We start from the raw sequence: 56,488 nt of genomic DNA, 5'->3' as shown, positions 1-56,488 counted from the left end.
ACCCAGAAGCTCCAATTCGGAGAAGGAGTTTGGCCCGATGTTTTAAACACCGAAGTAGTGGCTCCGGTGAGCAGTGTGTAATGAAATGCGAACGCTAAGTAGCCATATACCATTAGTGTTGGCACAAGAGATCGACCGATACTTCCTTGCCCCCAAATATCCAACAAAAACAAGATCACTGACGCAAACAATACTGGCAGCCAGTACATACGAAAGACGTGGAATGCTAGTTTGTACAAGGGTAGTGCCTTAGTTCTCGGTAGTATTAAATCGGGACGGTGCTAGTTGAATAAAATAAATGAGTAAAGGCTTACAATTCCTTCCGCGCCCTCAGTGCCGCCGTAATCGTTCCGTCATCCAGATAATCCAGTTCGCCGCCAATTGGCACGCCCTGCGCCAGCGAGGTCAGGCGGACCTGCCCCTCCAACTGGTCCGCGATGTAGTGGGCGGTGGTCTGGCCATCGACAGTGGCGTTCAGCGCCAAAATGACTTCGCTGATCCCCTCGGCCAAGACCCGATCCTTGAGGCGGGGAATGCGCAGCTCGTCCGGGCCAACGCCGTCCAGCGCCGACAATGTGCCACCCAGAACGTGATAACGGCCTTTGAACACTCCGGCGCGCTCCATGGCCCAAAGGTCGGCCACGTCCTCGACCACGCACAGCTCTCCGGTCGCGCGGGCCTCGTTGTCGCAGATGTCGCAGATATCGGTGGTGCCGACGTTGCCGCAGTTCAGGCATTCGCGGGCGGTCACGGCCACTTGCTGCATCGTGTCCGAGAGCGGCGTCAGCAGCAGGGCGCGTTTTCGGATCAGGTGCAATACCGCGCGGCGGGCCGAGCGGGGGCCGAGGCCCGGCAGCTTGGCCATCAGGTCGATCAGATTGTCGATATCGCTGTTCGAACTCACCGCGGATGCTCCTGCAAAAGGGCCGGGCAGGGGCGCCCGGCCGGTATTCCGTCAGGAGTGTCTATCAGAACGGCAGCTTGATGTCTTTGGGCAGGCCCATGCTTTCGGTCAGCTTGGTCATCTCTTCCTGCGAGCGTTCGGCCGCCTTGGTCTGCGCGTCCTTGATGGCGGCCAGGATCAGGTCCTCGACCACTTCCTTGTCGTCGCCGTTGAAGATCGACGGGTCGATATCCAGACCTTTGAGTTCCCCTTTGGCAGAGGCGGTTGCCTTGACCAGGCCAGCACCGGATTCGCCAACAACCGTCAGGTTGTTCAGATCTTCCTGCATTTCGGTCATCTTGGCCTGCAAATCCTGCGCCGATTTCATCATCTTGGCCATATCGCCCAGACCGCCGAGTCCTTTGAGCATCGTTTTTCTCCTGTGTATCGGTTTGCCGCCTAAATACGGATGCCAACCGCGTGGCACAAGGGGCGAGGGGGCTCCCGCCCGTCGTCAAGGTCTTTGGCAAGACCTGTCCTCCCGTTGGGCCCGGCAGCGTGGGCTTTGCCCGCGCTGCCGGGCCCAACGGGAGGACAGGGATATCGGCGATAGCCGATGGACCATGGCGGGCGCGGGAGGTTTCCGGTTTCGAAGCAGTTTTTTATCAGTCTTCCTCGAACGGGTCCCATTCGTCTTCGACCTCGGGCAGAGCTTCGGTTTCGACCTTGGCGGCCCGCTGCTCCGGGGTTTCGATGCTTTTGATCCGGGCTTTGGGAAACTGCATGAGCACGGCCTGAACCAGAGGGTGTTGTTCGGCCTGCGCTTTCAGGGCCAGCTCAGCCGCGTCGCGCACTTCGGCGATGGTCGCCGCGTCTCCGTCGGCGACGATAGACACGGCCCAACGATTTCCGGTCCATCGTTGCAACGCTGTGCCGAGTCTTTGAGCCAAATCCGTTGGGGCGCTGTCCGTCGGCGTAAACTCGATCCGACCGGGCGAATAGGACACAAGGCGCACGCCGTTTTCAACCTCGACCAGCAGTTTCACGTCGCGGTTCGTCCGGATCAGTTCAACGACGTGGTCAAAGCTGGGATAGCGCGCAAGGGCTGCCTGGGTTTCCTGAGCCAGCGCGGCTGTTGGTGCTCCGGCCGGACCGCGCGCGGTTGATGTATACGCAGCAGGAGCAGGCTGAGCAGGCGCATGGGACGGCACGGCCATGCCGCCGCCGGGGCCCCCGTTCGGTGGCGGAGGCGGTGCGTCCTGCAGCCGTTTGATCAGTTCTTCCGGGCTGGGCAAGTCGGCCACATGGGTCAGGCGGATCACGGCCATTTCCGCAGCCATCATCGCATTCGGAGCCGCCGAGACTTCTTCGAGCGCTTTCAGCAGCATTTGCCACATCCGGGTCAGCACCCGCATAGGCAGGGCTTCGGCCATCTGTTGACCGCGGGCGCGCTCATCCGGTGACACGGTCGGGTCCTCGGCTGCATCCGGCGTGATTTTCACAACTGAAACCCAGTGGGTGATTTCAGCCAGATCGCGCAGCACGGCCAGCGGGTCGGCGCCCTCGGCATATTGCGCGCTCAGTTCGGTCAGGGCGCCCGCCGCGTCGCCGCGCAGGATCATGTCCATCAGGTCCAGCACCCGCCCGCGATCGGCCAGGCCCAGCATCGCACGTACCTGATCGGCGCTGGTTTCCCCGGCGCCGTGCGAGATCGCCTGATCCAGCAGAGAGGTCGCATCCCGGGCCGAGCCCTCGGCCGCACGGGTGATCAATGCCAGCGCGTCATCGGCGATTTGGGCATTCTCAGCCGCCGCGATCTTGCTGAGCAGGCCGATCATGTCCTCGGGCTCGATCCGGCGCAGGTCGAACCGCTGACAACGGGACAGCACCGTCACCGGCACTTTGCGAATCTCGGTTGTGGCAAAGATGAACTTCACATGCTCGGGCGGTTCCTCAAGCGTCTTGAGCAGCGCGTTGAACGCACTGGTCGACAGCATGTGGACCTCGTCGATAATGTAGATCTTGTAGCGCGCACTAGCCGCGCGATAGCGGACGCTGTCGATGATCTCGCGAATATCGTTCACACCGGTGCGGCTGGCGGCGTCCATCTCCATCACATCGACGTGGCGGCCTTCCATGATGGCCACGCAATGCTCGCATTGGCCGCAGGGTTCCGTGGTCGGCTTACCCTCGCCATCGGGGCCGATGCAGTTCATGCCCTTGGCGATGATCCGGGCCGTAGTGGTTTTGCCGGTACCGCGAATGCCGGTCATGATGAAGGCCTGCGCGATGCGGTCGGCCTCGAACGCGTTTTTCAGCGTGCGCACCATGGCATCCTGACCAACGAGGTCGGCAAAGGTTTCGGGGCGGTATTTGCGGGCAAGAACCTGATAGGCGGGGCTGGGCGTGTCGGTCATGTCTGCTCTGTCGGATTCGGGTTCCGATGCAGCGTAGAGACCCCCGCCGCCCGCGTCCACATCCCCCTTGGCGAATTTCCGTTTGCGTCGCAGTTTATGTACCATAGGCGTGTACGTAGGAGGGCTATCACTTGAGACTGTTCGCAATTCATCCCGTGCAGGTGGGGAACGGTATGGTTGCCCTGTCGCCGCTGCCGGGGCGTGCGGGTAACTACCTGCAGGATCTTGGTGTAATTCGCGACTGGCAGCCTGATCTGGTGATTTCCATGACCACCGAAGCTGAGATGCTGCAGGAGGGGGCCGCCGAACTTGGCGGTGACCTGCGCGCTGCGGCAATCGGGTGGGCGCATTTGCCGGTCACGGATTTTGGCGCGCCGCCGCCGGAGGTTCAGGCCGCATGGCCCGAGGTCAGCGCAGCGGCGGCACAGGTTCTGGCCCGCGGAGGGCGGGTGTTAGTACATTGCCGGGGCGGTTGCGGGCGGTCCGGGATGATCGCCCTGCGCCTTTTGGTCGAACACGGCGAACGCCCCGAGGCAGCGCTGAAACGCCTACGCGCCGTGCGACCCTGTGCCGTTGAAACCGACGGCCAGTTGGATTGGGCCGCACAGGCGCCCGTCACCCGGCCTTACAACTAGTTCAGAGCGCCGCGTGTCGTTCCGGCTGTACGATCGGGCATTGCGCGATGGCAGTGACCTCAAGCATCGCGCAGGGCGGTGTCGGCAACAGCCTGGCCGGGCGTGTCGTGAATTCAAGGCCGAACATCATATCTGCATAGTCGTCCAGCGTTTCGATCGCGGTGTCGGCATCGGTCCCGCAAAACACGCGAATCTGCTCCGCCTGTGCGCGAAACCGAGCAAGGCAACCCTGTGCACAATGGGTCAGTTCGCTGCTGCCTTCGAATTCGAAATCCGGTGTGGTCGCAGGTACGGCGGCCTCCATCGCCTGCACGACGGCGCGGGCCATCTGTGCCAGAGCGGGACAGGTCTTGCCGGTTTTCTGGCACACGGTTGCAGTGAATTGATGTGTCTTCGTCTTCCAGATCATGGTGCGCCCTCCGCGCGCAGGACGGGGCGTAGATCAGGTGTGACAGCGTGCTGACGACCTGCCCGGACACCCCGCCCGAGTTTCGGTTTTGGTTCGATGGCAGGTCTCCTGACTTGCGGGTCATCGCTTTGCCGACCTTCCCAGCCTTTCGGCCAGTGGTGTTTCGGCATTGCTCACCGCTTACAGTTGCGGGGGCAGTCGCGGCCTTGGTTCGTTCCGGCATCACCGGGCAGAACCGCACCGTGTTCCCTTTTCATCCCGCCCCGGGACCGGGGACGAGAACCATCACCGCATCGCTAGCGGGTGCGGGCGGCCCGAGTCAAGCGGGCAATTTGCGCGACTAAGTGGACGTGTGGTCATGTCTGGCCACTGTTGACTTGTGGCGGGAAACACGGCGGACTGGAAGAAGTGAACCAATCGGTTCAAAACCCGGAGACCGCACCATGCTGGACGCTGCACAGACTGTATCCACCGAGGACTTTCAGTTTCCGTCAGGCGCGGGCACTTTGTCTGCGCGTCTGTATCTGCCGGCGTCGGCGCCTCGGGTGGCCGTGGTCATTCACGGCGCAACGGGAGTGCCGAGGGAATACTATCAGCATTTTGCCCGCTGGCTGGCTGAGGTGCAGGGGATGGCCTGTCTGACCTATGACTACAGCGATTTCGGCCATTCGCTGAACGGGCCGTTGAAGGCATCGCGGGTGAAGATGGCCGACTGGGCCCTGACCGACATGCCCGCGGCCCGGGTCGAAATGCGGCGCAGGTTCCCTGATGCGCAGCAGTGGAGCATCGGTCATTCCGTCGGCGGGATGCTGGGGCCAATACAACCCGATGTCGATCAGATCGACCGAATGATCTGCGTCTGTTCCGGCCCTGTGACGGTATCGGATCACCCCTGGCCCTATCGGGCGCTGGCGTTGTTGTTCTGGTATGGTCACGCGCCTTTGGCGGTAAAAGCCCTTGGGTATCTTCCGGGCAAAGCGCTGGGATTTGGGGCGGACCTGCCTGCGTCGGTCTATTGGCAGTGGCGGCGATGGTGCACCGCGCCGCGCAACTACCTGCCCGAAATCGGGATCACTCTGCCCGAAGCGCGCTGGGCGCAGTCTGAGACCCCCGTGGACCTGTTCACCTTCGAAGATGACGATTTGGTGCCACCAGCGGCAGTCTGGCGGCTGGCTGATTTGTATGGGCCGCACGCGCAGCGCCATCTGTTGTCACCCGGTGAATTCGGCCTGTCGGAAGTGGGGCATATCGGTGCCTTCGCGCGCCGCAACGCCGCCGTCTGGCCGCGACTGATCGCTTGAGTTTTCTTTTTAGTTTTCGGCGGGAGCTAAAGTGAGAGGTTGGACATCGACCCAAGCGGGGCTCGTTGTGGCTGCTTCCTTCCGGACCTGACCAGGTTGGCGAGGCGCTCGCCCGCGCCAACCTCTCGACGCTCGATATAGGCAACAGGCGCGGAAAAGACAACCCGTCAGAGCGTCAAACGGATCAGCAAAAAGCCCTCATCGTCTTCTCCGAGCAGCTCTGGGGCGTATTCCTCAAGCTCGGCAATGTGATCGCGGGCCTTCGGACCGGTTCGGAGCAAGGTTGTCGCTTCGGGCAATGGCGCAAACCGAAAGGCGCGGGGCGCGTTTTCCAGCGGATCCCGCGGCAGGGCACCCGAGAAGTAGTCCTGCAGGATGCGCTGGACGGGTTGCGCGGGCAGTGGGATGGGCTCGGCGTGGTCGACGAAAGGGAAATGGCCACCCCCGTTGGCGCGGTAATTGTTCAGCGCAACGACAAAGCGCCGGTTGGGGGCTACCGGGCGCCCCTCGAATCGGATGTCGTGAATACGGTGATGCGCGGGGTCGGTCAGATGACCGGAGGCAGCAAAGCGCGGCGGGTGCGAAAGGTCGATTTTATAGCTCAACCCCTGCAGAACGTCGAAATTGTGCACGGCCCGGCTGGGATCGACCAGATCGGTTTCACAGCCCGGTTCGACCTGAGTGAAAATGCCCGCCGACATTTCAAGCCAGTCGCCGATCTGCGCGCCATTGACGACAACGGCCTGCAATTCGTTGGGAAAGACATACAGGTCGTTAATGTGACGCAGGAAAACCTGCCCCGGCGGCACATCGGTATAAAACCGAGGCCCGGCGCGCCCGCCGAATTTAGAAGGGGCCACTGCGGACAGAACAGGCAGCTTTGCAATGGGTGTCCCCTTCAGATGCGGACGCAGGGCAGCCGCCTGCGCCGCCGCGGCCAATGCAAGCCCCCTGTCCGGAGCGCAAAAGCTGAAATAGCTGTGCAAATGCCGGTCGGTCCGGCCCACTGGCTGCGCCGTGTGACGACGCGTTTCCGTGTGTCCCTCGTCGAAAAGGCGCAGCAAATCAGGGTCTTCTGCAACCGGATGGACCGTTCCGCCCGACATCGACGGGCACACCGAGCGCAGTTCGGTACCGTGGTCCTGTATTGCCCACGTCCCGCCATCCGCCCTGCACAGAGTCAGGTCAATCAGCCCCAGATTCGATCCGGCCGGGCCCGGCATGACCACCGGCTTCCCGTGCACCCGGCCCAGGGTGGCATCGACATGATCCAGCCCCTCATGCGCAGGGCCGGGGAGCGTCAGGTGGGAATGTCCGGCAATTATGACATCAATGCCGTCAATGGCAGCCAGCGGGATAACAGCGTTTTCCATGTCAGGTTCCGCAATGGGTGATCCCAACCCTGTATGTGCCAGGGCAATGATTAGATCACAGCCCTTTGCCCGCAGATCCCGCACCTTGTTGCGGGCGCAGGTCAGGATATCGTCCATGACGACTCGATCCTGTAGCTGGTGCGCCTCCCACTTAGCAGTCTGCGGGGGAAGAACCGAAAACACACCGATCTTCAGCGCAACCTGATGACCTTGGTACAGAGCCATGCGCGTCAGGACCGCATCACTTTGCCAAAGAGTATCGGTGTCCTGCCGGTACGCATTGCTGCACACCACCGGACAGGGAGCATCGGTCAGAATACGATCCAGAACCCCCAGACCAAAACCGAAATCATGGTTGCCCAGCCCAATGGCGTCATAGCCCAGATCACCGAATGCCTGCATCAGGATATGCGGCGCATTGGCCGGTTCCGCAGCCCAGTCTCCGATCGGAGTACCCTGCAGCGAATCTCCGTTGTCGAACAGCAAAACCAGCGCGCCAGCCGTCACCGCCTCGGCCCGCGCGGCCCGGATCAGGCTGGCGGTCCTCGTGAACCCGATTGAGGGCTCCGGGGTGTCCGAGTAATAGTCGAAGCCGCTCAGGTTCATATGCAGATCGGAGGTTGCCAAAATCCGTATTTTCATTTCGGAACAGGGCGGATGAGCGGAACGTGTCAAGTTTCTACTTCTGGCAGTTGGTTGTCAGTCATATTCCCTAAAAAGTATAGTACATGCAATTTTCAAGACGTGCCTGCGATCATTTGACGACGTCTGGCGTCCGGGTGTTTGGAATTGCCATTGCAACGCTGCTGCTGGCGTGGCAGCCCTGTGCCGAAGATCCAAAGGAACACTCATGAAGCATGCGGAACTTGTGACGTTTGGCGGGTCAGGCCTGGAGCGTGCGGCGCATATCCGGGGGGATGCGGACCAGCTTGCGCGGATGCGCGCCCATCCGCAGGCGTCCTGCCTGCTGCTGTGGCGGGGAAAGCCACTGGTTCGGGGCGAGGCGCTGGATCGGCTGGGTCTGATCCCCATGACGCACGAATTGGTGCAGAACGGACCGGGCGGCAGAGTGGAGGAACCCGTGTTTCTGGGTCTCTCGGACGGGTCGCCGGTTTTTGCCCTCGATATCTCGAACTGGTCACCCGAGGGGCTGGACATGTCCCAGTTGGGGGCGTTTGTCGATCGGACCGAACAGCAGCATCCGGACCTGCCCCAAGGCTATGTCTTTGCCGAGCTGCGTCGGATCATGACCCGCCTGTCGGCCCGCGATGCGGAACTGGCCGCAGCGGCCAAGGCGGTCATCGGATGGCATGAAACCCACCGGTTCTGCGCCCGCTGCGGTGCCGCCAGCGAAATATCACAAGCCGGGTGGCAGCGCAGTTGCCCGTCCTGCGGCGGACAGCATTTCCCGCGCACCGATCCGGTGGTCATCATGTTGATCACGCACGGGGATTCGGTGCTTATGGGGCGGTCTCCGGGCTGGCCTGAGGGGATGTATTCCCTGCTGGCAGGTTTCGTTGAGCCTGGCGAAACGCTTGAGGCCGCGGTCCGGCGCGAGGTGATGGAAGAGGCCGGTGTGCCGGTCGGTGCGGTCAGCTATCTGTCCAGCCAGCCCTGGCCGTTTCCGGCCTCGCTGATGTTTGGCTGCGTCGGTGAGGCGCTGTCGCGCGAGATCACTATCGATCCGGTGGAAATCGAGGACGCGATGTGGGTCAGCAAGCCCGAGATGATGCAGGCCTTTGCCGGAGAGCATCCGAAGCTGCTGCCGGCCCGCAAGGGGGCCATTGCGCATTTCCTGCTGCAAAACTGGCTTGCGGATACGCTGGACTGACAGATACTGAGCCTACAGCCAAGAGAACCACGAAACCGTCATGCAGTTTACAGCGCGCGAAGATATCGAAGCTCCCATCAACGCGGTGTTCGAAATGGTCGCTGATTTTGAGCGGTTCGAACGTATGGCAATGCGCCGCGGGATCGAGGTGCGGCGTCTGTCGGGCCATATGGGCGTGGTGCCGGGTACGCAGTGGGAAACCGAGTTCAAGCTGCGCGGCAAACCCAGGCAAGTCGCGATTGAGATGGCCGAATGCGACCCACCATCCCTTTTGCGGTTCGATGCGGTCAGCAAGGGCATGAACGGCGTGACGATCATTGAATTCCTGGCCCTGTCGCAGCGCCGCACCCGGCTGAGCGTCGACATGTCGCTGGCCGCCAGATCTCTGCCTGCGCGGCTGTTGCTGCAATCGCTGCGGCTGGGTCAGGCGCGGTTCCGGCGGCAGTTTCAATTTCGGCTCAGCGAATTCGCCCGAGAGATGGAAGAGCGCCATTTGCACGGCGGCTGAGAAGGGGGCGGCAATGGACAATCTGATTATCCGAGAGGTTAGACTGGAGGATGTCGCGGGCATCTCGGAGGTGTTGCAGGAAATTACGGCTGCCGGAAAACGCACCAGACCAAGCGATCCGGGTTTTGTGGAGGCGCTCTATGTTGCGCATCCGGATCAGCTAACGTGTTTCGTTGCCACGCGTGAAACCCGGATTCTGGGGTTCCAGTCCCTGAAACGGGCGGCTGTAGACAATCCTTATGGGGCGCCGGTCGGCTGGGGCGTTATTGGAACCCATATTCGACCCTCGGCCGCGCGTTGCGGCGTGGGGCGGGCGATGTTTCAGGCGACAGTGTCGGTTGCGAAAGCGCAGGGCCTCCCCGCCATCGACGCAACGATTGATGCCAACAATGCCGAAGGTCTGGCTTACTACGCAGCCATGGGGTTCGTCGAATACAAGTCCCAAGAAGGAACGGTAAGCAAAGCTTACACCTTTGCGTGAGTCAGCGGGCCCTACCCGCGAGGATGCGCTGCGGGATAGACGCCCAGCACTTCGACATTGGTTGTGAAGTGCTCCAGTTCGTCCATGGCCAGTTGCACATTGTGGTCGTCAGGGTGACCGACGATATCGGCATAGAACTGTGTTGCGGTGAACGATCCATCGACCATGTAGCTTTCCAGCTTGGTCATGTTGATCCCGTTGGTGGCAAAGCCTCCCATCGCCTTGTACAGCGCCGCCGGAATGTTGCGCACCTGAAAGACAAAGCTGGTGATCATGCCATGCGGGCCACGCCGCGACAGGTCTGACTGGCGCGACATGACAAGAAAGCGGGTGGTGTTGTTGTCTTGATCCTCGATGTGACGCGCCAGCACGTTCAAACCATATATTTCGCCCGCCAGTTCGCTGGCCAGCGCCGCCGAGTGCGGTTCGCCCTGCTCTGACACTTCACGCGCGGCGCGCGCGTTGTCGGGGCTGACCCGGCCCCGGATGTTATGTTCTTTCAGGAACCCGGCGCATTGCGGCAGCAGGACCAGATGCGAATGCGCCTCGGTGATATCGGCCAAAGTCGCCCCGGGCACGGCCAGCAGGTTGATATGCACGCGCACGAAAGCCTCGTCGATGATATGCAGCCCGCTATGCGGCAGCAGCCGGTGAATATCGGCCACCCGGCCATAGGTCGTGTTTTCGACCGGCAGCATCGCCAGATCCGCCTCGCCCGAGCGAACCGATTCGATCACGTCTTCGAACGTGCGGCAGGGCAGTGCCTCCATATCGGGGCGCGCATTTCGGCAGGCCTCGTGGCTATAAGCACCGGGTTCCCCCTGAAATGCGATACGATTGGTCATTTGATCGATTCCGTGCAACAAGTTCTAGAATTGGGCGTTTAGTCGCGGTGTCTATACCTTGCCTCTTGCGAGGGGAAGCCTTAGACACCCCGCAGACAGCTGAAATGGACACGCGATCAATGTTCGACACGATGACAGTTACCAAGGCCGCCGCAGGCCTGTTTGGCACCTTTCTGGTGCTGCTTCTGGCCAAATGGGGCGCCGAGGCGCTGTACCATGCCGATGGGCATGGCGAGACGGCCTCTTACATTATCGAAACCGAAAGCTCTGGTGAAAGCGCGGACGGTGAAGAAGTAGTCTTCGAAGACATGCTGGCTGCCGCCGATCCGGACAAGGGCGCGCGCGTCTTCCGTAAATGCTCGGCATGCCACAAGCTGGAAGATGGTGCCAACGGTACCGGCCCGTATCTGTATGGTGTTGTGGATCGCCCGGTCGCATCGGCGAACGGATTTGGCGGCTATTCGCCGTCGATGCAGGCCCATGGCGGCAACTGGACACCCGAAGCACTGGACGCATTCCTGACGAACCCGAAAAGCTATATCTCGGGTACTTCCATGAGCTTTGCCGGCCTGAAAAAACCGCAGGACCGCGCCGATCTGATTGCCTACCTGCAGACCATCGGCAACTGATCCTGTGATCAACCGCACTGAATTTCAAAGCCGCTGCCCCAAGCAGCGGCTTTATTTTTTTGCCTAACAACATCTTCACAAAGCGTTCACGCATTCTAAACTTGCACCTGACAGTGCTGGTCATTTAGCTGGCACGCAAAAGATTAAAGGCAGAGGCCAAGCAGGGGATGAGCAAAATGAGATCCGGCAAAACAACCGTACAGGCGCGCGCATTGGATTTCAGGGGCTGGGCATATACGTCAATGCTGGGGCTGTTTCTGGTCCTGTTGGCGGCGACGCAGTTGTTTGCCGAAGAAAAGATCATCAAAAGCCACGGTTTCTCGGAATTTGGCGATCTGAAATACACCGAGGGCTTTGCCCATTTCGACTATGTGAACCCAAACGCGCCGCGGGGTGGAGAGCTGTCCTATGCCGCACAAGGTACGTTTGACAGTTTCAACCCGTTCACGCGGCAGGGTCGCGCGGGTGCACGGTCGGCGGATCAGTACGAATCCCTGTTGTTTCCGTCTTATGATGAGCCCGCGTCCTACTACGGCCTGCTTGCGGAAAGCCTGGAGTACCCGGAAAGTCAGGATTGGGTGATCTTCAACATGCGCCCCGAGGCGCGGTTTTCCGATGGCACGCCCGTGACCGCCGAGGATGTCGTGTTTTCCCATAACCTGCTGCTGGACCAGGGGTTGAAGTCCTACGCGGATGCCGTGCGCAAGCGCATTCCACGCGCCGAGGCATTGGATGAGCATCGGGTTAAGTTCTATTTCGCGCCGGATATCCCGCGCCGGGCGCTGATTTCGCAGGTGGGCGGTACGCCGGTATTTTCCAAAGCGTGGTTCGAAGCGGACCCGGAAAACCGCCGTCTGGACAAGTCCCGCTTGGTGCCGGGGATCGGGTCAGCCCCGTATTTGCTGGACAGTTACGACATCAACCGGCGCATCGTGTACAAACGCAACCCGGACTATTGGGGTGACCACATCAATGTGAACGTGGGCCGCAACAACTACGACAGCATCCGCATTGAGTATTTCAGTGACTCGATTGCCGCGATGGAGGGGTTCAAAGCGGGAACTTTCACACTGCGGCAGGAAAACAACTCGAAAAGCTGGGCGACAGCTTACGATTTTCCCGCGATCGCAAATGGCTCTGTGGTCCGGGCTGAGCTTGAGGATGGCAACGTGCCGACGGCTTCGGGTTTTGTCATGAACCTCGACCGCCCGCAGTTTCAGGACCCCCGCGTGCGCGAGGCGGTTCAGCTTGCCTATAATTTCGAATGGACCAATGAAAGTCTGCAATACGGGCTGTTTCAGCAACGGCATTCGTTCTGGGAAGGTACGCATCTTGAAGCCACCGGCCTGCCCGAGGGGCGCGAGCTTGAAGTGTTGCAAGCGCTTGGTAACGCCGTGGACCCGGCGGTTCTGACCGAAGAGCCGGTCACGGCGCATGAATCCCGTCCGGCCCGTCAGAATGACCGCCGCAACCTGCGCGCAGCGATGAAGCTGTTGGATGAGGCCGGTTGGCTGGTTGGTGACGACGGCATCCGCCGCAACGCCAATGGCGAAGTGCTGTCGATCGAGTTCCTGTCGGATCAGCCGACCCTGGACCGGATCATCCAGCCTTTCGTCGACAACCTGCGCGCCATGGGTGTGGACGCGAAGTACAACCGCGTCGACAATGCCCAGTTCACCCTGCGCCGCAGGGACCGGGACTTCGACATGATCGTTGGCGGTTATCCCACGTCGCTGCAGCCTTCGACCGGCCTGTATCAGCAATTCGGGACCGAGGCGGCCTCGTATTCCGTGTTCAACCCGTCGGGCGCGCATGGCCCCGATATCGAACCGCTGATCGACAATATCGTCGCCGCAACCGAAAGCGAGGAGCTTTTCGCCAATGTCCGCGCGTTGGACCGCGTGCTGCGCGCAAAGCGGATCATGGTGCCCACATGGTATCTGGGCAAATACTGGGTCGCGTATTGGGATATGTACGAATACCCGGAAAACCTGCCGCCCTATGACTTGGGCATCCAGGACCTGTGGTGGATCAATGCCGAGAAAGAAGCCGAGTTGAAGTCCTCGGGCGCGTTGAGGTAATCCGCCCCCATGGGAGCATATATTCTAAGACGCCTGTTGCTGGTTATCCCCACTTTGCTTGGGATCATGATCGTCAACTTCACGCTGGTTCAGTTTGTCCCTGGCGGCCCGATCGAACAGATCATCGCTCAGATGGAGGGCGGTGGTGACGTGTTCGAAGGTATCGCCGGCGGCGGCAGCGATATCGAACAGCAGACCGGCGGCGCAAACGACCGCTATGTCGGTGCGCGTGGCTTGCCACCCGAATTCATTGAAGAACTGGAACGAGAGTTCGGCTTCGACAAACCTCCGGTCGAACGGTTCCTAGACATGATGGGCAACTATCTGACGCTGGATTTCGGTGAGAGCTATTTCCGGTCAATTAGCGTGACCGATCTGGTTCTTGAGAAAATGCCGGTCTCGATCTCGCTGGGTCTGTGGTCGACATTGATTGCTTATCTGGTGTCAATTCCGCTGGGTATTCGCAAGGCCGTCAAGGACGGGTCGCGCTTCGATACCTGGACCAGCGGCACCATCATCGTAGCCTATGCTATTCCGGGCTTCCTGTTTGCGATTCTGCTGCTGGTGCTGTTTGCGGGTGGCTCTTACTGGCAAATCTTCCCGCTGCGGGGGCTGACCTCGGACAATTGGGACAGCCTCAGCCTGTTTGGCAAGATCGCCGACTATTTCTGGCACATTACCCTGCCGGTGATTGCCCTGACAATTTCCGCCTTTGCGACGCTGACCCTGCTGACCAAGAACTCGTTTCTGGATGAGATCAAAAAGCAATACGTCATGACCGCGCGTGCAAAGGGCCTGAGCGAGCAGAAAGTGCTGTATGGCCATGTCTTCCGCAATGCCATGCTGATCGTCATCGCGGGGTTCCCGGCGGTGTTCATCGGTGTGTTCTTCAGCGGGTCGATCATCATCGAAACCATCTTCTCGCTGGACGGTCTGGGCCGTCTGGGGTTCGAGGCCGCCGTGGCGCGGGATTACCCGGTGATCTTCGGAACGTTGTTCATTTTTGGTCTGATGAGCCTTGTCGTCGGTATCATCAGCGACCTGATGTATGTGCTGGTCGATCCGCGCATCGATTTCGAAAAGCGGGAGGGGTAAATGGCGCTGTCCCCACTCAACCAGCGCCGCTGGCGTAACTTCCGCCGCAATGGCCGGGCATTCTGGTCGTTGATCATCTTCTCGGTGGTGTTCGGCCTTTCGCTGTTCGCCGAGTTCATCGCCAATGACAAACCGATCCTTGTGAAATACCGGGGTGAGTTCTACACGCCGATCTTCAACTTCTACCCCGAGACCGAGTTCGGTGGTGATTTCCAGACCGAAGCAATCTATCGCGACCCCGAGGTGAAGTGCCTGATCGACAGTGGCGGGATCGAAGACTGTTTCGACGACCCCGAAGGCATCATTGATGAGATCAAGGCCGGGACCTACCAGGCTGACGGGTTTGAACGCGGCTGGGCCATCTGGCCGCTGATCCCGTATTCCTTCAACACCAGCGTAGACCGTCCGGGGGCCGCGCCATTGCCGCCCAACGGGCAGAACCTGTTGGGTACGGATGACACCAAACGCGATGTGCTGGCGCGGGTGATCTACGGCTTCCGCCTGTCGATCCTGTTCACGCTGATGGTTACGGGTGCTGCCAGTATTGTCGGTATCTTCGCAGGGGCCATTCAGGGGTTCTTTGGCGGTTGGCTGGACCTTGTGTTCCAGCGCATCATCGAAATCTGGTCGGCCACGCCGTCGCTTTACGTGATCATCATCATGTTCGCCATTCTGGGACGAAGTTTCTGGCTGCTTGTGGCGTTGATGATCTTGTTCAGCTGGACCGGATTGGTCGGTGTTGTACGAGCCGAATTCCTGCGGGCACGGAACCTAGAATATGTGCGGGCCGCGCGGGCGCTGGGTGTGGGCAACATGACCATCATGTTCCGCCACATGCTGCCCAATGCAATGGTGGCGACGCTGACCTTTATGCCGTTCATTGTGACCGGAACCATCGCGGGTCTGGCGTCATTGGACTTCCTCGGCTTCGGTCTGCCTTCTTCGGCCCCGTCGCTGGGGGAACTGACCTTGCAGGCAAAACAGAACCTGCAGGCTCCGTGGCTGGCCTTTACCGCGTTTTTCACCTTTGCCATCATGCTGTCACTGCTGGTCTTCATTTTTGAGGGCGTGCGCGACGCGTTTGATCCCAGAAAGACCTTCTCATGAGCCTGTTGGATGTGAACAACCTCAAGGTCTCGTTCCGGCAGGACGGGCAGGTGAGCGCTGCGGTCAAGGGTGTGTCCTTCACCGTGGATCGGGGGGAAACCGTGGCTTTGGTTGGCGAATCCGGCTCGGGCAAGTCCGTCACGGCGCTGTCCACTGTGTCGCTGCTGGGCGACAGCGCCATTGTTGAGGGCTCGGTGAAATACGATGGCGACGAGATGATCGGTGCCTCGCAGGACAAGCTGATGGATGTGCGCGGTAATGACATCAGCTTTATCTTTCAGGAGCCGATGACCTCGCTGAACCCGCTGCACACGATCCAGAAGCAGATGGCCGAGTCGTTGGCTCTGCACCAGGGGCTGACAGGTGACGCGGCGCGGGAACGTATTGTCGAATTGCTGACCAAGGTGGGTATTCGTGATCCGCGCGAGCGGTTGGACAGCTACCCACACCAACTGTCCGGCGGGCAGCGGCAGCGTGTGATGATTGCCATGGCGCTGGCCAACAAGCCGGACATTCTGATTGCGGACGAGCCAACGACTGCGCTGGACGTGACCATTCAGGCGCAGATCCTCGAACTGCTGGCCGAGCTGCAGAAATCTGAAAACATGGGGATGCTGTTCATCACCCACGACCTTGGGATCGTGCGGCGCATTGCCGACCGGGTCTGCGTGATGAAGGATGGTGAAATCGTCGAAACCGGCGTGACCACCGAGATTTTCGACAACCCGCAACATCCCTATACGCGCAAGCTGCTGGGGGCCGAACCCTCGGGCCATCCTGACCCGGTCGCGCCCGACGCCGAAGAGGTCGCCCGGACGAACAACCTGAAGGTCTGGTTCCCGATCCAGCGCGGATTTTTGAAGCGTACCGTGGGCTATGTGAAGGCAGTTAACGACGCCACACTGAACGTCCGCGCAGGTGAAACGCTGGGTATTGTCGGTGAAAGCGGCTCCGGCAAGACAACGCTGGCTTTGGCAATTATGCGGCTGATCGCGTCCGAGGGCGGGATTACCTTCCGCGATCAGGACGTGCGTCGCTGGTCCACACGACAGCTGCGGCGGCTGCGCAAGGATATGCAGATCGTGTTCCAGGACCCGTTCGGCAGCCTCAGCCCGCGGATGACCTGCCAGCAGATCATTGCCGAGGGGTTGGCGATCCATAAGATCGACCCCCACCGCGCCCCGCGTGAACTGGTCGCCGAGGTGATGACCGAGGTGGGCCTCGATCCGGCGGCGATGGACCGTTACCCGCATGAGTTCTCAGGCGGGCAACGCCAACGGATCGCCATCGCGCGCGCCATGGTGTTGCGGCCCAAGCTGCTGGTGCTGGACGAACCGACCAGCGCGCTGGATATGACCGTACAGGTGCAGATCGTCGACTTGCTGCGTGATCTGCAACGGAAATACGGGCTGGCCTATCTGTTCATCAGCCATGACCTGAAGGTCGTTCGTGCCATGTCCCACAAGGTGATCGTGATGCGGAACGGGGATGTGGTCGAAATGGGCACAGCCGAGGACCTGTTCGAAAACGCCCAGACAGACTATACCCGCGAGTTGATTGCGGCGGCCGGGTAGCATGAGGGAGCAAGGAAATGACTACATTGGGAAGGCGTTCTTTATTGGCGTCTCTTGCTTAGTTGCGTTCACAAGCGAAGAATTCTGGGGTTCCCTAAAGGCTCAAATAGGTCTCTGCGTCGCAATTCTTGTGGTGTTGTTTGGCAAAACCTTTTGGGAGTGGTTCAAAACCAAACTCTAGAGGTGTAAAGGCAGAGGCGATGGCGCGGTTGGCGCCTTCGACCTCCTCAAGCTTGTTGGGCAAAGCAAATTTGCTCAGGCGTTGGCCGTTTCTTTTGAAGCTGATTTCGGCACCGGCCCGCGCAACTCTTCATAGTGATCGAAGCTCAGCTTGACCCAGCCGGTGCCGCGCGTGGCGCTGGCGAGGGTGCGGTGCAGCTCGTCCTCGGCCACGGCGGGAAGCTGGGCGTTGAAAATCTCCCAGCCCGAAGCGTTGGGATTGCCTTCAAATCCCAGCACCTGGCCCTGCAATGAACTGATGGTCGGAACCAGATCGCCCACGAAATCCGAGGGCAGGTGAATCTCAGCATTCAGGATCGGTTGCAAGACCACGGGTTTGGCCTGCGGCAGAGCCTCGCGCACGGCGTTCTTGCCGGCGGTGCGGAAGGCATAGTCGGAGCTGTCCACATTGTGGTGTTTGCCATCGCTGAGCGTGACTTTCACATCGACCACCGGAAAGCCCTCGGGGCCTTGCGCCAGCGCGTCCTTGGCCCCGTGTTCGACCGAGGGGATATAGTTCTTGGGAACTGCACCGCCCTTGACGATTTCCTCGAACTGAAAGCCCGCCCCGCGCGGCATCGGCGCGACCGAAATCACCACATCGGCAAACTGCCCCGCGCCACCGGATTGCTTGCGGTGACGGTGGCGATGTTCGACGGGCGCGCGGATGGTTTCGCGATAAGCGGTTTCCACCTGCTCGGTCGCGATCTCAATGCCGAAATCCTCGGCCAGCTTGGCGGTGACGCGCCGCATATGCTGCGGCCCTTGCGAGCCCAAGACTGCGTGACCGCTCAGTTCATCCTGTTCCAGATGCAGGCCGGGGTCGATCTCGACCAGACGGGTCAGGGCGTTTGACAGGCGCACGTCGTCGCGCTCATGGGCCGGGGACACGATTTGGCGGAAAGCGATGGGATGGGATGAGGCCCATTCCGGCAGCGGTGTCGCCTCGGTACTGTCATACAGGTTGCCGGGGTTCAGGTGGTCAGACTTGACCGCCAGCCCGATCTGTCCAGCAGGCAGATCCGCGATCTGCGTCTTGGCGTCCAGCGTGGTCAGGTTGCCGACGGTTTCACCGCCCAGATTCTCATGCGCTTTCACGCCATCGCCCAAACCACGCAGAACGACGATCTTGCCGATATGCTTTTTCACATCGGCGAATCCGGCGATGGCGCGGGCATTTTCGGCGGCTTCGTCGCGGTTGGCCGCGATGTTGAACTCGGGTGCCTCATGCCGCAGCGCCTTCATCAGCCGGGTCAGGCCGTTGCCGTGGCTGGCCACGCCCAGACAGGCCGGGATCAGCTGGTGGTTCTGCAGCACTTGCGCGGCCAGATCATAGACCTCGGCACTGGGGGGCTGCTTGTCCTCGATCAGTTGTTCCAGCAGATGGTCATCGAAATCCGACAGGGTTTCCAACAACTCGGTGCGGGCCTCCTGTTCGCGGTCCTCGACCGATTGCGGCAGCTCAATCAGGGCTGAAGGCTGCCCCTCCTGATACTTCCAAGCCCGTTCCGAGATCAGGTCGACCGCGCCGATGATTGTGTCGCCCTCGCGGATCGGCACCTGACGCAGAGCGATGTGATGGGTGCAATAGGTCTGCAACGTCGCGATGATGTCGCGGATGCGGCCATTGGGGTGATCCATACGGTTGATGAACAGGAAACAGGGAATGCCCGCCTCTTCGACCAGCCGCAGGTAGGGGGCGCACAGGACGGCCGCGTTCGGGTCGGGCGGGACGACCACCACGGCAGCGTCCGAGATCGCCATGGCGGGGCCGACATAAGCCAGATTGTCGCCGCCGCCATCGACGTCAATCGCGCACCAGGGTTCGTCCAAGTAAGAAAAACCGTGCAAATGCACGGTTCCGGATACATCGAATGTGGTGGGCCGGTCATCGAGGCGGCTGATGGCCTCGACCAGGGTGGTTTTGCCCGATTGGCTGGGGCCGAGGACGGTGAAAACGCGCATAGGTGCTGTCCCTCTTTCAAATTGCAGATCGACTGCACGAAAAGGGTAGCCTTACGCGAATGCGTCGGCGCAATTGTCTGTTACTCGGCCTGCCTCAGGTGCGGGCGAGGTGTCGCCCGCCCTGCAAGTGTGTGAAAAACCGACCCGTCGCGTCAAGTCCTGACCTCTTGGCGGGTCAGATTGCTGAGCTGTGGCCGGCTTTACTTAGATCATAGGCGTCAAAGCTGCGTGCGATCATGCGGGTCAGCGGGCGCGCCTCGGGCGGGATGAACAACCCGTCCTCGCTGATGCTTAGCAACCCGTCAAAGGCGCTGTTGGCGTCGTCATACATGCCCTGCAGCTCGGCGGCTGTGATATCGTGGTCGCGCAGAATCTCGGCGCTGTCGATCTGGAAATCGCACATCAGCGCCTCGATCAGCCGCGAACGCAAGATGTCCTGTCCTTTGAACAAGTGCCCGCGCGAGGTCGAGAATCGCCCTTCGCGGATCGCTTTGGTATGGGCGGACGTCGCGGGCGCGTTCTGGGCATAGCCCTGCGGGAAGCGCGAGATCGAGCTGGCGCCGACACCGATCAGAACCTCGGCCTGATCGTCGGTATAGCCCTGGAAGTTCCGCTTGAGCCGCCCGGCTTTCAGCGCGTGGGTCAGGCCATCATCCTGCGTTGCAAAATGGTCGATGCCGATTTCCGCGTAGTTGTCCCACATGAACAGACGGCGGGCGGTGTCGAACAGGTCCAGCCGCTCTTCGGGGGTGGGCAGGGCGTCCGAGGGAATCAGCTGTTGCCGCTTGGCCATCCACGGTACGTGCGCATAGCCATAGAGCGCCACCCGATCCGGGCTGAGTGACAGCAGTTTTTGCACGCTTTCCGTCATCCGGGTTTTGGTCTGATGTGGCAGGCCATACAGGATGTCGGCGTTCAGACTGTTGATCCCCCGCGCGCGGATCATGTCCACGGCTGCGCGGGTGGTGTCATAGCTTTGGATACGCCCGATGGTCTTTTGAATCTCGTCGTCGAAATCCTGCACCCCGATCGAGGCACGGTTCATACCGGCCTCGGCCAGCGCATCCAGACGGCCTTCGTCGATCTCATTCGGGTCGATTTCAACCGAAAACTCGGCGTCAGGTCCCAGCGGCACCACGTCCAGAATCCGTGCCGCCAGATCGCGCATCAGATCCGGGTTCAGCAGGGTCGGCGTGCCGCCACCCCAATGCAGGCGCGACAGGGTGATCCCCTCGGGCAGACGCTCGGCCAGCAGGTCCAGCTCAGCCTTCAGCACGTCGACATAGGCGATGACCGGGTTGTCCGTCTGCGTGCCCTGCGTCCGGCAGGCACAGAACCAGCACAGCCTGCGGCAGAAGGGGACATGAATGTACAGCGATACGGAACTTCCGGGCTTGAGGCCGGAAATCCAGTCGCTATAAAGACTTGACCCCACATCATTGCTGAAGTGGGGAGCGGTGGGGTAGCTTGTGTAACGCGGTACTTTCGCGTCAAAAAGTCCAAGCTTTGCCAATTGTGGTTTCACTATCATGGCGATACGTTTAAGGGACGGACCGGCCAGTTGCATTGACCGAGATCAAGTGGAAACGCGCATGACACCGATATTCAAGATCGACCATACGAACTGTGGAGACTGCCCCATCCGGCATCGCGCAGTGTGCGCGCATTGCGATGCGAACGAGCTGGAAGAGCTTGAAGGCATTAAATATTACCGCAGTTTCGAAGCAGGCCAGACGATCATCTGGTCCGGGGACCAGATGAATTTTGTCGGCTCTGTCGTGTCAGGTATCGCATCGTTGACACAGACGATGGAGGACGGGCGCACGCAAATGGTTGGCCTTTTGCTGCCCAGCGACTTTGTCGGCCGGCCGGGGCGTGATTCTGCGCCCTATGACGTGCAGGCGACAACTGATCTGGTCATGTGCTGCTTTCGCAAGAAGCCATTCGAAGACCTGATGAACAAAACGCCGCATATCGCGCATCGTTTGCTGCAGATGACACTGGACGAGCTGGACGCAGCGCGCGAATGGATGCTGGTGCTGGGGCGCAAGACCGCACGTGAGAAAATTGCCAGTCTGCTGTCGATCATCGCCCGCCGCGATGCCTCGGTCCACAAGAAGGGCAATTCCGGCCCGATCGTATTCGACCTGCCCCTGACCCGCGAGGCGATGGCGGACTACCTTGGCCTGACGCTGGAAACGGTCAGCCGTCAGATATCGGCCCTGAAAAAGGAACAGGTCATTCTGCTGGAAGGTAAGCGCCACGTCACGATCCCGGATATGGGGCGCCTGATGGAAGAGGCCGGCGACGACTCGGATGGCGGGTTTCTGGTCTGACACGCGTACGGCGTGACTGAGGCTGCGCGCCGTGTTTAACTTGGCCCGAAGGAAGCAATCCTCGGGAGAAAATCATGGAATTCAGTAGTATTCTGGCGATGCTGGTCATCGGCGCTGTCGCCGGATGGCTGGCGGGCAAAATCATGGAAGGCCGCGGCTTTGGCCTGATCGGCAATGTCATTGTCGGCGTCGTGGGTGCGTTTCTGGCGGGTACGATCTTTCCCGCGCTGGGTTTCGCTGTCGGAGGCGGTATCTTCTCCTCCATCTTCTTTGCCACGATCGGCGCAGTGATTCTGCTGTTCCTGATCGGATTGGTGAAAAGATAGAAAAGCCGCCCTGGGGGCGGCTTTTGCGATCATTGTTGCCTTAGTGGGCCAAAAACACCGGTACTGAGGCTTGTTCCAGCATGTTCCGGGTCGCACCGCCCAGTATGGCTTCGCGGAACCGTGAATGACCATAGGCCCCCATCACGATCATGTCCGCTTCGGTGTCTGCGGCGTGCCGGTTCAGGATGTCCGACACGCGGGACATGGTCTTGCTCAGCACGTCAATCTCGCATTTCACCCCATGGCGGGCCAGCATTTGTGACAGCAGTCCGCCGGGGTCCGACCGGTCAGGCCCGTGGCGCGGCGGGTCGATGACGACGATGCGTACCAGATCGGCCGCGATCAGGAAGGGCAGGGCGCAGCGAATGGCGCGCATGGCCTCGACGCTTTCGTTCCAGCCGATCAGGATCGTGCCGGGCCGTGCGAACGGTGCGGAGTTCTGCGGCGTGATCAGAACCGGCGCGTGACCCTCGAACATCGCGGCTTCGACTATGGGCTCGGCCTCGGCGCCGCGATCTTCGCCATAGGGTTGCGGTAGGATGACAAGGTCGGAAAACCGTGCGCGATGGGCAACATGGCGGCCGATGTCCGAAATCTGCGCCACCCCGCTTTCGGCAGACCAGCGGGTGTCGGTCTTGCCCAGATAGGTTTTGGCGTGGGTCAGGATTTCCTCGGCTTCGGCGTTGGCGCGGGTCAGTGTTTCCTGAAGAATCAGGGCGTTGGCACCCGCGTAATAATACCCGGTCTGGCTGCGGTCGACGCCAAGACAGAGCGCCTCGATATGTGCATCCTGCGCTGATGCCAGCGCAGCCATTTGGGCCAGAGCCGGATCGCTCTGGCCTGTATCCGTCATGACGGTGAGAAGTGATTTGTAAGCCATTTTGACCTCGTGCCTGCAGAGAGCCTTGCTGCGGCCTGATGACCCAGCTGCAAGATTACGATTGTCACAGAAAACAGGCTATTGTCTTGACACAGATCAAAGCAGTTCTGGCCACTGTCCGACAAAACAGCAGCCAGTCAAATAAGCCCTGTGACACATAAAGAATCGCGCGGGGCATGGCAAAGGGACGCAATATGTCAAATTACATCAAGCTGATCGTGCTTGGTCTGATCGCGATATTCGCGGCGATCGGAACCAATTATGCACGCGATTTGGCGTATCAGGTGCACGCAATTCTGGTGATGGTGATCGCCGTTGGTTTGTTCATCTGGACGCTTAGAAATACCGATGAGCCAGATATTCTCGTGGATCGTTCGGGCGAATACATGGACGGCGTTATTCGTTACGGCGTGATCGCAACCGCCCTCTGGGGCGTTGTCGGGTTTCTGGCGGGAACCTTTATTGCGTTCCAATTGGCCTTTCCGGCGCTGAACTTCGAATGGGCGCAAGGTTACATGAATTTTGGCCGCTTGCGCCCGCTGCACACCTCGGCGGTGATTTTTGCATTTGGCGGCAACGCGCTGATCGCGACCTCGTTCTATGTCGTGCAACGCACCAGTGCCGCACGCCTGTGGGGCGGCAACCTGGCGTGGTTCGTGTTCTGGGGCTACCAGCTTTTCATCGTGCTGGCCGCGACCGGCTACGTGCTGGGCGGGACCCAGTCGAAAGAATACGCCGAGCCCGAATGGTATGTTGACCTGTGGCTGACCATTGTCTGGGTCGCCTATCTGGCCGTTTACCTGGGCACTGTCGTCAAACGGAAAGAACCCCACATCTATGTGGCGAACTGGTTCTATCTGGCCTTCATCGTCACCGTTGCGATGCTGCACCTAGTCAACAACATGACCATCCCTGTCAGCATCTGGGGCTCGAAATCGGTCATCGTCTGGTCGGGCGTACAGGACGCCATGATCCAGTGGTGGTACGGCCACAACGCTGTGGGCTTCTTCCTGACCGCGGGCTTCCTGGGCATGATGTACTATTTCATCCCGAAACAGGCCGACCGTCCGGTGTTCTCGTACAAGCTGTCGATCATCCACTTCTGGGCACTGATCTTCCTGTACATCTGGGCCGGTCCGCACCACCTGCACTATACCGCGCTGCCAGACTGGGCCTCGACGCTGGGCATGGTATTCTCGATCATCCTGTGGATGCCGTCCTGGGGTGGAATGATCAACGGTCTGATGACCCTGTCGGGTGCTTGGGACAAGCTGCGTACCGACCCGGTGATCCGGATGATGGTGATCTCGGTCGGCTTCTACGGCATGTCCACCTTTGAAGGTCCGATGATGTCGATCCGTGCTGTGAACTCGCTCAGCCACTACACCGACTGGACCATTGGTCACGTGCATTCGGGTGCGCTGGGTTGGAACGGCATGATCACCTTTGGTGCGCTGTACTTCTTGGTGCCTGTCCTGTGGAAGCGTGAGCGTCTGTACTCGCTGCAGATGGTCAGCTGGCACTTCTGGCTCGCCACCATCGGCATCGTGCTATACGCCGCGTCGATGTGGGTGACCGGTATCATGGAAGGCCTGATGTGGCGTGAAGTGGATGCCAACGGCTTCCTGGTGAACTCGTTCGCTGACACCGTGGCGGCCAAGTTCCCGATGTATGTGGTGCGTGCTCTGGGTGGCGTCTTGTTCGTCGCTGGCGCTGTGATCATGTGCTACAACCTGTGGATGACTGTGCGGAAGGCACCGGCCAAAGAGGCCAGCCTGACCGTCGCGGTCCCGGCTGAATAAGGAGGGCCGGAGCAATGGCAATTCTCGACAAACACAAGATCCTCGAGACCAACGCGACCCTCCTGCTGATCTTCAGCTTTTTGGTCGTGACCATCGGTGGCCTGGTTCAGATCACCCCGCTGTTCTACCTTGAGAACACGATCGAGAAGGTGGAGGGCATGCGCCCTTACACCCCTCTTGAGCTGGCGGGACGTGACATCTACATCCGTGAAGGCTGCTATGTCTGCCATAGCCAGATGATCCGTCCGATGCGGGACGAGGTCGAGCGCTATGGCCACTATTCGCTGGCGGCCGAGTCGATGTATGACCACCCGTTCCAGTGGGGCTCCAAGCGCACCGGGCCTGACCTGGCCCGTGTCGGTGGCCGCTATTCGGACCAGTGGCAGGTGGACCACCTGCGCGATCCGCAGTCGGTGGTGCCGGAATCGGTGATGCCGAAATACGGCTACCTTGAGCATCGCAAGATCGACGGCAAGTATATCGGCGATGTGATGGCGGCGAATGCCATGGTTGGCACGCCCTATACCGACGAGATGGTCGATAACGCGCAGGCCGATTTCCGCGCGCAAGCCGATCCGGACAGCGACTATGACGGGCTGCTCGAACGCTATGGTGACAAGGTCAATGTGCGCAACTTCGACGGTCAGCCTGAACTGACCGAAGCGGACGCGCTGGTCGCTTATCTGCAGATGCTGGGTACGCTGGTCGACTTCTCGACCTTTACCCCGGACGCGAGCCGCTAAGGAGGGTGTGATGGAAGAATATACACTCCTGAGGCAATTCGCGGATAGCTGGATGCTGCTGCTGTTGTTTGCGTTCTTTGTCGGCATCGTGATCTGGGTTTTCCGCCCCGGTGCCAGCAAGGAATACAAAGACACCGCCAACATCCCGTTCCGGCATCAAGACAAACCCGCCACATCCGAGGAGGCGCGGCAATGAGCAAGACACCTGAAAAACTGCCGGGCGATCCTAAGACAACCGGACACAGCTGGGATGGCTTGGAAGAGTTCGACAACCCGATGCCCCGCTGGTGGCTGTGGACCTTCTACGTCACCATTATCTGGGGTGTGATCTACACGATCATGTATCCCGCATGGCCCCTGGTTCAGTCGGCAACGGCTGGTGTGACCGGCTGGTCCTCGCGCGCGGAAGTGCAGGAGGAGATGGTTTCCTTCGAAGAGGCCAACGCGCCGTGGAATGCCAAGCTGGTTGAAACTCCGCTGGAGCAAATCTCGGCCGATGCTGAGCTGCAGCAATATGCGGTGAACGCGGGCGGCGCTGTGTTCCGCACATGGTGTGCGCAGTGCCACGGCTCGGGCGCGCAGGGTGCCACCGGCTTCCCGAACCTGCTGGATGACGCCTGGCTGTGGGGCGGTACACTCGAAGACATCGAGTACACAATTGCCCACGGTATCCGGAACGAGGAAAGCGACGATGCGCGCTATTCCGAGATGCCGGCCTTTGGCGAGATTCTTGAAGGTGACGAGATCACCCAAGTGGTTCAGTACGTCATGTCGCTGACCAATGCGCAGACCGACGATGCGGCGGCGCAGGCGGGCAAGGTTGTCTTTGAAGACAACTGTGCGGCCTGTCACGGCGAAGACGGCAAAGGCGATGTCTTCCAGGGCGCGCCGAACCTGACCGACGCGATCTGGCTCTATGGCGGCAGCGAAGAGGCTCTGACCGAAACGGTCACTTACAGCCGCTTTGGTGTGATGCCTGCTTGGGAAAACCGTCTGACCGACGCGCAAATCCGCGCCGTCACTGCCTATGTCCACCAGCTTGGTGGTGGTCAGTAAGGTTTAAGGAATACCTTCGGACGGTTCGCCGCCCGAAGGTTGAGGCACCGGCTGTTCCATCTGTTCGCGCGTTTCCTGAACAGCCGGTGCTACATATCCAGACTAGTGATCCACAATGTACCGGTCCAGAGGACCTATTACTTGGAGCACGAACCTTTGGCGCGCAAGCTTTTCTTCCACCAGTGATCATCAGAAAGCCACTTTGGCTTTGGAGGTTCGTCGCGCGGCTCGGTTTGGGTGGCGACCATGAAAGTTCTGGCAAGAATAGACAGCATCTGATCTCTCCTGAATGTGGGTCCAACTGGATTCAGGATTGATCTGCGGGCGCGGAAATGCGACTCAATTGATATGTGAAAGTGTAAGGTAGACTTACATATGGATTGGTTGAAGATGCCGCCCCTTGCGTCGCTGAAGGCCTTCAATGCCTTTGCGGAAACCGGAAATGTAGTGCAGGCGGGTACAATGCTGAATGTCAGCCACGCTGCCATCAGCCAGCAATTGCGCGCGTTGGAGAAGTACCTGGGCGCCGCGTTACTGGACCGAAGCGGAAAGTCCATGACCCTGACCCCCGAAGGCGAGAAACTGGCCCGCGCCCTGCATCTGGGGTTTGGGGCCATCGGCGATGCGGTGGCCGACCTGATGCATCTGGCCGAGGATCGTCCGGTTCACATTACGCTGACCGCGTCTTTTGCGGCTTCGTGGCTGATGCCGCGCCTGCCTGCTTTTCAACTCGACCACCCCGATATCCCTCTGGTGCTGGACCCCTCGCCAGAATTGGTCAGCCTGCGCCCGGGCGGGGTGGACGTTGCGATCCGGTACGGGGATGGGAACTGGCCCGGTATGACATCGGAACTGTTACTGCAAAGCCCGATCGTGATCGTCGCTGCGCCCTCGCTGCTGCAGGGCAGGGCGTCGATGACCCCGGACGAGCTAAGCCAGCTGCCCTGGCTTGAAGAGCTTGGAACCACCGAGGCGACCTCGTGGCTCGCCCGACAAGGCGTTGATCACGGCCCTAGCGCCGGACGTATTGTGTTGCCGGGAAATCTTGTGCTTGAGGGGTTGCGCGCCGGGCAGGGTGTGACTGCCACGGCGCGGCATTTCGTTGAACACGACATAAAGGCAGGTCGCATTGTCGAACTATTTTGCGAACCCGGTGAACGGGGCTATCATATAGTTACCGCTGACGCCGCGCTGCGGCCGGCTGTCAAGGTTTTTGTGGCATGGCTCAGGCGGCAATCTGGTCGCATGTGACAAAAGGTGTCTGTGCGATGCGCTTTTGACCCATGTCAAAGTGGGACCCGTTGTGATTTGGGACAAGACGCCTAAAAAACAGCCACATCTGGAGCCAGCTCGTGAGCGATTCCGACCCCGCCCCCAGCCTTTACGCTGCTAGGGAGCCCATTTTTCCCCGACGCGTGTCCGGTCCTTTCCGAAACCTGAAATGGATCATCCTCGCGGTCACATTGGGGATTTATTATCTGACGCCCTGGATCAGGTGGGACCGCGGCCCCAGCCTGCCGGATCAGGCGGTACTGCTGGATCTGGCGAACCGGCGGTTCTATTTCTTCTGGATCGAAATCTGGCCGCATGAATTCTACTTCGTCGCGGGCCTGCTGATCATGGCGGGCCTCGGCCTGTTCCTGTTCACTTCGGCGCTGGGACGCGTGTGGTGCGGCTATGCCTGCCCGCAGACAGTGTGGACCGACCTTTACATTCTGGTCGAACGCTGGATCGAGGGGGACAGAAACGCCCGTCTGCGTTTGCACCGGCAGGAAAAACTGGACTTCCGCAAGGCGCGGCTGCGCCTGACAAAGTGGACCGTGTGGCTGTTGATCGGCGTGGCCACCGGCGGCGCCTGGGTTTTCTATTTTGCAGACGCGCCGACATTGTTGCGCGATCTGGTCACCGGCAATGCCCATCCGGTTGCCTATACAACCGTTCTGATTCTGACCGGCACGACCTTTCTGTTCGGTGGCTTCGCCCGCGAGCAGATTTGTATCTATGCCTGCCCGTGGCCGCGCATTCAGGCTGCGATGATGGATGAGGACACCCTGGTCGTCGGCTACCGCGAATGGCGGGGTGAGCCGCGCGGCAAGGGTAAGCGGACAGCGGATTCCGAGTTGGGCGATTGTATCGACTGCATGGCCTGCGTGAATGTCTGCCCCGTTGGGATCGACATCCGCGACGGTCAGCAACTGGAATGCATCACCTGCGCCCTGTGCATTGATGCCTGCGACGACATGATGGCAAAGATCGGCAAGCCGCGCGGCCTGATCGATTATATGGCGCTGAGCGATGAGACCCACGAACGCGCGGGCCAGCCGCCTAAGAATGTTTGGAAACACATCCTGCGGCCACGGACGATCATGTACACGTCCCTGTGGTCTCTGGTCGGTTTCGGCCTTCTGTTCGCGCTGTTCATCCGCTCGGATATCGATCTGACCGTGGCACCGGTGCGCAACCCGACCTTCGTGACCCTGTCCGACGGCACCATCCGCAACACCTATGACGTGCGCCTGCGCAACAAACATGGTGAGGACCGGCCGTTCGAGCTGACGCTGGCCGGTGATCCGGCGCTGCAGCTGCAAATCGAAGGGATCGAGGGCAGCACTGTTAATGTCACCGCAGATACGGCACAATTGACCCGCGTTTACATCGTTTCGGAGAAAGGCACCGGACCTGCGGCTGCGGCGTCCACTCCGGTACGTATCTGGGTCGAAGATGTGGAAAGTGGTGAACGGGCATACAAGGACACCACGTTCAACGGACGAGGAAACTAAGATGGCCGAGCGTCAGTTTACCGGAAAGCACGCCCTGGCGGTGTTCGTCGCCGCCTTTGGCGTGATCATCGCCGTCAACCTAGTGTTGGCCTATAGCGCGGTGAAAACCTTTCCGGGGCTCGAGGTCAAAAACTCGTATGTCGCCAGTCAGGAGTTCAATGAGCGTCTGCAGGAACAGCAAGCGCTGGGTTGGAACATCCGTGCCGAGGTGTCCGGCGGGTTGCTGATCCTGCACATCACCGACAAGACCGGTGCCCCGGTCGAAGTGACGGAATTGCAGGCTGTAGTTGGCCGAGCCACCCATGTGAAAGAGGACTTCTCGCCCGATTTCACCTTTGACGGTCAGACCTACGCAACCCCTGCGGCTTTGGGCAAGGGCAACTGGAACATCCGTCTGGTGGCCAAGGACAGCTCGGGCGCCGAGTTCGCGCAGCGTGTGCCGCTGTATGTGAAGGGGTGAACGGATGACGGCGCAGCTTACATCCGGCACGGCGGCCTGCCCGGGCTGCATCGCCAGCCCGGCGGAACCGGCGCGCCCGATTCCGCAGGATGTGCAGATCGCGCTGTCGCTACCGGGCATTCACTGCTCGGCGTGTATAGCCACGGTCGAGCGTGAACTGAACGCTCATCCCGGCGTGGAAGATGCGCGGGTGAACCTGACCCTGAAACGCGCGATGATCAAAGCCGCACCCGATCTGCGCGCCGCCGACCTGATCCCGGTTCTGGAGAATGCGGGCTTCGAGGCGCATGAGCTGGACCCCGGTGCCCTGTCGGCCACGCAGGCGGGCAAGGCGGGCCGTGACTTGTTGATGCGGCTGGCGGTGGCTGGCTTTGCCTCGATGAACGTGATGCTGTTGTCGGTGTCTGTCTGGTCGGGGGCATCGGACGCTACGCGCGACATGTTCCACTGGATATCGGCGGCGATTGCGCTGCCTGCGATTGCCTTTTCCGCGCAGCCCTTCTTTGCCAACGCCTGGAGCGCGCTGCGGGTCAAACGCCTGAACATGGACGTGCCGATTGTTCTGGCCATCGTGCTGGCGCTGGTGACGTCGCTGTGGGAAACCGCGCTCAGCGGTGAGCACGCCTATTTTGACGCCGCGTTGACGCTGACCTTCTTCCTGTTGGCAGGCCGGTATCTGGATTACCGCACCCGTGCCGCCGCCCGGTCTGCGGCCGAGGAACTGACGGCGCTCGAGGTGCCCCGTGCCATCAAGCTGGTCGATGGGGCCGAAGAAGAGGTTGCCGTGGCCACGCTGGCCGTCGGTGATCTGATCCTTGTCCGCCCCGGGGGCCGTATGCCGGTGGATGGTGAGATTGTCTCTGGTCAATCCGAACTGGATCGCTCTTTGCTGACCGGGGAAACCCTGCCTGTTTTTGCCGAGGCCGGCCTGACCATCAGTGCTGGTGAGGTCAACCTGACCGGCCCCCTGACCATCCGTGCGACGGCTGTGGGCGAGGATACTTCGCTGCATCGCATGGCCGATCTGGTTGCCATCGCTGAATCGGGCCGGTCGCGCTATACCTCGCTGGCGGACAAGGCGGCCAAGCTTTATGCGCCCGGTGTGCACATCCTGTCGGCGCTCAGCTTTCTGGGCTGGTACATCTATTCCGGCGACATCCGCACCGCACTGAACATTGCCGCAGCCGTTTTGATCATTACCTGCCCCTGTGCGCTGGGTCTGGCCGTGCCTGCGGTGACCACGGCGGCCTCGGGGCGGCTGTTCCGCAAGGGGATGCTGATCAAACACGCCACCGCGCTGGAGCGTCTGGCCGAAGTCGATACGGTTGTCTTCGACAAAACCGGCACGCTGACCTCGGGCACGCCTGAGCTGACCAATCTGGGCGATCATTCCCGCGCGGACCTTGAGATCGCGCTGGCATTGGCTGAGGCGTCTTCGCATCCGTTGTCGGTGGCCCTGACCAAAGCTGCACGGGAAGCCGGGATCAAACCGGCCAGCCTCAAGGGCATTACCGAAGCTCCGGGTTATGGCACTGAAGGCACCTGGCGCGGCCAGCAGGTTCGTCTGGGTCGCGCGGTATGGACCGGCGCGGAAGAGGGGAACCAGACAGCAGCCTGGCTGTCGGTTGGCGGGCAAGCCCCCGCAACCTTCCTGTTCACGGACAGCCTGCGCCCCGGCGCGGCCGAGGCGGTTCAGGCCCTTCGCGACGCAGGCAAGGACGTTGTCCTGATTTCCGGCGACACGCAGGGCGCGGTGCAGGCGCTGGCTGCAAAACTGGGGATTGATAACTGGGTTGCGCAGGCCCTGCCGCAGGAAAAGGCGGCCCGCGTGCAGGAGCTGAGCGAGCAGGACCGTCACGTTCTGATGGTCGGCGATGGTCTGAATGACACCGCCGCGCTGGCGGCAGCGCATGTGTCGATCTCTCCGGCCTCGGCGCTGGATGCGGCGCGTGTGGCGTCGGATATCGTGCTACTGGGCAATGATCTTGCCCCGATTGCGGATGCCTGCGATACGGCGGTGAAGGCGACCAAACGGATTCGTGAAAACTTCCGCATCGCCACCGTGTATAATATCATCGCGGTACCACTGGCTGTGGTTGGTCTGGCCACACCGCTGATCGCGGCGCTGGCGATGTCGACTTCGTCCATCACCGTGTCCCTGAACGCCCTGCGTCTGAGGTAGTTAATTTGGAAGTTCTGGCCTATCTGATACCGATTTCCCTGCTGCTGGGCGGGGTTGGCCTTGTGGCGTTCATCTATACGGTGCGGTCGAACCAGTATGATGACCCCGAAGGCGATGCGCGCCGTATCCTCAGTGATGAATGGGACGACAAGCCCAAGCCCTGACGGCCCTTGAAATTGCCGCAATGCCCGGTTATGTCCGGCCCATCCGCTAGCAGAGAGAACCAAGCCAAATGGCAACTATGAATCCGATCCAGTTCATTCAGCAAGTCCGCGCCGAAGTCTCAAAGGTCGTCTGGCCGACCCGGCGTGAAGTTCTGCTGACCACGGTCATGGTGTTCATCATGGCGGCGCTGACGGCTGTGTTCTTTGCGCTGGTCGATCTGGCCATTCGCGGCGGGCTTCAGGCGATCCTGGGCGCGTTCAGCTAAACGGCCCCGGGCAGGCGGAAACGCCACTGCCCCCTTGCACAGCGCGCGATGTCAGAGTAGGTGACGCGGTACTATTCGGAATGGGCGTGCGGCGATTCGGGCTGCGCGCCGCTTTTTGTTCCGGGTGATGCGATAGAATTTCAATGACGGTGCTTGCGGCCTTCCGAACGCACCGAAAGTAAACAAGGACGACAGGTTCATGGCGAAACGGTGGTACTCGGTCAGCGTTCTTTCGAATTTCGAAAAGAAGATCGCAGAGCAGATCCGCACGTCGGTGGCCGAGCAGGGCCTTGAGGACGATATTGACGAGGTTCTGGTGCCCACCGAAGAGGTGATCGAAGTGCGCCGGGGCAAGAAGGTCACAACCGAACGCCGTTTCATGCCCGGCTACGTGCTGGTGCACATGGAAATGTCGGATCAGGGCTATCACCTTGTGAACTCGATCAACCGCGTCACCGGCTTCCTGGGCCCGCAAGGCCGCCCGATGCCGATGCGCGACGCCGAGGTGAACCAGATCCTCAACCGCGTTCAGGAAGGTGAAGAAGCGCCCAAGCTGATGATCACCTTCGAAATCGGTGAGAAGGTCAAGGTCAACGACGGCCCGTTCGAGGATTTCGACGGCATGGTCGAAGGCGTGGACGACGAGAACCAGAAGCTGAAGGTTTCGGTCTCGATCTTTGGCCGCGAAACCCCGGTCGAGCTGGACTTTACACAGGTTACCAAGCAGAGCTAAACAGCTTCTCAACGTATTTTGCAGCGCCGCAATGCCATAAGCATCGCGGCGTTTTTGTTGTTGTAACGAGCCGGTTTCAAGGCCCGAAGACAAAGGGCTGGCTACTTCAGTGACACTGAAAGACCTTGGAAACTACGGCGGACCGGGGATCAGGTCTTTTTGTTGAAGGACTGTCAGAATGTCGAGGATTGTCGAAGGGCTGAAATCCACTGACCCCTCCAGGAAGACACCCAGCCCACCTTCTCCGATCTCTTTTGGACCGCCATTGTCATAAATCGGGTCAAGTGATGCCAGTTCTGCCGGCAGTTCCGGGCACAATGGCGTATCGTTCAATACAAGATCTACGGCGGCCAGCATAAGCTTTTTTACAGAGTCGAGGGTGTCGTCCTCCAGAAGTTGCTCTCGCTGTGCTTCAGGCGCAGTAAGCGTAAGATCAATGAGTTTGAAATAAGCGCAATTGTCACGCAGTTCGACCGTCGCTTCGGTGGACATGTTCGCCGAGATAACCTTTTTTTGGTCACCCCGCTGAAAGTCGCGTTCACTGGTTCGGCTGCATTCAAAGACCGTGATGGTTACATCCCCATCCAGATCTATCGCATCGCCCCGGGCATTAACGCTCAGTTCATCAAGTCTGACTTGCAGGCCGCAATTGTCGACCACCGCGTTGTCAGCCAACCGCTCTGGCACAGTTTTCTGTATTTCACGCAGGTCGAGAAGAGCCCCCACCCCGATCCGTGTGGGCGCCGCAGCGGTGAGGTTCAGATCAAGCGTATAGGGAAGTTCCGCATCACGTACCGGTAATGACGCGTCGATAACAAAATTCACTTGTTGCGCTTCTGGAACTCGGGCATCCAGAGCGGCGGCCACTAAGACCGGGAAAATCAACCAAAGTCTCATTCCGCAAACTCCAATACGCCAAGCTCTTTCAGCCCTCCAAGGACTTTGACTATTGTCTCGGCGCTGACATCAGCAGATCCGACAACAGCTGCTCCCATCCCGCCAGGAGCGATTTCGCGGGTGCCTCCGGATTCGTAGATCGGGTCGAGAACGGTGAATTCTTCGGGCAGCGGCGGGCAAACCGGGTTGGCGGCCAAAAACTCGCCACCCTTGTCCAGAACGGCATCGTTGATGCGATTGGTCAGACCGAAGAGGTTGGAGATGAAGCCGATGAACCCGCGCGGGTTCAGATCAACGTCTTCAATGCTGAATGTAAGGCATTGGCCCTTCACCTCTGCCTTGGCGACCGCAACAGCGTCTACCGTCGCCCCAAAGTAACGAAGACCCGGTTCTTCGCGCCTGTTACACCTTGTAAACTGCGCACGGGCTGAACCTTCGATCTTTACGGTGTCGCCTATGGCAGTGACGTTTCGAACCTCGACATAGATTTGGCGCTTGCAGCTCTCTTCCAAGGGGCCGGTCAGTATCTGAGGTGCCTTTTCCTGCAATCCGCGCAAGTCCATGAATGCCCTTATCCGCAAACGGGTGGGGCTGGCCTCTTCGAGGCCGCTGTAGACAGTGAAGGGAACGGGAATATCGCGCAGCGGGACTTCCTTGGTCAGTTTCATCTGAAACCGACCGGCATAGGTGGCAGGATCAATTCCTGTTGCCGCAAACGAAGCAGTGGTGTTGGTGCTGTCGGTTTGCGCGGCCATCTCGGACGCTGCGCCCCGATCCTGAGCCTTGCTGCCACAGCCAGGCAACATTGCGACAAGAACGCTAATCAGAAGCCCCCTGTTTAGTCGAGATGATGCCATCCCAGACTACCCCTTTTTTTCAACAAGCTGCACCAAGATACCTGCCTTCGTCTCGTAAGCAACTTATGTATTCAAAAAAGTTGTTGTGTTCTTTTGATCCCAGTCGGCGTTAAGGCTCGATTAGGGGGCAAGCAGGTCATCTGTGAACGTAGGCGCTATCGCGTCCCACACCTCCTTTCCCCTTTTAGTTTGGGCTTCGAGGATTTCGAAAGCATGGTCGAAAGCGTGGACGACGGGAACCAGAAGCTGAGGGTTTCGGTTTCGATCTTCGGTCGAGCTGGATTTTACTCAGGTTGCAAAGCAGAGTTGATCGGCGTTGCAGCAAGTTTCGAAACGCCGCGATGCATTAGGCAACGCGGCGTTTTTTTGTTTCGGTATTGCCGATTTAGTGCCTCGACTTATTGAGCCTGCACCATGGCCGCTCGCAAGAGTTGCGGACGGTCGGACTGAGACGGCAAGAAGACCGCTTCCGACCCTGCGTCCAGCGCGGAAAGGCTCGCATCATACCATTGCATTGCAAGATCGCGGCGTTGCTGCACTCCGAAACCTTCGCGCAGATGGTGCCCGATCAGCTCTCCGTAGGCAGGCTCACCCATTGCTACTAACATCAGGGCAGAGCCGATCGCAGTATCCATGTTGTCCTGGCGGTAGCCAATTGCCAAGCAAACCTTGCTTGTTGCTGCGAGGTCTTCGGGGCTGTGCCCGGAATCCAACGCAAGCTTACGCATCTGGGTTTCCGCGTCTACTTTTGAGCTTAGAGACAGCGCAACAACCTGCGGCGTCAGCATTTCACCATACGAGTCGCACTGAGCGGCCACCTGATCTGGTGTCAGCCCCTGAATGTCTTGCATCAAATCCTCACCGCGTCCCATTGCGTAGCTGCGGGCGAGGCAGAACTGTTCGCTAAGCGCAAAATCAGGGTCGGACATGTTTGTCAGAGTTGTGTAGCCGCCATTGGTTGACGTTTGGAGCATAACCGCGCTGCAGCGATTGGCGAGCGAAGGACCTCCGGTACCGCCGGAAAACAGGCTTGGCAGGCTGGCAGACGTGGTTTCGACCGCGTCTGGCTGAGGTTCGGTCACCTCAGGCGTAGCAACCGGCGTGGGCGCTACCTGGGCCTGAGGAGCAGCCGCCACCGGAGCCAGAGGTACTGGTGTCACCGGAGCCTGAGGCGCAGCCGCTAAAGCAGAACCGCCATGGACTTGTTGACGGTAGGCCATAAGCAGCGGCTGGCCCGAAAGCTGGGTTGTAGCCTGTCCGCCGCTGGTCGCCCAGTAGTAAGCCTGCATCAGGAAATCACGCTGATACGGTTGGAAGTCATAGCCGTTCACAGGGTAACCCATTGAGACTTGATAGCGTTCGATCGCTCCACGGGTGCCGCGGCCGACCTGTCCGTCAACCCTTCCGGCATTGTAGCCGAAATAGTTGAGCGCTGTCTGAGTCTGCGCACCTTGCGTGGTCGACGGTATGCCCGACCGATAGGTTCGCGTCGTTGTCGTCGTCCGAGCCTTTTTCTTCTGTTGGTCCTTGCCAATTGCGTAACCGACGACTCCACCGACGACAGCGCCGCCCAAGAAGTCGCCTGCATCGGCCCGTGCAATCTGAGGAGAGGTCGCAGCAAAGGAAACCGCGATACCAAGCGCTACTACAAAACGAATGATCATAATTAACCTCCACTGAAAAAACCAATTTTCAGGAGTATAGCACGGCAGATAGTATCAATGTGATATTGTGGCCAAATCTTGCCCGAAGAGTAGGCTAATGCAGTCTTTTTACTGTGCTATTAAGTTCTTAGCGGAGTGCGGTATCACATCTGTAGCGGTCCACCTTCATTGAGTAATTGAAAGCCTGCAGGGGTATCGATTCGATTGCTCCGAATGGAGTGGCCTCTGGGCTTGCCATCCCCAACATTCCCCTTTAAACGCCACCCCTATCGTCTTCGGGCGAGATTCTCTCGTGGGAGGTTGCTGGGATCGCGATCCCGGATCGGACCACGCAACATAATCTAGGTGGAACGCGTTTCACCTAAGTTGAAAGGAAAACCAAATGGCCAAGAAGCTTGCTGGTACAATGAAACTGCAGGTTCCTGCAGGTCAGGCGAACCCGTCGCCGCCAGTTGGTCCGGCGCTGGGTCAGCGCGGCATCAACATCATGGAATTCTGCAAGGCGTTCAACGCCAAGACCGCAGACATGGAGCCCGGCGCTCCGTGCCCGACCGTGATCACCTACTATCAGGACAAGTCCTTCACCATGGACATCAAGACGCCGCCCGCGTCTTACTACCTGAAAAAAGCAGCTGGTCTGAAGCCGGTTGGCAAGCGTAACCGCCCCCGTGGCGCGGAAAACCCCGGTCGTGAGACCGTGGCCACCGTGACCTCGAAGCAGGTTCGTGAAATCGCCGAAGCCAAAATGAAAGATCTGAACGCCAACGACGTCGAAGGCGCAATGCAGATCATCCTGGGCTCGGCCCGCTCCATGGGCATCGAGGTGAAGTAAGATGGCAAAACTTGGTAAACGCACCCGCGCTGCGCGCGAAGCTGTCGCCGGCAAGGAAAACCTGTCGGTCGAAGAAGCAGTTGCCCTGGTCAAAGCCAACGCAACCTCGAAATTCGACGAGACCATCGAAATCGCACTGAACCTGGGCGTTGACACCCGCCACGCAGACCAGATGGTTCGCGGCGTTGTCGGTCTGCCGAACGGCACCGGTAAAGCGATGCGCGTTGCTGTTTTCGCTCGCGGCCCCAAGGCCGACGAAGCGAAAGAAGCAGGTGCGGACATCGTTGGCGCAGAAGACCTGATGGAAACCATTCAGGGCGGCACCATCGAATTCGATCGCTGCATTGCCACCCCGGACATGATGCCGATCGTCGGTCGTCTGGGTAAAGTTCTGGGCCCCCGCAACCTGATGCCGAACCCCAAGGTCGGCACCGTGACCATGGACGTGAAAGCGGCCGTGGAAGCAGCCAAGGGCGGTGAAGTTCAGTTCAAGGCGGAAAAAGGCGGCGTTGTGCACGCTGGCGTTGGCAAAGCGTCCTTCGACGAAGCCAAGCTGGCCGAAAACGTCCGTGCTTTCGTCTCGGCTGTTGCCAAGGCCAAGCCGTCGGGCGCCAAGGGCACCTACATGAAGAAAATCGCACTGAGCTCGACCATGGGCCCGGGCGTGACTCTGGACGTGGCGGCTGCGGCGGGCGAATAAGCCTTAACGCAAAGTTGCAAAGATTTGGTCCCGGGTGGTGTGAACTGCCCGGGAATTTCTTTTGGCCTTGCAGGTGAATTACGCGTTTTCAGCGATGTTGAAACGCGATCTGCAGCCGATCGCCCAAACGCCGACGTCTGTCTTCCTCGTAGGGGCTGCAACTGTGATCGACGTGCCAAGACGCAAGCCAGTCTTTCAGCAGGCGCCCGCGGATGCAGAAATCCAGTATCCCCATATGGACCGGATGCCGATAGCGGCGAAAGAACATGTCCTTGTTCAGTTTCAGGATGCCGCTGCAGTCCACATTGGATGGGTCCGCGTCGCGGAAAATATCCGACTTGAGGAAGTCGACGATGTCGTAGACGGCGAGCTTCTCGCGCATTTCGGTGAAGTCCAGCCCGATCATCTCGCCCTTTCCGACTATCAGGTTCTGGCCGTGAAAGTCGCCATGCGACAACACCCGCGTATCGGGGATGCCCTTCAGGTGTAATGCGGAATTTTCCAGGCTTTCTGCCATCTGGCCGCCTGCTGCCTGGACGTGCGGCGGCACGAATGGCAGCAGCGCGTTGATGGCATCGGTCATCCAGCGCGGCCGAAATTCATACTCGGTGGCTGGCTGGCAGCCATGCAGGTCGTGCAACCACGCCCCTGCGCGGCGGTAGATCCGGGCGACCTGATCGTCCTCGCTGTTGTGGATCACGTCCACGGCGGTGGGCCGGTCGATGAATTCTGTTACGAAGAACATGTGGCCCGGCGACAGGTAATAGGGGTGCACCACGCGCGATGTCTCGAATTGCAAAAACTGCTGCGACAAATCGGTCAGCAACTCAAATTCTCTCTGTAACCTGCCAGAGGTAGGAGACAGCGTGTCAATCTTCAGGGCATAATCCTGTTGTTTTCCCTTGACCCTGAGAACCATTCGCGTGTCGGAAAAATCATGTGACCGGTATACGCAGTCGAAGTGCAGCACTTCGTCAGTGGCATGTTGTCTGGAAAACTCATCCACGCAAGAGGCCGCGCGTGCCCTTTCTTCATCGGTAATCGGCAACATTGAAGCGAACGCACCATGCCTCGAATAACTTTTTGCTGCGATTACAGGATCGGAGTTCAGGCGCACTGTCAACGAGAAGAGCGGCGTTAGCTGTTTGTTGCGGCGGAGCCTCGCAGTGCAGTTATCTGAAAGTCGCAGGCTCGGAATTCTACGTGCGCAGCCAGATGTGTGACTTTCGCCACGGGAGAGACAAAAGCGGAAAAACAACCCTCGGCTGTCTCCCCTTTCCATGTGCCGGTCTCTATAGGCTCCCGAAAAGAGTTATGAGAAATCAAAATGACAATAAAGACAGTGATGGCCGCAGTGATTGGCGGGGCGTTTCTTTTTTCAGGCTGCGCATATGACACCCCGGAATACCGGGCGGAACAGGCAGAACAGAACAAGCGTGCATCTGCTGCCGATACAAAACTGGTGACCGCTGAGCTTGCTCCGTTGATCGATGTCTGTCTGGATGTTCTTGAAACGGGTCAGCCGGCCTCCAGCGACAAGATGGCGGCCCTGGGCTTTTCGAAGATGAACACATTAAGGGGAGAAGGGTACAAGAAAAAACGCGGCGATTCAGGGTGGGACCGGGTGAACGGCTCCAACACGATCTTAAACTACCCGCCCAAAAAGAACTGGTGCCAGTTCTTAATCGGGAATTTTTCCGGCTATCGCGAAGCCTTTGTCTTTGTTGCCAATTCGCTCAATTCCAGGGGATACAAGCCAGTGGACAATCCCAAAAATGGCTTAAAATACCAAAAAGGTGATCAGGTGTATGTTGTGAGAGGAGCTTACATAAGGCAAGCCTACCAAACTGCGGTGTCTATCTCCCGAGAGAACTGAGCGACTTGACACACTTCAGAAATGGCAAGCTTGTGTAATTTACCCCTTGGAAACCCCGCGTGTCTGGCCTAAATAGAGCTGCGGAATAAAGCGTGCGATTCGTCGTGCGCTTTATTTTGTTTCGTCCAAGACGGTGGGTGGGTCCATTCGGTCCCTTAATTCCCTGCCTGAGACGGGTAAGACCAAAGAATTCTGAGGGTCACGATCCTCGGGCGAGTTTTGGCCAATCCCGTAACAACGGACCTGAACGCCGGGGTTAACCCTTCGGCAAATATGAGCCGGGGTGAGATATCACCCCTAACTTGGAGAGAACTGTGGATAGAGCCCAGAAAGAGAAAGTGGTCGAGGAACTCGGCCAAATCTTCGAAAGCTCTGGCGTCGTAGTGGTTTCGCACTACGCCGGTCTGACAGTTGCCGAGATGCAGGACCTTCGCGCACGTGCTCGTGACGCGGGTGGTGCCGTGCGTGTTGCCAAGAACAGGCTCGCCAAAATCGCCCTTGAGGGTAAGCCGTGTGAAAGCATGGCCGACCTGCTGACAGGGATGACCGTTCTGACCTATTCCGAGGACCCCGTGGCAGCTGCCAAGGTGGCCGAGGACTTCGCCAAGGAGAACCAAAAGTTCGAAATCCTTGGCGGTGCAATGGGCGAGAACGCTCTGGACCGCAAAGGCGTCGAAACAGTTTCGAAAATGCCGTCTCGCGAGGAGCTCATTGCTTCGATCGCGGGCTGCATTGGCGCACCTGCTTCGAACATCGCTGGCGCGATTGGCGCACCTGCAAGCAACATCGCAAGCATCCTTTCCACCATCGAAGAGAAGGCGGAAGCTGCGTAAGCGGTTGGCACTGAATGATCTGCGTGGGGCATTTGCCCTGACGTTGGAACACACACTGTAAACGGAAAGAGCTGATAAAATGGCTGATCTGAAAGCACTCGCAGAAAGCATCGTGGGTCTGACCCTGCTGGAAGCACAAGAACTGAAAACCATCCTCAAAGACGAATACGGCATCGAGCCCGCAGCAGGCGGCGCAGTTGTCATGGCTGCTGGTGGCGACGCCGGCGGTGCAGCTGAGGAAGAAAAAACCGAATTCGACGTCGTTCTGAAGAACGCCGGCGCATCGAAAATCAACGTCATCAAAGAAGTTCGCGGCATCACCGGCCTGGGCCTGAAAGAAGCCAAGGAACTGGTCGAAGCCGGCGGCAAGATCAAAGAAGGCGTGGACAAAGCAGAAGCAGAAGACATCAAAGGCAAGCTGGAAGCAGCTGGCGCCGAAGTCGAGCTGGCCTAAGCTTGGTCTCTGGTGCATCGCTGATGCGCCAAAAAATTTGGCTGGGTCCGGAGAAATCCGGGTCCAGCCGAACCTGTCTTAGAAAGGGCCTCATTTACGGGGGCGTTTTCTAAGACGCGGTTCGCGGATCGGGAGGCTGCCTTCGGGACGGTGGCCATGAATTGATCCGGACGTGTCGTCTCGAATGTGCAAGGCGCCGGGGCCCGACGGTGTCTTTGCCCGCTGAGAACATCGAAAGGTGACATCTGACATGGCTCAAACGTTCCTTGGCCAGAAACGTCTTCGTAAATATTACGGCAAAATCCGCGAAGTGCTGGAGATGCCGAACCTCATTGAGGTCCAGAAATCTTCTTATGATCTTTTCCTGCGCTCCGGCGATGCAGAGCAGCCCACTGACGGCGAAGGCATCAAAGGTGTGTTCCAGTCGGTTTTCCCGATCAAGGATTTCAACGAAACCTCCGTTCTGGAGTTCGTGAAATACGATCTGGAAAAACCCAAGTATGACGTCGAAGAGTGCATGCAGCGCGACATGACCTACAGCGCGCCGCTGAAGGTCACTCTGCGTCTGATCGTGTTTGATGTCGATGAGGACACCGGCGCCAAGTCGGTCAAAGACATCAAGGAACAGGATGTGTTCATGGGCGACATGCCCCTGATGACGCCGAACGGTACGTTCATCGTGAACGGCACCGAGCGTGTGATCGTGTCCCAGATGCACCGTTCGCCTGGTGTGTTCTTTGATCACGACAAGGGCAAGACCCATTCCTCGGGCAAGCTGCTGTTTGCCTGCCGCATCATCCCGTATCGCGGCAGCTGGCTGGATTTCGAGTTCGACGCCAAGGACATCGTGTTCGCCCGTATCGACCGTCGCCGTAAGCTGCCTGTGACAACCCTGCTGTATGCGCTGGGTCTGGATCAGGAAGCGATCATGGACGCGTATTACAACACCGTGTCCTACAAGCTGGACAAGAAGAAGGGCTGGATCGCGCCGTTCTTCCCCGAGCGTGTGCGCGGCACCCGTCCGACCTATGATCTGATTGACGCCAAATCTGGTGAAGTGATTGCCGAAGCCGGCAAGAAAGTCACCCCGCGCGCGGTCAAGAAACTGATCGAAGAAGGCGTGGTCACCGACCTGCTGGTTCCGTTCGATCACATCGTTGGCAAGTACGTCGCCAAGGACATCATCAACGAAGAAAACGGCGCGATCTATGTCGAAGCCGGTGATGAACTGACGCTGGAATACGACAAGGATGGCGACCTGATCGGTGGCACCGTCAAGGAACTGATCGATGCGGGTATCACCGACATCCCGGTTCTGGACATCGACAACGTCAACGTCGGCCCCTACATGCGCAACACCATGGCTCAGGACAAGAACCTGAACCGTGAAAGCGCGCTGATGGACATCTACCGCGTCATGCGCCCGGGCGAGCCGCCCACCGTCGAAGCTGCGTCGGCTCTGTTCGACACCCTATTCTTCGATAGCGAGCGTTATGACCTGTCCGCCGTTGGCCGCGTGAAGATGAACATGCGTCTGGCTCTGGACGCGCCGGACACCCTGCGCACCCTGCGCCGCGAAGACATCGTGGCCTGCATCAAGGCGCTGGTGGAACTGCGTGACGGCAAGGGCGACGTGGACGACATCGACCACCTCGGCAACCGTCGTGTGCGTTCGGTCGGCGAGCTGATGGAAAACCAGTACCGTGTCGGTCTGCTGCGCATGGAGCGCGCGATCAAAGAGCGTATGTCGTCGGTCGAAATCGACACCGTCATGCCGCAGGACCTGATCAACGCGAAACCGGCTGCGGCTGCTGTTCGTGAATTCTTCGGCTCGTCGCAGCTGTCGCAGTTCATGGACCAGACCAACCCGCTGTCCGAGGTTACCCACAAACGCCGTCTCTCGGCGCTTGGCCCGGGTGGTCTGACGCGTGAGCGTGCGGGCTTTGAGGTTCGCGACGTGCACCCGACCCACTATGGCCGGATGTGCCCGATTGAAACGCCGGAAGGTCCGAACATCGGTCTGATCAACTCGCTGGCCACCTTCGCCCGCGTGAACAAGTATGGCTTCATTGAAACACCGTACCGCGTTGTGAAAGACGCCGAGGTGACCGATGAGGTTCACTACATGTCCGCGACCGAGGAAATGCGTCACACCGTGGCGCAGGCGAACGCGACGCTGGACGCTGATGGCAAGTTCATCAACGATCTGGTTTCGACCCGTCAGGCCGGTGACTACACGCTTGCCCCGCGCGAGAATGTGGACCTGATCGACGTGTCGCCGAAACAGCTGGTATCAGTAGCTGCATCGCTGATCCCGTTCCTCGAAAATGACGACGCCAACCGCGCTCTGATGGGCTCGAACATGCAACGTCAGGCGGTTCCGCTGCTGCGCGCCGAAGCGCCGCTGGTCGGTACCGGTATCGAGGAAAAGGTTGCGATCGACTCGGGTGCTGCGATTCAGGCGAAGCGCGCCGGTATCATCGACCAGGTCGATGCCCAGCGTATCGTTATCCGCGCCACCGAAGATCTGGAACTGGGCGACGCTGGCGTTGACATCTATCGTCTGCGCAAATTCCAGCGTTCGAACCAGAACACCTGCATCAACCAGCGTCCGCTGATCAAGGTAGGTGACACCGTCCAGAAGGGCGAAGTCATTGCCGATGGTCCGTCGACCGACATGGGTGAACTGGCCCTTGGTAAGAACGTGGTCGTCGCGTTCATGCCGTGGAACGGCTACAACTACGAAGACTCGATCCTGATCTCGGAACGTATCGCGCGTGACGACGTCTTTACCTCGGTCCATATCGAGGAATTCGAAGTCGCAGCCCGTGACACCAAGCTGGGCCCGGAAGAGATCACCCGCGACATTCCGAACGTCGGTGAAGAAGCGCTGCGCAACCTCGACGAGGCGGGCATCGTTTACATCGGTGCGGATGTTGAGCCGGGCGATATTCTGGTCGGCAAGATCACTCCGAAGGGCGAAAGCCCGATGACCCCGGAAGAAAAGCTGCTGCGCGCCATCTTTGGTGAAAAAGCATCTGACGTGCGCGATACCTCGCTGCGCGTGAAGCCGGGCGATTACGGTACGGTCGTTGAGGTTCGTGTCTTCAACCGTCACGGCGTCGAAAAAGACGAGCGTGCGCTGCAGATCGAGCGTGAGGAAGTCGAACGTCTGGCCCGTGACCGGGACGACGAGCTGGCGATCCTTGACCGCAACATCTATGCGCGTCTGAAAGGCCTGATCCTGGGTAAAACCGCTGTCAAAGGCCCGAAAGGCGTCAAGGCAGGGTCGGTGATCACCGAGGATCTGCTGGAAACTCTGACCCGTGGTCAGTGGTGGCAGCTGGCGCTGGAAGACGAGCAGGATGCACAGATCGTTGAGGCTCTGAACGAGCAGTACGAAGTGCAAAAGCGTGCTCTGGACGCCCGTTTTGAGGACAAGGTCGAAAAGGTCCGCCGTGGCGACGACCTGCCGCCGGGTGTGATGAAGATGGTCAAAGTCTTCATCGCCGTTAAGCGCAAGCTGCAGCCGGGCGACAAGATGGCCGGTCGTCACGGGAACAAAGGTGTGATTTCCAAGGTTGTTCCGATGGAAGACATGCCGTTCCTGGCCGATGGTACTCCGGTTGACTTCTGTCTGAACCCGCTGGGTGTGCCTTCGCGTATGAACGTTGGTCAGATCCTTGAGACCCACATGGGTTGGGCCGCGCGCGGTCTGGGTCTGAACATCGACGACGCTCTGGGTGAATACCGCCGGTCCGGCGACCTGACCCCGGTTCGCGAAGCGATGAAGCTGGCCTATGGCGAGAATGTCTACGAAGAAGGCATCACCGGTCTGGACGAGGATGGCCTGATCGAGGCCGCGGGCAACGTGACCCGCGGTGTTCCGATCGCTACCCCGGTCTTCGACGGTGCCAAAGAGGCTGACGTCAACGACGCGCTGGTGCGTGCGGGCTTCTCGGAAAGCGGTCAGTCGGTTCTGTTCGACGGTCGTACCGGTGAGCAATTCGCACGTCCGGTCACCGTGGGCATCAAGTACCTGCTGAAACTGCACCACCTGGTGGACGACAAGATCCACGCGCGTTCGACCGGGCCGTACAGCCTGGTTACCCAGCAGCCGCTGGGTGGTAAGGCGCAGTTCGGTGGTCAGCGCTTTGGTGAGATGGAGGTCTGGGCTCTGGAAGCTTACGGCGCCGCCTACACCCTGCAGGAGATGCTGACGGTGAAATCGGATGACGTCGCCGGTCGGACCAAGGTCTATGAATCGATCGTCAAGGGCGAGGATAACTTTGAAGCGGGCGTACCGGAATCGTTCAACGTTCTGGTTAAAGAAGTCCGTGGCCTCGGCCTGAATATGGAACTCCTGGATGCGGAGGTTGAGGAGTGAGGATAATAGTTAGCTCTGCTACTGCCTCGCTTGTCGCAACAGCCGCGTTGGGGGCTTGTAGCTGGACTGTTGGCTCCACGGTTGACAAAGTCACCGTGGAACCGACGGACGAACAATTGCTTGCCGAGCGAAAGATCACCACTCGGTCAGGGCCAGTCCCTGCGTTTACTTATGAAGTGAACGAAGACGATGGCAGAACTACAAAGCTGGTGTCCACTGACCCGGACGCCCCGCGATGCGAGTTTGCCCGACCCGTCGAGCGTCCTAAATGGCGTGAGGTGCGCCTAACCGATACCGGAGACAGAATGCGGCCGAAAGACTATCACCGTTCTGTCTTCTATGAATGTATTGAGCCTGGAAAGGTTGTCCAATGAACCAGGAAATCACCAACAACCCGTTCAACCCGCTGACGCCCCCGAAGGTTTTCGACGAGATCAAGGTCTCGCTGGCGTCGCCCGAGCGGATCCTGTCTTGGTCCTATGGCGAGATCAAGAAACCCGAAACCATCAACTACCGGACGTTCAAGCCCGAGCGTGACGGTCTGTTCTGCGCGCGTATCTTTGGCCCGATCAAAGATTACGAATGTCTGTGTGGCAAATATAAGCGGATGAAGTATCGCGGCGTTGTCTGCGAGAAATGCGGTGTGGAAGTCACCCTGCAAAAAGTCCGCCGCGAGCGTATGGGCCATATCGAACTGGCCGCGCCTGTTGCACACATCTGGTTCCTGAAATCGCTGCCGTCCCGCATCGGTCTGATGCTGGACATGACGCTGCGCGATCTGGAACGCGTTCTGTACTTTGAAAACTATGTCGTTATCGAGCCCGGTCTGACCGACCTGACCTATGGCCAGATGCTGACCGAAGAAGAGTACATGGATGCGCAGGATGCCTATGGCATGGACGCGTTCACCGCCAATATTGGTGCCGAAGCCATCCGTGAGATGCTGGCCCAGATCGATCTGGAAGCCGAAGCCGAGCAGCTGCGCGCTGATCTGGCCGAAGCAACCGGCGAGCTGAAGCCCAAGAAGATCATCAAGCGTCTGAAGGTTGTTGAATCCTTCCTCGAGTCGGGCAACCGGCCCGAGTGGATGGTGATGACCGTGATCCCGGTCATTCCGCCGGAACTGCGTCCGCTGGTTCCGCTGGATGGTGGCCGTTTCGCGACTTCGGATCTGAACGATCTGTATCGCCGCGTCATCAACCGGAACAACCGTCTGAAGCGTCTGATCGAACTGCGCGCGCCTGACATCATCGTCCGCAACGAAAAGCGGATGCTGCAGGAATCTGTTGACGCTCTGTTCGACAACGGCCGTCGTGGCCGCGTGATCACCGGCGCCAACAAGCGTCCGCTGAAATCGCTGTCGGACATGCTGAAAGGTAAGCAGGGTCGCTTCCGTCAGAACCTTCTGGGTAAGCGCGTCGACTTCTCGGGCCGTTCGGTCATCGTGACCGGTCCGGAGCTGAAGCTGCACCAGTGTGGTCTGCCCAAGAAGATGGCGCTGGAGCTGTTCAAGCCGTTCATCTACTCGCGCCTTGAAGCCAAGGGTCTGTCTTCGACCGTGAAACAGGCGAAGAAACTGGTCGAGAAAGAGCGTCCCGAAGTGTGGGATATCCTCGACGAGGTGATCCGCGAACACCCTGTCATGCTGAACCGTGCACCGACGCTGCACCGTCTTGGCATTCAGGCGTTCGAGCCGGTCCTGATCGAAGGTAAAGCGATCCAGCTGCACCCGCTGGTCTGTTCGGCCTTTAACGCCGACTTCGACGGTGACCAGATGGCCGTTCACGTCCCGCTGAGCCTTGAGGCCCAGCTGGAAGCGCGCGTTCTGATGATGTCGACGAACAACGTTCTGTCGCCCGCAAACGGCGCACCGATCATCGTTCCCTCGCAGGATATGATCCTGGGTCTCTACTATGTGACCCTGGAACGTGAAGGCATGCCTGGCGAAGGCAAGGTGTTCGGTTCGATCGACGAAGTTCAGCACGCACTGGATTCGGGCGAAGTGCACCTGCACTCGAAAATCACCGCGCGGATCACGCAGATCGACGACGAAGGCAACGAAGTTCAGAAGCGTTACGAGACCACTCCGGGCCGTCTGCGCCTGGGTGCTCTGCTGCCGATGAACAACAAGGCGCCGTTCGAGCTGGTCAACCGCCTGCTGCGGAAGAAAGAAGTGCAGCAGGTGATCGACACCGTCTACCGTTACTGCGGTCAGAAAGAGTCGGTCATCTTCTGTGACCAGATCATGTCGATGGGCTTCAAAGAAGCGTTCAAGGCGGGCATCTCGTTCGGTAAGGACGACATGGTCATTCCGGATGACAAGTGGGGCATCGTTGATGACACCCGCGGTCAGGTGAAGGACTTTGAACAGCAGTACATGGACGGCCTGATCACTCAGGGCGAAAAGTACAACAAAGTTGTCGATGCCTGGTCGAAGTGTAACGACCGCGTCACCGAGGCGATGATGAGCACGATCTCGTCGTCAGATCGGGCTGCGGACGGATCCGAGCAGGAACCGAACTCGGTCTACATGATGGCCCACTCGGGTGCGCGTGGTTCGGTCACTCAGATGAAACAGCTGGGCGGTATGCGCGGCCTGATGGCCAAGCCGAACGGTGACATCATCGAGACGCCGATCATCTCGAACTTTAAAGAAGGTCTGACCGTTCTCGAGTACTTCAACTCGACCCACGGTGCCCGTAAGGGTCTGTCGGATACCGCTCTGAAGACGGCGAACTCGGGTTATCTGACCCGTCGTCTGGTGGACGTCGCTCAGGACTGTATCGTTCGTGAGATCGACTGTGGCACCGAACGTGCGATCACCGCCGAAGCTGCCGTCAACGACGGTGAGGTTGTTGCCTCGCTGGCCGAACGTGTGCTGGGCCGCGTCTCTGCCGATGACGTTCTGCGTCCGGGCACGGACGAGGTTCTGGTCGCTGCAGGCCAGCTGATCGATGAGCGTATGGCTGACATGATCGACGAGGCTGCCGTTGCGTCGATGCGCATCCGTTCGCCTCTGACCTGTGAGTCCGAGGAAGGCGTCTGTGCAACCTGCTACGGTCGTGACCTTGCACGCGGCACCATGGTAAACACGGGTGAGGCTGTCGGCATCATCGCCGCCCAGTCCATCGGTGAACCCGGTACGCAGCTGACGATGCGGACCTTCCACATCGGTGGTGTTGCGCAAGGTGGTCAGCAGTCGTTCCAGGAAGCCAACCAGGACGGTGTTGTCGCGTTCGAGAACCCGCAGATTCTGGTCAATGCCGCAGGCGAAAGCCTGGTCATGGGCCGGAACATGAAGGTTGTCATCAACGACGAGCACGGCGAAGAGCGCGCCAGCTTCAAGCTGGGCTACGGCTCCAAGCTGTTCGTCAAGGACGGCACCAAGGTGGCACGTGGCGACAAGCTGTTCGAGTGGGATCCCTACACTCTGCCGATCATCGCCGAGAAAGCCGGTACCGCGAAATACGTCGACCTGGTTTCGGGCCTTGCCGTCCGCGACGAGACCGACGAAGCAACCGGTATGACCCAGAAGATCGTGATCGACTGGCGCGCCGCCCCCAAAGGCAGCGACCTGAAGCCCGAGATCATTCTGGTCGGTGAAGATGGCGAGCCGGTCCGCAACGATGCGGGCAACCCGGTTCACTATCCGATGTCGGTGGACGCGATCCTGTCGGTCGAAGATGGCCAGACCATCGAAGCCGGTGACGTTGTCGCGCGTATCCCGCGTGAAGGCGCCAAGACTAAGGACATCACCGGTGGTCTGCCGCGTGTGGCCGAACTGTTCGAAGCCCGCCGTCCGAAAGATCACGCGATCATCGCAGAAGCCGATGGTTACGTGCGCTTTGGCCGCGACTACAAGAACAAGCGCCGCATCAGCATCGAACCAGCTGACGAGTCGATGGAAACGATCGAGTACATGGTGCCCAAGGGCAAGCACATCCCGGTGCAGGAAGGCGACTTCGTGCAGAAGGGTGACTACATCATGGACGGTAACCCGGCTCCGCATGACATCCTGTCCATCATGGGTGTCGAAGCGCTGGCGGATTACATGATCGACGAGGTGCAGGACGTGTATCGTCTGCAGGGCGTGAAGATCAACGACAAGCACATCGAAGTCATCGTGCGCCAGATGCTGCAGAAGTGGGAGATCCTGGATTCAGGCGACACCACCCTGCTGAAAGGCGAGCATGTCGACAAGCAGGAGTTCGACGCGGCCAACGAGAAGACCATCGCCCGCGGTGGTCGTCCGGCACAGGGCGAGCCGATCCTTCTGGGGATCACCAAAGCCTCGCTGCAGACGCGTTCGTTCATCTCGGCGGCGTCGTTCCAGGAAACCACCCGCGTGCTGACCGAAGCGTCGGTTCAGGGCAAGAAGGACAAACTGGTAGGCCTGAAAGAGAACGTCATCGTCGGTCGTCTGATCCCTGCCGGTACCGGTGGTGCGACCCAGGCCGTGCGTCAGGTTGCGCAATCGCGCGACAACGTCGTGATCGAAGCCCGCCGGGAAGAGGCCGAAGCGGCCGCTGCCCTGGCTGCGCCGATGATGGACGACGACATGGTCGGCGACGAGCTGGACGTTCTGGTGGAAACCCCGGAAAGCCGCGAGTAAGCGCACTGGCATAAATTCAGGAAAGGCCCTGCGGAAACGTGGGGCCTTTTCTTTTGGCACCGTGGAAGAAGCCTGAGAGCTTGCGTTTGCAGCGCATTCTGGTGTTCGTTTGCTGTATGAGTGAAAACGAATTTGAATCAGTCATTTACTTCTATGCGCAAACGGACCCATATGCCGAGTTCTCGAACTTTGCACCATTTGGCGTTGCCATGGATGGGATGTGGTGGCGCACGGTCGAGCACTTTTTCCAAGCCCAGAAATTCCATGATGCAGGATATCGTGAACGTATTCGGCTTTGCAGCAAACCGAAGAACGCCAAGGCGCTGGGTATGACCCGGAACGTTGCTCTTCGGTCGGATTGGGATGAGGTGAAAGATCAGATCATGCTGGATGCCGTTCGGGTCAAGTTTGCCACGCACGAGCGCCCTTGTGAATTGCTGCTGAATACTGGAACGGCGAAAATCGTCGAGAACGCGCCGATGGATTCCTATTGGGGGTGCGGGTCGGACGGACAGGGATTGAACAAGCTTGGTAAGATATTGATGAAGGTTCGTAGGGAATTGCAGACGCGCGAGAGGGTAGATCAATGAAAACTGTAAAAGGCGACCTGATCCAATTGGCGACCGATGGCGAGTTCGATGTCATTGTCCACGGATGTAACTGTTTCCACACGATGGGGGCCGGGATTGCGAAAACGATTGCGGCGCGGTTTCCCGCAGCGCTCGAGGCTGACAAGCGCACTGAATATGGCGTCCGTACTAAGTTGGGGACAATCTCAATTGCTTCGGTAAGGGTCGATGCAGTTAATTTCACCATCGTGAATGCCTACACTCAGTTCGATTGGAGGGGGCGTGGGCTGAAAGCTGATTACAACGCGATCTCAAGCTGTTTTGACGACGTCGCGCAAAGATTTCCCGCTGCGCGGATTGGCTATCCACTTATCGGTGCGGGGCTGGCGCGCGGTGATTGGGGCGAGATTGAGCCACGCATCCAAAAGGCGCTTGAGGGATTGGATCATACGCTGGTTGTATATTCCGGCTGACAAAATCCAACGGAAAGGGCCGTTGACAAGACCATTGTACGTTTTGTCTATGGGTTGAGCTGTCGTTAGTTTTGGATGCCGCCACTATGAACTCGAACATGAAGGGCGCGCTGCTGATGATGGGCAGTATGGCGGCCTTTACGATCAATGATGCGCTGATCAAGGCCGCGGGGGCAGAGGTGCCGCTGTTCCAGATGGTGGCAATGCGCGGGGTTCTGGCGACGGTTCTGGTGTATCTGCTGGCGCGGCATTTGGGGGCGCTGCATCTGAACTTCCCACGCCACGACAAATGGCTGGTGGCGGCGCGGTGTCTGGCCGAGCTGTCGGCAACATTCTTCTTTCTGACTGCGCTGCTGCATATGCCGCTGGCCAATGTGACAGCTGTATTGCAGGCCCTGCCGCTGACGGTGACCCTTGGTGCGGTGGTGTTCTTCGGTGAACAGATCGGTTGGCGGCGCGTTCTGGCCATTGCGCTGGGGTTTCTCGGTATGCTGCTGATTGTGCGACCGGGCCCCGAAGGGTTCAGCATCTATGCCATCTACGCGCTGATCGCGGTTGTGTCGGTCACGATCCGCGATCTGATCACGCGGCGTATGTCGATCCATGTGCCCTCGTTGGCCGTTACATTGGCGACCTCGTTCACCATCACCGTTGCAGCCGCGTGTGCCTCTCTCGCCTCCGGCTGGCAGCCGGTGCCGACAGGGGCAGGGCTGATGGTCGCGTGCGCGGCGGTGTTTGTGCTGACCGGGTACCTGTGCAGCGTCATGGTCATGCGCGTTGGGGATGTCGGATTTGTCGCGCCGTTTCGCTATTCCAGCCTGATCTGGGCGCTGGTCCTGGGCTGGCTGGTGTTCGGCGACTGGCCGGACTCGGTTACATTGCTCGGGGCGGCATTGGTCGTGGGGGCCGGGTTGTTCACGCTTTTCCGCGAGCGGCACTCTCACACCGCAGAGTGAGCCTGCCGGACCGCATCCTGTTCGATAGCAAAGCGTGCAATGAATTCGCCCTCCTGCTCGGGCGTCAGCGGAGACAACTCTGTGGTGCTGTTGCGGGCATGGGGTGAATCGTTGAACTGGTTCAGCGTGCGCACCCACATCGGCGCATCCGGGTAGCTGATTACGGGCATGAAGTTCCCGATGCGGTGATGGGCGAAATTCATGATCGTCTGCTCACAGCCGCCGCGTACATGCATGGCGAATCCGACACCTAACAGAGGCCGAAACACCTGCGCGGCCCGAATGCCGTCTGCCCCGAAGCGGGCCAGAAAACCCTGATTATAGTCGATGGCGACGGTTTTGTTGTTCGCCATCAGACCTTCAGCCTCGACCGCAGCGCTGCGCAGGCGTTCGACAAAATCCACCGACACGGAATCGTCATCGTCGTGGCGGAATTGCAGGCAGGGCGCACTGGGGTTGTCGCGCGCGGCGTTCAGGACCTCTTTCATCACTTTGCGGTGCCGGGCGGGCGCACGGGCGATGATCCGGACCTGCTTCATCCCGGCGGTCAGATCGTGCAGCCGGTCAAAAGCGGGTTTCGGCAGGCAATCCCCGATCACGATCAGGAACTGGAAGTCCTCATCGGTCTGTTCCTTGAAACAGGGCAGGGTGGTGGTTTCGAACAGTCTGAACCGCTCTTCCAGACGGGCCGGATTGTAAAGGTACCGTCGGCGTTCCTCGATCGTGTCATGTTCGACCTGAAAGCCGCCATGGGCGGGGTAGGAAAAGCGGCAAAGGCCTATGACTTGCATGAATCATCCGTGGTGCAGACCGTTGAACAGACTATGCCTGCGCACCGAGGAACCCGCAACGGGCGGTCGTGCTGGAAATCCCCGCCGAGCCCTGATAAATCCCGGCGGACCGGCCAGTTGATCCCCTAATTAGGCGTACTGTTGACACTCGGGCCGACTCCCCCTATTACGCGCGTCATCTCGGTGCCGGGGGCCGCCCCATAACCGATTCCAGTAATGAACTGGTCAAGACCCGGACAATTTTGCAGTTCGCGTCCTCTGATAACCAACCGCGACGTTCACCTCGGAATGGGAACGCTCGCGGGTTTTGCGCTTGTGGACGCATAAGTGCAGCAAGTTTAACCGCACGCAACGCGCGTGCATGTCATGTGTGTTGCAAAACGGGGAAGAAACCGGAATGCCAACTATTCAACAGCTGATCCGCAAGCCGCGGCAGCCCAAAGTAAAACGCTCGAAGTCCATGCACCTGGAGCAGTGCCCGCAGAAACGCGGCGTCTGCACACGTGTTTACACCACCACGCCGAAGAAGCCGAACTCAGCTATGCGTAAGGTTGCCAAAGTGCGCCTGACCAACGGGTTCGAGGTCATCTCGTACATCCCCGGTGAAAGCCACAACCTGCAGGAACACTCGGTTGTTCTGATCCGTGGCGGCCGTGTAAAAGACCTTCCCGGTGTGCGTTACCACATCCTGCGCGGTGTTCTGGATACTCAGGGCGTCAAAGATCGTAAGCAACGTCGTTCGAAATACGGCGCGAAGCGTCCCAAGTAAGAAGGAGAGGCTGATATGTCACGTCGTCACGCCGCCGAAAAACGCGAAGTCCTGCCTGACGCCAAATTTGGCGACAAGGTTCTGACCAAATTCATGAACAACCTGATGATCGACGGCAAGAAGTCGGTCGCAGAGCGCATCGTTTACAACGCGTTTGACCGCGTTGAGAACAAGATCAAGCGCGCTCCTGTCGAAGTGTTCCACGAAGCGCTCGACAACATCAAACCGTCGGTCGAGGTTCGCTCGCGCCGGGTTGGTGGTGCAACCTATCAGGTTCCGGTCGAAGTGCGCCCCGAGCGCCGCGAAGCACTGGCCATCCGCTGGCTGATCACTGCTGCGCGTGGCCGCAACGAAAACACCATGGAAGAGCGCCTTGCTGGCGAGCTGCTGGATGCTGTTCAGTCCCGTGGTACTGCCGTCAAGAAACGCGAAGACACCCACAAGATGGCCGAGGCGAACAAAGCCTTCAGCCATTACCGTTGGTAATCCTAGAGGCTTAGACAAATGTCACGCGAATATCCTCTCGAACTGTACCGTAACTTCGGTATCATGGCGCACATCGACGCAGGTAAGACCACCTGCTCGGAGCGTATCCTGTATTACACTGGTAAATCCCACAACATCGGTGAGGTGCACGATGGTGCAGCCACCATGGACTGGATGGAGCAGGAGCAGGAACGCGGCATCACCATCACTTCGGCTGCGACCACCACTTTCTGGGAGCGCACCGAGGACGGTCAGACCGCAGAAACGCCCAAGCACCGCCTGAACATCATCGACACCCCCGGCCACGTTGACTTCACCATCGAAGTCGAACGCTCGCTGGCGGTTCTCGACGGTGCCGTCTGCGTTCTGGACGCAAACGCCGGTGTTGAGCCCCAAACCGAAACCGTGTGGCGTCAGGCTGACCGCTACAAGGTTCCGCGTATGGTTTTCGTCAACAAAATGGACAAGATCGGCGCAGACTTCTTCAACTGCGTTCGCATGATCGAAGACCGCACCGGCGCACGCGCTGTTCCGGTTGGTATTCCGATCGGCGCCGAGTCCGAGCTGGAAGGTCTGATCGACCTGGTCACCATGGAAGAGTGGCTGTGGCAGGGCGAAGATCTGGGTGCAAGCTGGATCAAAGCTCCGATCCGCGACAGCCTGAAAGACATGGCTGACGAATGGCGCGGCAAGATGATCGAAGCGGCCGTCGAAATGGACGACGACGCGATGATGGAATACCTGGAAGGCAATGAGCCCGACGTTCCGACCCTGCGCGCCCTGCTGCGCAAAGGTACCCTAGACATCGCGTTCGTTCCGGTTCTGGGTGGTTCGGCGTTCAAGAACAAAGGCGTTCAGCCGCTGCTCAACGCTGTGATCGACTATCTGCCCAGCCCGCTGGACGTTGTTGATTACATGGGCTTCAAACCCGGCGACGAGGAAGAAGTTCGTGACATCGCCCGTCGTGCAGACGACGACATGGCCTTCTCGGGCCTGGCGTTCAAAATCATGAACGACCCCTTCGTTGGCTCGCTGACCTTCACCCGGATCTACTCGGGCACCATGAACAAGGGTGACTCGATCCTGAACTCGACCAAAGGTAAGAAAGAGCGCATCGGTCGTATGATGATGATGCACTCGAACAACCGGGAAGAGATCGAAGAAGCGTTTGCAGGCGACATCATCGCGCTGGCGGGTCTGAAAGACACCACCACCGGTGACACCCTGTGTGACGCGAAGGATCCGGTGGTTCTGGAAACCATGACCTTCCCCGATCCGGTGATCGAGATCGCGGTTGAGCCCAAAACCAAGGGCGACCAAGAGAAGATGTCCCAGGGTCTGGCCCGTCTGGCCGCTGAAGACCCGTCCTTCCGTGTGGAAACCGACCTGGAATCGGGTCAGACCATCATGAAAGGCATGGGCGAACTTCACCTGGACATCCTGGTTGACCGTCTGAAGCGCGAGTTCAAGGTTGAAGCGAACATTGGTGCACCGCAGGTGGCCTATCGTGAAACCATCTCGATGCCGGTCGAGCACACCTACACCCACAAGAAACAGTCGGGTGGTTCGGGTCAGTTCGCGGAAGTCAAGCTGGAGATCCAGCCGACCGAAGCGGGCGAAGGCTATTCGTTCGAAAGCCGCATCGTTGGTGGTGCCGTTCCGAAGGAATACATCCCGGGTGTTGAAAAAGGCATCAACTCGGTCATGGACAGCGGCCCGCTGGCTGGCTTCCCCGTGATCGACTTCAAGGTTGCCCTGCTGGACGGTAAGTTCCACGACGTCGACTCGAGCGTTCTGGCGTTCGAAATCGCATCGCGGATGTGTATGCGTGAAGGCATGCGCAAAGCTGGCGCGAAGCTGCTGGAACCGATCATGAAGGTCGAAGTGATCACCCCGGAAGAATACACCGGCGGTATCATCGGCGACCTGACCTCGCGTCGTGGCCAGGTATCTGGACAAGAGCCGCGCGGCAACGCGATCGCGATCGACGCGTTCGTTCCGCTGGCGAACATGTTCGGCTACATCAACACTCTGCGTTCGATGTCGTCGGGCCGTGCCCAGTTCACCATGCAGTTCGACCACTACGATCCGGTTCCGCAGAACATCTCGGACGAGATCCAGGCGAAATACGCATAAGCGAAGATTTGAGGGAGCTCGGGTACCGGGCTCCCTTCATTACCGAAAAAGGAGGCCATCATGGCAAAGGAAAAGTTTGAGCGTAATAAGCCGCACGTCAACATCGGCACGATTG

The 56,488-nt window shown here is 59.3% G+C and carries 52 protein-coding genes, 1 other RNA gene, 1 pseudogene and 1 riboswitch (1 of these 55 cut by a window edge); of the genes and pseudogenes, 37 read left to right on the top strand and 17 right to left on the bottom strand.

What is annotated here, in order from left to right:
- From GOX88_RS22770 to GOX88_RS22755, 4 genes are all read right to left on the bottom strand, one after another.
- On the bottom strand, positions 1 to 239 hold the beginning of the coding sequence (locus GOX88_RS22770) for a hypothetical protein (protein WP_170432700.1). It extends 493 nt beyond the left edge of the window; 239 of the gene's 732 nt are visible here — the first part of the coding sequence; it begins with the start codon at positions 237 to 239; its stop codon lies beyond the left edge, outside the window.
- 71 nt (positions 240 to 310) lie between these two features.
- Complete coding sequence (recR, locus tag GOX88_RS22765; RefSeq protein WP_170407573.1) at positions 311 to 904, bottom strand: recombination mediator RecR; 594 nt, start codon at positions 902 to 904, stop codon at positions 311 to 313.
- A 64-nt stretch (positions 905 to 968) separates the two neighbouring features.
- Positions 969 to 1,313, bottom strand: coding sequence for a YbaB/EbfC family nucleoid-associated protein (locus GOX88_RS22760; protein ID WP_170407570.1), 345 nt, complete (start codon positions 1,311 to 1,313; stop codon positions 969 to 971).
- Between the two features lie 235 nt (positions 1,314 to 1,548).
- Positions 1,549 to 3,300 (bottom strand): DNA polymerase III subunit gamma/tau, encoded by a 1,752-nt coding sequence (locus tag GOX88_RS22755; RefSeq protein WP_170407607.1) that lies wholly within the window; start codon positions 3,298 to 3,300, stop codon positions 1,549 to 1,551.
- A 131-nt stretch (positions 3,301 to 3,431) separates the two neighbouring features.
- On the opposite strand from GOX88_RS22755, the gene GOX88_RS22750 reads away from it, so the two are divergent.
- On the top strand, positions 3,432 to 3,935 hold the full coding sequence (locus GOX88_RS22750) for a protein-tyrosine phosphatase family protein (RefSeq protein WP_254436342.1): 504 nt from the start codon (positions 3,432 to 3,434) through the stop codon (positions 3,933 to 3,935).
- Position 3,936: 1 nt separating this feature from the next.
- Here the strand turns inward: GOX88_RS22750 and GOX88_RS22745 are convergent, their stop codons facing one another.
- A complete protein-coding gene (locus GOX88_RS22745; protein WP_170407568.1) occupies positions 3,937 to 4,344 on the bottom strand; it encodes a hypothetical protein in 408 nt (135 codons plus the stop codon).
- Positions 4,345 to 4,425: 81 nt separating this feature from the next.
- Positions 4,426 to 4,646: riboswitch (cobalamin riboswitch) on the bottom strand.
- Positions 4,647 to 4,787: 141 nt separating this feature from the next.
- On the opposite strand from GOX88_RS22745, the gene GOX88_RS22740 reads away from it, so the two are divergent.
- Positions 4,788 to 5,645 (top strand): alpha/beta hydrolase family protein, encoded by an 858-nt coding sequence (locus tag GOX88_RS22740; protein ID WP_170407565.1) that lies wholly within the window; start codon positions 4,788 to 4,790, stop codon positions 5,643 to 5,645.
- Positions 5,646 to 5,674: 29 nt separating this feature from the next.
- Here the strand turns inward: GOX88_RS22740 and ffs are convergent.
- An RNA gene (gene ffs, locus GOX88_RS22735) (signal recognition particle sRNA small type) lies at positions 5,675 to 5,773 on the bottom strand.
- A 39-nt stretch (positions 5,774 to 5,812) separates the two neighbouring features.
- Positions 5,813 to 7,660: a bifunctional 2',3'-cyclic-nucleotide 2'-phosphodiesterase/3'-nucleotidase gene (locus tag GOX88_RS22730; protein ID WP_170407601.1), complete on the bottom strand. Its 1,848-nt coding sequence runs from the start codon at positions 7,658 to 7,660 to the stop codon at positions 5,813 to 5,815.
- Between the two features lie 208 nt (positions 7,661 to 7,868).
- On the opposite strand from GOX88_RS22730, the gene nudC reads away from it, so the two are divergent.
- Genes nudC through GOX88_RS22715 form a run of 3 tightly spaced genes read left to right on the top strand, consistent with a single transcriptional unit; the run spans position 7,869 to position 9,838 of the window.
- A complete protein-coding gene (gene nudC / locus GOX88_RS22725; RefSeq protein ID WP_170407561.1) occupies positions 7,869 to 8,849 on the top strand; it encodes an NAD(+) diphosphatase in 981 nt (326 codons plus the stop codon).
- 40 nt (positions 8,850 to 8,889) lie between these two features.
- Positions 8,890 to 9,357, top strand: coding sequence for an SRPBCC family protein (locus tag GOX88_RS22720; protein WP_170328842.1), 468 nt, complete (start codon positions 8,890 to 8,892; stop codon positions 9,355 to 9,357).
- A gap of 13 nt (positions 9,358 to 9,370) precedes the next feature.
- Positions 9,371 to 9,838, top strand: a complete 468-nt coding sequence (locus GOX88_RS22715; protein WP_170407558.1) for a GNAT family N-acetyltransferase — start codon at positions 9,371 to 9,373, stop codon at positions 9,836 to 9,838.
- An 11-nt stretch (positions 9,839 to 9,849) separates the two neighbouring features.
- Here GOX88_RS22715 and GOX88_RS22710 read toward each other — a convergent pair whose 3' ends face one another.
- Positions 9,850 to 10,683: a prephenate dehydratase gene (locus tag GOX88_RS22710; protein WP_170407555.1), complete on the bottom strand. Its 834-nt coding sequence runs from the start codon at positions 10,681 to 10,683 to the stop codon at positions 9,850 to 9,852.
- A gap of 119 nt (positions 10,684 to 10,802) precedes the next feature.
- Between GOX88_RS22710 and GOX88_RS22705 the strand changes: the two genes are divergently transcribed.
- The 5 genes from GOX88_RS22705 to GOX88_RS22685 all read left to right on the top strand — a co-directional run bounded on the left by GOX88_RS22705 (position 10,803) and on the right by GOX88_RS22685 (position 17,169).
- On the top strand, positions 10,803 to 11,312 hold the full coding sequence (locus tag GOX88_RS22705) for a c-type cytochrome (RefSeq protein ID WP_170407598.1): 510 nt from the start codon (positions 10,803 to 10,805) through the stop codon (positions 11,310 to 11,312).
- A 176-nt stretch (positions 11,313 to 11,488) separates the two neighbouring features.
- A complete protein-coding gene (locus GOX88_RS22700; protein ID WP_437436445.1) occupies positions 11,489 to 13,393 on the top strand; it encodes an extracellular solute-binding protein in 1,905 nt (634 codons plus the stop codon).
- A gap of 9 nt (positions 13,394 to 13,402) precedes the next feature.
- Entirely contained in the window at positions 13,403 to 14,488 is a 1,086-nt protein-coding gene (locus tag GOX88_RS22695) for a microcin C ABC transporter permease YejB (RefSeq protein ID WP_170407548.1), read from the top strand.
- A complete protein-coding gene (locus tag GOX88_RS22690; RefSeq protein WP_170407545.1) occupies positions 14,489 to 15,595 on the top strand; it encodes an ABC transporter permease in 1,107 nt (368 codons plus the stop codon).
- Positions 15,592 to 17,169, top strand: a complete 1,578-nt coding sequence (locus tag GOX88_RS22685; protein WP_170407542.1) for an ABC transporter ATP-binding protein — start codon at positions 15,592 to 15,594, stop codon at positions 17,167 to 17,169. Before GOX88_RS22690 ends, GOX88_RS22685 begins: the two co-directional genes overlap by 4 nt.
- 255 nt (positions 17,170 to 17,424) lie before the next feature.
- On the opposite strand, the gene GOX88_RS22680 is transcribed toward GOX88_RS22685, so the two are convergent.
- Positions 17,425 to 19,353 (bottom strand): elongation factor G, encoded by a 1,929-nt coding sequence (locus tag GOX88_RS22680; RefSeq protein ID WP_170407537.1) that lies wholly within the window; start codon positions 19,351 to 19,353, stop codon positions 17,425 to 17,427.
- A gap of 175 nt (positions 19,354 to 19,528) precedes the next feature.
- On the bottom strand, positions 19,529 to 20,884 hold the full coding sequence (gene hemN, locus GOX88_RS22675) for an oxygen-independent coproporphyrinogen III oxidase (protein WP_170407534.1): 1,356 nt from the start codon (positions 20,882 to 20,884) through the stop codon (positions 19,529 to 19,531).
- A 61-nt stretch (positions 20,885 to 20,945) separates the two neighbouring features.
- Between hemN and fnrL the strand changes: the two genes are divergently transcribed.
- Positions 20,946 to 21,689 (top strand): transcriptional regulator FnrL, encoded by a 744-nt coding sequence (gene fnrL / locus GOX88_RS22670; protein WP_170407531.1) that lies wholly within the window; start codon positions 20,946 to 20,948, stop codon positions 21,687 to 21,689.
- Positions 21,690 to 21,763: 74 nt separating this feature from the next.
- Positions 21,764 to 22,015 (top strand): GlsB/YeaQ/YmgE family stress response membrane protein, encoded by a 252-nt coding sequence (locus tag GOX88_RS22665; RefSeq protein WP_170407526.1) that lies wholly within the window; start codon positions 21,764 to 21,766, stop codon positions 22,013 to 22,015.
- A gap of 40 nt (positions 22,016 to 22,055) precedes the next feature.
- Here the strand turns inward: GOX88_RS22665 and GOX88_RS22660 are convergent, their stop codons facing one another.
- Positions 22,056 to 22,895 carry a universal stress protein gene (locus tag GOX88_RS22660; protein ID WP_170407523.1) on the bottom strand — a complete coding sequence of 280 codons (840 nt, stop codon included), beginning with the start codon at positions 22,893 to 22,895 and terminating at the stop codon, positions 22,056 to 22,058.
- 194 nt (positions 22,896 to 23,089) lie between these two features.
- Here GOX88_RS22660 and ccoN point away from each other — a divergent pair, with 194 nt between their 5' ends.
- From ccoN to ccoP, 4 genes are read left to right on the top strand one after another with little or no spacing between them, the layout of a single operon-like run.
- Positions 23,090 to 24,697, top strand: a complete 1,608-nt coding sequence (gene ccoN, locus GOX88_RS22655; RefSeq protein WP_170407520.1) for a cytochrome-c oxidase, cbb3-type subunit I — start codon at positions 23,090 to 23,092, stop codon at positions 24,695 to 24,697.
- A 14-nt stretch (positions 24,698 to 24,711) separates the two neighbouring features.
- Positions 24,712 to 25,440, top strand: coding sequence for a cytochrome-c oxidase, cbb3-type subunit II (gene ccoO / locus GOX88_RS22650; protein WP_170407518.1), 729 nt, complete (start codon positions 24,712 to 24,714; stop codon positions 25,438 to 25,440).
- A 10-nt stretch (positions 25,441 to 25,450) separates the two neighbouring features.
- On the top strand, positions 25,451 to 25,636 hold the full coding sequence (locus tag GOX88_RS22645) for a cbb3-type cytochrome c oxidase subunit 3 (RefSeq protein ID WP_170328812.1): 186 nt from the start codon (positions 25,451 to 25,453) through the stop codon (positions 25,634 to 25,636).
- Entirely contained in the window at positions 25,633 to 26,496 is an 864-nt protein-coding gene (gene ccoP / locus GOX88_RS22640) for a cytochrome-c oxidase, cbb3-type subunit III (protein ID WP_170407514.1), read from the top strand. Before GOX88_RS22645 ends, ccoP begins: the two co-directional genes overlap by 4 nt.
- Positions 26,497 to 26,633: 137 nt before the next feature.
- Here the strand turns inward: ccoP and GOX88_RS22635 are convergent, their stop codons facing one another.
- Positions 26,634 to 26,771: a hypothetical protein gene (locus tag GOX88_RS22635; protein WP_170407511.1), complete on the bottom strand. Its 138-nt coding sequence runs from the start codon at positions 26,769 to 26,771 to the stop codon at positions 26,634 to 26,636.
- A gap of 100 nt (positions 26,772 to 26,871) precedes the next feature.
- Between GOX88_RS22635 and GOX88_RS22630 the strand changes: the two genes are divergently transcribed.
- The 7 genes from GOX88_RS22630 (at position 26,872) to nusG (ending at position 33,081) form a co-directional block, all read left to right on the top strand.
- Positions 26,872 to 27,747 carry a LysR family transcriptional regulator gene (locus GOX88_RS22630; RefSeq protein ID WP_170407508.1) on the top strand — a complete coding sequence of 292 codons (876 nt, stop codon included), beginning with the start codon at positions 26,872 to 26,874 and terminating at the stop codon, positions 27,745 to 27,747.
- Between the two features lie 101 nt (positions 27,748 to 27,848).
- Positions 27,849 to 29,276, top strand: a complete 1,428-nt coding sequence (gene ccoG, locus GOX88_RS22625; RefSeq protein WP_170407506.1) for a cytochrome c oxidase accessory protein CcoG — start codon at positions 27,849 to 27,851, stop codon at positions 29,274 to 29,276.
- Position 29,277: 1 nt separating this feature from the next.
- Positions 29,278 to 29,736, top strand: a complete 459-nt coding sequence (locus tag GOX88_RS22620) for a FixH family protein (protein ID WP_170407503.1) — start codon at positions 29,278 to 29,280, stop codon at positions 29,734 to 29,736.
- A gap of 4 nt (positions 29,737 to 29,740) precedes the next feature.
- Entirely contained in the window at positions 29,741 to 31,918 is a 2,178-nt protein-coding gene (locus GOX88_RS22615) for a heavy metal translocating P-type ATPase (RefSeq protein WP_170407500.1), read from the top strand.
- Positions 31,919 to 31,923: 5 nt separating this feature from the next.
- Entirely contained in the window at positions 31,924 to 32,082 is a 159-nt protein-coding gene (gene ccoS / locus GOX88_RS22610; RefSeq protein ID WP_170335604.1) for a cbb3-type cytochrome oxidase assembly protein CcoS, read from the top strand.
- 68 nt (positions 32,083 to 32,150) lie between these two features.
- Positions 32,151 to 32,348 carry a preprotein translocase subunit SecE gene (gene secE, locus GOX88_RS22605; protein ID WP_170328797.1) on the top strand — a complete coding sequence of 66 codons (198 nt, stop codon included), beginning with the start codon at positions 32,151 to 32,153 and terminating at the stop codon, positions 32,346 to 32,348.
- A gap of 199 nt (positions 32,349 to 32,547) precedes the next feature.
- Complete coding sequence (nusG, locus tag GOX88_RS22600) at positions 32,548 to 33,081, top strand: transcription termination/antitermination protein NusG (RefSeq protein WP_170407498.1); 534 nt, start codon at positions 32,548 to 32,550, stop codon at positions 33,079 to 33,081.
- Between the two features lie 132 nt (positions 33,082 to 33,213).
- Here the strand turns inward: nusG and GOX88_RS22595 are convergent, their stop codons facing one another.
- Positions 33,214 to 33,978, bottom strand: a complete 765-nt coding sequence (locus GOX88_RS22595; protein WP_170407495.1) for a hypothetical protein — start codon at positions 33,976 to 33,978, stop codon at positions 33,214 to 33,216.
- A complete protein-coding gene (locus GOX88_RS22590) occupies positions 33,975 to 34,733 on the bottom strand; it encodes a hypothetical protein (RefSeq protein WP_217354292.1) in 759 nt (252 codons plus the stop codon). The genes GOX88_RS22595 and GOX88_RS22590 overlap by 4 nt, the downstream gene beginning before the upstream one ends.
- Before the next feature lie 297 nt (positions 34,734 to 35,030).
- Here GOX88_RS22590 and GOX88_RS22585 point away from each other — a divergent pair.
- Positions 35,031 to 35,145, top strand: a pseudogene (locus GOX88_RS22585) (transcription termination/antitermination protein NusG); the annotation flags it as partial.
- An 88-nt stretch (positions 35,146 to 35,233) separates the two neighbouring features.
- On the opposite strand, the gene GOX88_RS22580 reads toward GOX88_RS22585, so the two are convergent.
- A complete protein-coding gene (locus GOX88_RS22580; RefSeq protein ID WP_170407489.1) occupies positions 35,234 to 36,499 on the bottom strand; it encodes a peptidoglycan-binding domain-containing protein in 1,266 nt (421 codons plus the stop codon).
- A gap of 382 nt (positions 36,500 to 36,881) precedes the next feature.
- On the opposite strand from GOX88_RS22580, the gene rplK reads away from it, so the two are divergent.
- Both rplK and rplA read left to right on the top strand, forming a co-directional pair.
- Entirely contained in the window at positions 36,882 to 37,331 is a 450-nt protein-coding gene (gene rplK, locus GOX88_RS22575) for a 50S ribosomal protein L11 (protein ID WP_010440985.1), read from the top strand.
- Position 37,332: 1 nt separating this feature from the next.
- Positions 37,333 to 38,031, top strand: a complete 699-nt coding sequence (gene rplA / locus GOX88_RS22570) for a 50S ribosomal protein L1 (RefSeq protein ID WP_170407486.1) — start codon at positions 37,333 to 37,335, stop codon at positions 38,029 to 38,031.
- Between the two features lie 88 nt (positions 38,032 to 38,119).
- Here the strand turns inward: rplA and GOX88_RS22565 are convergent, their stop codons facing one another.
- On the bottom strand, positions 38,120 to 39,082 hold the full coding sequence (locus GOX88_RS22565) for an aminoglycoside phosphotransferase family protein (protein ID WP_170432667.1): 963 nt from the start codon (positions 39,080 to 39,082) through the stop codon (positions 38,120 to 38,122).
- 276 nt (positions 39,083 to 39,358) lie between these two features.
- On the opposite strand from GOX88_RS22565, the gene GOX88_RS22560 reads away from it, so the two are divergent.
- The 8 genes from GOX88_RS22560 (at position 39,359) to GOX88_RS22525 (ending at position 52,191) form a co-directional block, all read left to right on the top strand.
- Positions 39,359 to 39,907: a hypothetical protein gene (locus GOX88_RS22560; RefSeq protein WP_170432664.1), complete on the top strand. Its 549-nt coding sequence runs from the start codon at positions 39,359 to 39,361 to the stop codon at positions 39,905 to 39,907.
- A gap of 314 nt (positions 39,908 to 40,221) precedes the next feature.
- Positions 40,222 to 40,740 (top strand): 50S ribosomal protein L10, encoded by a 519-nt coding sequence (gene rplJ / locus GOX88_RS22555; RefSeq protein WP_170407476.1) that lies wholly within the window; start codon positions 40,222 to 40,224, stop codon positions 40,738 to 40,740.
- A 79-nt stretch (positions 40,741 to 40,819) separates the two neighbouring features.
- Positions 40,820 to 41,194, top strand: coding sequence for a 50S ribosomal protein L7/L12 (rplL, locus tag GOX88_RS22550; RefSeq protein WP_008559766.1), 375 nt, complete (start codon positions 40,820 to 40,822; stop codon positions 41,192 to 41,194).
- 250 nt (positions 41,195 to 41,444) lie between these two features.
- Positions 41,445 to 45,581 carry a DNA-directed RNA polymerase subunit beta gene (gene rpoB / locus GOX88_RS22545; protein WP_170407473.1) on the top strand — a complete coding sequence of 1,379 codons (4,137 nt, stop codon included), beginning with the start codon at positions 41,445 to 41,447 and terminating at the stop codon, positions 45,579 to 45,581.
- Positions 45,582 to 45,951: 370 nt separating this feature from the next.
- Positions 45,952 to 50,193, top strand: a complete 4,242-nt coding sequence (rpoC, locus tag GOX88_RS22540; protein ID WP_170407470.1) for a DNA-directed RNA polymerase subunit beta' — start codon at positions 45,952 to 45,954, stop codon at positions 50,191 to 50,193.
- An 86-nt stretch (positions 50,194 to 50,279) separates the two neighbouring features.
- The gene (locus GOX88_RS22535) at positions 50,280 to 50,783 is read left to right on the top strand and encodes an NADAR family protein (RefSeq protein WP_254443410.1); all 504 of its coding nucleotides are present in this window, start codon (positions 50,280 to 50,282) and stop codon (positions 50,781 to 50,783) included.
- Positions 50,780 to 51,235 (top strand): macro domain-containing protein, encoded by a 456-nt coding sequence (locus tag GOX88_RS22530; RefSeq protein ID WP_170407467.1) that lies wholly within the window; start codon positions 50,780 to 50,782, stop codon positions 51,233 to 51,235. Before GOX88_RS22535 ends, GOX88_RS22530 begins: the two co-directional genes overlap by 4 nt.
- Positions 51,236 to 51,321: 86 nt before the next feature.
- Positions 51,322 to 52,191 carry a DMT family transporter gene (locus GOX88_RS22525; protein WP_170407464.1) on the top strand — a complete coding sequence of 290 codons (870 nt, stop codon included), beginning with the start codon at positions 51,322 to 51,324 and terminating at the stop codon, positions 52,189 to 52,191.
- Here the strand turns inward: GOX88_RS22525 and GOX88_RS22520 are convergent.
- Positions 52,176 to 52,982 carry a putative rhamnosyl transferase gene (locus tag GOX88_RS22520; protein ID WP_170407461.1) on the bottom strand — a complete coding sequence of 269 codons (807 nt, stop codon included), beginning with the start codon at positions 52,980 to 52,982 and terminating at the stop codon, positions 52,176 to 52,178. The genes GOX88_RS22525 and GOX88_RS22520 overlap by 16 nt on opposite strands.
- Before the next feature lie 397 nt (positions 52,983 to 53,379).
- Here GOX88_RS22520 and rpsL point away from each other — a divergent pair, with 397 nt between their 5' ends.
- The 3 genes from rpsL to fusA are packed head-to-tail and all read left to right on the top strand — an operon-like array spanning position 53,380 to position 56,373.
- On the top strand, positions 53,380 to 53,751 hold the full coding sequence (gene rpsL / locus GOX88_RS22515) for a 30S ribosomal protein S12 (protein ID WP_005621086.1): 372 nt from the start codon (positions 53,380 to 53,382) through the stop codon (positions 53,749 to 53,751).
- A gap of 15 nt (positions 53,752 to 53,766) precedes the next feature.
- Positions 53,767 to 54,237, top strand: coding sequence for a 30S ribosomal protein S7 (gene rpsG / locus GOX88_RS22510; protein ID WP_039529242.1), 471 nt, complete (start codon positions 53,767 to 53,769; stop codon positions 54,235 to 54,237).
- A gap of 18 nt (positions 54,238 to 54,255) precedes the next feature.
- Positions 54,256 to 56,373, top strand: coding sequence for an elongation factor G (gene fusA, locus GOX88_RS22505; protein WP_170407458.1), 2,118 nt, complete (start codon positions 54,256 to 54,258; stop codon positions 56,371 to 56,373).
- Positions 56,374 to 56,488: the final 115 nt, after the last annotated feature.

Origin of the sequence: Ruegeria arenilitoris (assembly GCF_013030985.1) — a bacterium.
In the GTDB taxonomy this organism is placed as follows: domain Bacteria; phylum Pseudomonadota; class Alphaproteobacteria; order Rhodobacterales; family Rhodobacteraceae; genus Ruegeria; species Ruegeria arenilitoris_B.
The sequence above is the reverse complement of the archived record's forward strand: the minus strand, read 5'-3'. Positions and strand labels throughout refer to the sequence as shown.

What these genes read in the sequence shown, in the direction of transcription:
- GOX88_RS22595 (WP_170407495.1), bottom strand. Translation starts at nt 33,978, where the DNA reads ATGAGACTTTGGTTGATTTTCCCGGTCTTAGTGGCCGCCGCTCTGGAT.
- GOX88_RS22580 (WP_170407489.1), bottom strand. Translation starts at nt 36,499, where the DNA reads ATGATCATTCGTTTTGTAGTAGCGCTTGGTATCGCGGTTTCCTTTGCT.
- rpsL (WP_005621086.1), top strand. Translation starts at nt 53,380, where the DNA reads ATGCCAACTATTCAACAGCTGATCCGCAAGCCGCGGCAGCCCAAAGTA.
- nudC (WP_170407561.1), top strand. Translation starts at nt 7,869, where the DNA reads ATGAAGCATGCGGAACTTGTGACGTTTGGCGGGTCAGGCCTGGAGCGT.
- GOX88_RS22685 (WP_170407542.1), top strand. Translation starts at nt 15,592, where the DNA reads ATGAGCCTGTTGGATGTGAACAACCTCAAGGTCTCGTTCCGGCAGGAC.
- ccoO (WP_170407518.1), top strand. Translation starts at nt 24,712, where the DNA reads ATGGCAATTCTCGACAAACACAAGATCCTCGAGACCAACGCGACCCTC.
- GOX88_RS22560 (WP_170432664.1), top strand. Translation starts at nt 39,359, where the DNA reads ATGACAATAAAGACAGTGATGGCCGCAGTGATTGGCGGGGCGTTTCTT.
- rpoB (WP_170407473.1), top strand. Translation starts at nt 41,445, where the DNA reads ATGGCTCAAACGTTCCTTGGCCAGAAACGTCTTCGTAAATATTACGGC.
- rpsG (WP_039529242.1), top strand. Translation starts at nt 53,767, where the DNA reads ATGTCACGTCGTCACGCCGCCGAAAAACGCGAAGTCCTGCCTGACGCC.
- GOX88_RS22705 (WP_170407598.1), top strand. Translation starts at nt 10,803, where the DNA reads ATGTTCGACACGATGACAGTTACCAAGGCCGCCGCAGGCCTGTTTGGC.
- GOX88_RS22730 (WP_170407601.1), bottom strand. Translation starts at nt 7,660, where the DNA reads ATGAAAATACGGATTTTGGCAACCTCCGATCTGCATATGAACCTGAGC.
- fnrL (WP_170407531.1), top strand. Translation starts at nt 20,946, where the DNA reads ATGACACCGATATTCAAGATCGACCATACGAACTGTGGAGACTGCCCC.
- GOX88_RS22680 (WP_170407537.1), bottom strand. Translation starts at nt 19,353, where the DNA reads ATGCGCGTTTTCACCGTCCTCGGCCCCAGCCAATCGGGCAAAACCACC.
- GOX88_RS22525 (WP_170407464.1), top strand. Translation starts at nt 51,322, where the DNA reads ATGAACTCGAACATGAAGGGCGCGCTGCTGATGATGGGCAGTATGGCG.
- GOX88_RS22745 (WP_170407568.1), bottom strand. Translation starts at nt 4,344, where the DNA reads ATGATCTGGAAGACGAAGACACATCAATTCACTGCAACCGTGTGCCAG.
- fusA (WP_170407458.1), top strand. Translation starts at nt 54,256, where the DNA reads ATGTCACGCGAATATCCTCTCGAACTGTACCGTAACTTCGGTATCATG.
- GOX88_RS22565 (WP_170432667.1), bottom strand. Translation starts at nt 39,082, where the DNA reads ATGTTGCCGATTACCGATGAAGAAAGGGCACGCGCGGCCTCTTGCGTG.
- nusG (WP_170407498.1), top strand. Translation starts at nt 32,548, where the DNA reads ATGGCGAAACGGTGGTACTCGGTCAGCGTTCTTTCGAATTTCGAAAAG.
- rplL (WP_008559766.1), top strand. Translation starts at nt 40,820, where the DNA reads ATGGCTGATCTGAAAGCACTCGCAGAAAGCATCGTGGGTCTGACCCTG.
- GOX88_RS22665 (WP_170407526.1), top strand. Translation starts at nt 21,764, where the DNA reads ATGGAATTCAGTAGTATTCTGGCGATGCTGGTCATCGGCGCTGTCGCC.
- GOX88_RS22660 (WP_170407523.1), bottom strand. Translation starts at nt 22,895, where the DNA reads ATGGCTTACAAATCACTTCTCACCGTCATGACGGATACAGGCCAGAGC.
- GOX88_RS22700 (WP_437436445.1), top strand. Translation starts at nt 11,489, where the DNA reads ATGAGATCCGGCAAAACAACCGTACAGGCGCGCGCATTGGATTTCAGG.
- hemN (WP_170407534.1), bottom strand. Translation starts at nt 20,884, where the DNA reads ATGATAGTGAAACCACAATTGGCAAAGCTTGGACTTTTTGACGCGAAA.
- GOX88_RS22755 (WP_170407607.1), bottom strand. Translation starts at nt 3,300, where the DNA reads ATGACCGACACGCCCAGCCCCGCCTATCAGGTTCTTGCCCGCAAATAC.
- GOX88_RS22615 (WP_170407500.1), top strand. Translation starts at nt 29,741, where the DNA reads ATGACGGCGCAGCTTACATCCGGCACGGCGGCCTGCCCGGGCTGCATC.
- ccoN (WP_170407520.1), top strand. Translation starts at nt 23,090, where the DNA reads ATGTCAAATTACATCAAGCTGATCGTGCTTGGTCTGATCGCGATATTC.
- secE (WP_170328797.1), top strand. Translation starts at nt 32,151, where the DNA reads ATGGCAACTATGAATCCGATCCAGTTCATTCAGCAAGTCCGCGCCGAA.
- GOX88_RS22630 (WP_170407508.1), top strand. Translation starts at nt 26,872, where the DNA reads ATGGATTGGTTGAAGATGCCGCCCCTTGCGTCGCTGAAGGCCTTCAAT.
- GOX88_RS22645 (WP_170328812.1), top strand. Translation starts at nt 25,451, where the DNA reads ATGGAAGAATATACACTCCTGAGGCAATTCGCGGATAGCTGGATGCTG.
- GOX88_RS22530 (WP_170407467.1), top strand. Translation starts at nt 50,780, where the DNA reads ATGAAAACTGTAAAAGGCGACCTGATCCAATTGGCGACCGATGGCGAG.
- GOX88_RS22590 (WP_217354292.1), bottom strand. Translation starts at nt 34,733, where the DNA reads ATGGCCGCGCAAACCGACAGCACCAACACCACTGCTTCGTTTGCGGCA.
- GOX88_RS22620 (WP_170407503.1), top strand. Translation starts at nt 29,278, where the DNA reads ATGGCCGAGCGTCAGTTTACCGGAAAGCACGCCCTGGCGGTGTTCGTC.
- GOX88_RS22760 (WP_170407570.1), bottom strand. Translation starts at nt 1,313, where the DNA reads ATGCTCAAAGGACTCGGCGGTCTGGGCGATATGGCCAAGATGATGAAA.
- GOX88_RS22710 (WP_170407555.1), bottom strand. Translation starts at nt 10,683, where the DNA reads ATGACCAATCGTATCGCATTTCAGGGGGAACCCGGTGCTTATAGCCAC.
- GOX88_RS22740 (WP_170407565.1), top strand. Translation starts at nt 4,788, where the DNA reads ATGCTGGACGCTGCACAGACTGTATCCACCGAGGACTTTCAGTTTCCG.
- rplK (WP_010440985.1), top strand. Translation starts at nt 36,882, where the DNA reads ATGGCCAAGAAGCTTGCTGGTACAATGAAACTGCAGGTTCCTGCAGGT.
- rplA (WP_170407486.1), top strand. Translation starts at nt 37,333, where the DNA reads ATGGCAAAACTTGGTAAACGCACCCGCGCTGCGCGCGAAGCTGTCGCC.
- GOX88_RS22635 (WP_170407511.1), bottom strand. Translation starts at nt 26,771, where the DNA reads ATGCTGTCTATTCTTGCCAGAACTTTCATGGTCGCCACCCAAACCGAG.
- GOX88_RS22715 (WP_170407558.1), top strand. Translation starts at nt 9,371, where the DNA reads ATGGACAATCTGATTATCCGAGAGGTTAGACTGGAGGATGTCGCGGGC.
- rpoC (WP_170407470.1), top strand. Translation starts at nt 45,952, where the DNA reads ATGAACCAGGAAATCACCAACAACCCGTTCAACCCGCTGACGCCCCCG.
- ccoP (WP_170407514.1), top strand. Translation starts at nt 25,633, where the DNA reads ATGAGCAAGACACCTGAAAAACTGCCGGGCGATCCTAAGACAACCGGA.
- GOX88_RS22720 (WP_170328842.1), top strand. Translation starts at nt 8,890, where the DNA reads ATGCAGTTTACAGCGCGCGAAGATATCGAAGCTCCCATCAACGCGGTG.
- GOX88_RS22520 (WP_170407461.1), bottom strand. Translation starts at nt 52,982, where the DNA reads ATGCAAGTCATAGGCCTTTGCCGCTTTTCCTACCCCGCCCATGGCGGC.
- GOX88_RS22690 (WP_170407545.1), top strand. Translation starts at nt 14,489, where the DNA reads ATGGCGCTGTCCCCACTCAACCAGCGCCGCTGGCGTAACTTCCGCCGC.
- GOX88_RS22695 (WP_170407548.1), top strand. Translation starts at nt 13,403, where the DNA reads ATGGGAGCATATATTCTAAGACGCCTGTTGCTGGTTATCCCCACTTTG.